This window comes from Pseudomonas mosselii, assembly GCF_003205295.1.
GTDB lineage: Bacteria > Pseudomonadota > Gammaproteobacteria > Pseudomonadales > Pseudomonadaceae > Aquipseudomonas > Aquipseudomonas mosselii_B.
Genome location: NZ_QJRP01000025.1, coordinates 1 through 57,529, shown reverse-complemented (window position 1 = coordinate 57,529; position 57,529 = coordinate 1). Strand labels below are relative to the sequence as shown.

50 protein-coding genes (1 of these 50 cut by a window edge) are annotated in these 57,529 nt (G+C 65.8%); 22 read left to right on the top strand and 28 right to left on the bottom strand.

All coding sequences use genetic code 11. The features are described 5' to 3' along the window. On the bottom strand, positions 1–224 hold the 5' portion of the coding sequence (locus tag DMX06_RS19935; protein ID WP_110739028.1) for a general secretion pathway protein GspC. The gene continues 217 nt to the left of window position 1, outside the view; only the first 224 of its 441 coding nucleotides appear in the window; the start codon lies at positions 222–224; the stop codon falls past the left edge of the window. A 115-nt stretch (positions 225–339) separates the two neighbouring features. Between DMX06_RS19935 and gspH the strand changes: the two genes are divergently transcribed. Then, positions 340–774, top strand: a complete 435-nt coding sequence (gspH, locus tag DMX06_RS19930; protein ID WP_258378894.1) for a type II secretion system minor pseudopilin GspH — start codon at positions 340–342, stop codon at positions 772–774. Next, positions 771–1,364 (top strand): PulJ/GspJ family protein, encoded by a 594-nt coding sequence (locus DMX06_RS19925; RefSeq protein WP_110739026.1) that lies wholly within the window; start codon positions 771–773, stop codon positions 1,362–1,364. Before gspH ends, DMX06_RS19925 begins: the two co-directional genes overlap by 4 nt. Here the strand turns inward: DMX06_RS19925 and DMX06_RS19920 are convergent. The 3 genes from DMX06_RS19920 to DMX06_RS19910 are packed head-to-tail and all read right to left on the bottom strand — an operon-like array spanning position 1,357 to position 3,472. Continuing rightward, the gene (locus tag DMX06_RS19920; RefSeq protein ID WP_110739025.1) at positions 1,357–2,259 is read right to left on the bottom strand and encodes a FecR family protein; all 903 of its coding nucleotides are present in this window, start codon (positions 2,257–2,259) and stop codon (positions 1,357–1,359) included. The genes DMX06_RS19925 and DMX06_RS19920 overlap by 8 nt on opposite strands. A gap of 29 nt (positions 2,260–2,288) precedes the next feature. Further along, complete coding sequence (locus tag DMX06_RS19915; protein ID WP_028692228.1) at positions 2,289–2,831, bottom strand: RNA polymerase sigma factor; 543 nt, start codon at positions 2,829–2,831, stop codon at positions 2,289–2,291. Next, positions 2,828–3,472: an STN domain-containing protein gene (locus DMX06_RS19910; protein ID WP_258378893.1), complete on the bottom strand. Its 645-nt coding sequence runs from the start codon at positions 3,470–3,472 to the stop codon at positions 2,828–2,830. The genes DMX06_RS19915 and DMX06_RS19910 overlap by 4 nt, the downstream gene beginning before the upstream one ends. Before the next feature lie 159 nt (positions 3,473–3,631). Here DMX06_RS19910 and DMX06_RS19905 point away from each other — a divergent pair, with 159 nt between their 5' ends. Beyond that, on the top strand, positions 3,632–3,946 hold the full coding sequence (locus DMX06_RS19905) for a hypothetical protein (protein WP_110739024.1): 315 nt from the start codon (positions 3,632–3,634) through the stop codon (positions 3,944–3,946). 16 nt (positions 3,947–3,962) lie between these two features. On the opposite strand, the gene cobF is transcribed toward DMX06_RS19905, so the two are convergent. Together cobF and DMX06_RS19895 are read right to left on the bottom strand one after the other, a co-directional pair. Next, a complete protein-coding gene (gene cobF / locus DMX06_RS19900; RefSeq protein WP_110739037.1) occupies positions 3,963–4,715 on the bottom strand; it encodes a precorrin-6A synthase (deacetylating) in 753 nt (250 codons plus the stop codon). A gap of 64 nt (positions 4,716–4,779) precedes the next feature. Then, positions 4,780–6,069 carry an OprD family porin gene (locus DMX06_RS19895; RefSeq protein ID WP_110739023.1) on the bottom strand — a complete coding sequence of 430 codons (1,290 nt, stop codon included), beginning with the start codon at positions 6,067–6,069 and terminating at the stop codon, positions 4,780–4,782. Positions 6,070–6,415: 346 nt separating this feature from the next. Here DMX06_RS19895 and DMX06_RS19890 point away from each other — a divergent pair, with 346 nt between their 5' ends. From DMX06_RS19890 to DMX06_RS19880, 3 genes are all read left to right on the top strand, one after another. Then, a complete protein-coding gene (locus DMX06_RS19890; protein WP_050705427.1) occupies positions 6,416–6,772 on the top strand; it encodes a histone-like nucleoid-structuring protein, MvaT/MvaU family in 357 nt (118 codons plus the stop codon). 206 nt (positions 6,773–6,978) lie between these two features. Beyond that, positions 6,979–7,506: a lactoylglutathione lyase gene (gene gloA / locus DMX06_RS19885; protein ID WP_110739022.1), complete on the top strand. Its 528-nt coding sequence runs from the start codon at positions 6,979–6,981 to the stop codon at positions 7,504–7,506. 97 nt (positions 7,507–7,603) lie between these two features. Next, on the top strand, positions 7,604–7,849 hold the full coding sequence (locus tag DMX06_RS19880; protein ID WP_110739021.1) for a hypothetical protein: 246 nt from the start codon (positions 7,604–7,606) through the stop codon (positions 7,847–7,849). A gap of 131 nt (positions 7,850–7,980) precedes the next feature. Here DMX06_RS19880 and DMX06_RS19875 read toward each other — a convergent pair whose 3' ends face one another. Next, on the bottom strand, positions 7,981–8,820 hold the full coding sequence (locus DMX06_RS19875; protein ID WP_110739020.1) for a shikimate 5-dehydrogenase: 840 nt from the start codon (positions 8,818–8,820) through the stop codon (positions 7,981–7,983). Positions 8,821–8,981: 161 nt separating this feature from the next. Between DMX06_RS19875 and DMX06_RS19870 the strand changes: the two genes are divergently transcribed. Together DMX06_RS19870 and DMX06_RS19865 are read left to right on the top strand one after the other, a co-directional pair. Continuing rightward, entirely contained in the window at positions 8,982–9,320 is a 339-nt protein-coding gene (locus tag DMX06_RS19870) for a hypothetical protein (protein ID WP_110739019.1), read from the top strand. A 100-nt stretch (positions 9,321–9,420) separates the two neighbouring features. After that, complete coding sequence (locus DMX06_RS19865; RefSeq protein WP_110739018.1) at positions 9,421–9,603, top strand: hypothetical protein; 183 nt, start codon at positions 9,421–9,423, stop codon at positions 9,601–9,603. A gap of 68 nt (positions 9,604–9,671) precedes the next feature. Here DMX06_RS19865 and DMX06_RS19860 read toward each other — a convergent pair whose 3' ends face one another. Further along, positions 9,672–10,730, bottom strand: coding sequence for a metal-dependent hydrolase (locus DMX06_RS19860; protein WP_110739017.1), 1,059 nt, complete (start codon positions 10,728–10,730; stop codon positions 9,672–9,674). Positions 10,731–10,811: 81 nt separating this feature from the next. Then, complete coding sequence (gene hisN, locus DMX06_RS19855) at positions 10,812–11,603, bottom strand: histidinol-phosphatase (protein ID WP_110739016.1); 792 nt, start codon at positions 11,601–11,603, stop codon at positions 10,812–10,814. A 227-nt stretch (positions 11,604–11,830) separates the two neighbouring features. Here hisN and DMX06_RS19850 point away from each other — a divergent pair, with 227 nt between their 5' ends. The 3 genes from DMX06_RS19850 to DMX06_RS19840 all read left to right on the top strand — a co-directional run bounded on the left by DMX06_RS19850 (position 11,831) and on the right by DMX06_RS19840 (position 15,849). Beyond that, a complete protein-coding gene (locus DMX06_RS19850; RefSeq protein WP_110739015.1) occupies positions 11,831–12,478 on the top strand; it encodes a helix-turn-helix transcriptional regulator in 648 nt (215 codons plus the stop codon). A 183-nt stretch (positions 12,479–12,661) separates the two neighbouring features. Beyond that, complete coding sequence (locus tag DMX06_RS19845) at positions 12,662–14,989, top strand: putative bifunctional diguanylate cyclase/phosphodiesterase (RefSeq protein WP_110739014.1); 2,328 nt, start codon at positions 12,662–12,664, stop codon at positions 14,987–14,989. Next, entirely contained in the window at positions 14,977–15,849 is an 873-nt protein-coding gene (locus DMX06_RS19840) for a phosphate/phosphite/phosphonate ABC transporter substrate-binding protein (protein ID WP_110739013.1), read from the top strand. Before DMX06_RS19845 ends, DMX06_RS19840 begins: the two co-directional genes overlap by 13 nt. Before the next feature lie 50 nt (positions 15,850–15,899). Here the strand turns inward: DMX06_RS19840 and DMX06_RS19835 are convergent, their stop codons facing one another. Together DMX06_RS19835 and DMX06_RS19830 are read right to left on the bottom strand one after the other, a co-directional pair. Next, positions 15,900–17,039, bottom strand: a complete 1,140-nt coding sequence (locus DMX06_RS19835) for a glycerate kinase (RefSeq protein WP_110739012.1) — start codon at positions 17,037–17,039, stop codon at positions 15,900–15,902. Between the two features lie 112 nt (positions 17,040–17,151). After that, positions 17,152–18,255, bottom strand: coding sequence for a sugar diacid recognition domain-containing protein (locus DMX06_RS19830; RefSeq protein WP_110739011.1), 1,104 nt, complete (start codon positions 18,253–18,255; stop codon positions 17,152–17,154). A gap of 154 nt (positions 18,256–18,409) precedes the next feature. Here DMX06_RS19830 and DMX06_RS19825 point away from each other — a divergent pair, with 154 nt between their 5' ends. Further along, positions 18,410–19,741, top strand: a complete 1,332-nt coding sequence (locus DMX06_RS19825) for an MFS transporter (protein ID WP_110739010.1) — start codon at positions 18,410–18,412, stop codon at positions 19,739–19,741. Positions 19,742–19,883: 142 nt separating this feature from the next. Here the strand turns inward: DMX06_RS19825 and DMX06_RS19820 are convergent, their stop codons facing one another. Together DMX06_RS19820 and DMX06_RS19815 are read right to left on the bottom strand one after the other, a co-directional pair. Continuing rightward, positions 19,884–20,993, bottom strand: a complete 1,110-nt coding sequence (locus DMX06_RS19820; RefSeq protein WP_110739009.1) for a DmpA family aminopeptidase — start codon at positions 20,991–20,993, stop codon at positions 19,884–19,886. 17 nt (positions 20,994–21,010) lie between these two features. After that, on the bottom strand, positions 21,011–22,375 hold the full coding sequence (locus tag DMX06_RS19815; protein WP_110739008.1) for an APC family permease: 1,365 nt from the start codon (positions 22,373–22,375) through the stop codon (positions 21,011–21,013). A 295-nt stretch (positions 22,376–22,670) separates the two neighbouring features. On the opposite strand from DMX06_RS19815, the gene DMX06_RS19810 reads away from it, so the two are divergent. Continuing rightward, entirely contained in the window at positions 22,671–23,468 is a 798-nt protein-coding gene (locus DMX06_RS19810; protein ID WP_110739007.1) for a helix-turn-helix transcriptional regulator, read from the top strand. A 55-nt stretch (positions 23,469–23,523) separates the two neighbouring features. Here DMX06_RS19810 and DMX06_RS19805 read toward each other — a convergent pair whose 3' ends face one another. From DMX06_RS19805 to DMX06_RS19775, 6 genes are all read right to left on the bottom strand, one after another. Beyond that, positions 23,524–25,143, bottom strand: coding sequence for a hypothetical protein (locus DMX06_RS19805; RefSeq protein WP_146232222.1), 1,620 nt, complete (start codon positions 25,141–25,143; stop codon positions 23,524–23,526). Further along, a complete protein-coding gene (locus tag DMX06_RS19795) occupies positions 25,127–26,218 on the bottom strand; it encodes a caspase family protein (protein WP_181427872.1) in 1,092 nt (363 codons plus the stop codon). Before DMX06_RS19795 ends, DMX06_RS19805 begins: the two co-directional genes overlap by 17 nt. After that, on the bottom strand, positions 26,211–27,788 hold the full coding sequence (locus DMX06_RS19790; RefSeq protein ID WP_110739003.1) for an alpha/beta hydrolase: 1,578 nt from the start codon (positions 27,786–27,788) through the stop codon (positions 26,211–26,213). The genes DMX06_RS19795 and DMX06_RS19790 overlap by 8 nt, the downstream gene beginning before the upstream one ends. Before the next feature lie 230 nt (positions 27,789–28,018). Further along, on the bottom strand, positions 28,019–29,401 hold the full coding sequence (locus DMX06_RS19785) for an aspartate aminotransferase family protein (RefSeq protein ID WP_110739002.1): 1,383 nt from the start codon (positions 29,399–29,401) through the stop codon (positions 28,019–28,021). Between the two features lie 22 nt (positions 29,402–29,423). Continuing rightward, on the bottom strand, positions 29,424–30,914 hold the full coding sequence (locus DMX06_RS19780) for an aldehyde dehydrogenase (RefSeq protein WP_110739001.1): 1,491 nt from the start codon (positions 30,912–30,914) through the stop codon (positions 29,424–29,426). Between the two features lie 68 nt (positions 30,915–30,982). Next, positions 30,983–31,831, bottom strand: coding sequence for a helix-turn-helix transcriptional regulator (locus tag DMX06_RS19775; RefSeq protein WP_110739000.1), 849 nt, complete (start codon positions 31,829–31,831; stop codon positions 30,983–30,985). 406 nt (positions 31,832–32,237) lie between these two features. On the opposite strand from DMX06_RS19775, the gene DMX06_RS19770 reads away from it, so the two are divergent. The 3 genes from DMX06_RS19770 (at position 32,238) to DMX06_RS19760 (ending at position 35,267) form a co-directional block, all read left to right on the top strand. Beyond that, complete coding sequence (locus tag DMX06_RS19770) at positions 32,238–33,308, top strand: enoyl-CoA hydratase/isomerase family protein (RefSeq protein WP_110738999.1); 1,071 nt, start codon at positions 32,238–32,240, stop codon at positions 33,306–33,308. A 16-nt stretch (positions 33,309–33,324) separates the two neighbouring features. Then, positions 33,325–34,476, top strand: coding sequence for an acyl-CoA dehydrogenase family protein (locus DMX06_RS19765; RefSeq protein WP_110738998.1), 1,152 nt, complete (start codon positions 33,325–33,327; stop codon positions 34,474–34,476). Between the two features lie 233 nt (positions 34,477–34,709). Further along, the gene (locus DMX06_RS19760) at positions 34,710–35,267 is read left to right on the top strand and encodes a TetR/AcrR family transcriptional regulator (protein WP_110738997.1); all 558 of its coding nucleotides are present in this window, start codon (positions 34,710–34,712) and stop codon (positions 35,265–35,267) included. Between the two features lie 3 nt (positions 35,268–35,270). On the opposite strand, the gene DMX06_RS19755 is transcribed toward DMX06_RS19760, so the two are convergent. The 5 genes from DMX06_RS19755 to peaA form a co-directional block, all read right to left on the bottom strand. Continuing rightward, positions 35,271–36,953 carry an AMP-binding protein gene (locus DMX06_RS19755; RefSeq protein ID WP_110738996.1) on the bottom strand — a complete coding sequence of 561 codons (1,683 nt, stop codon included), beginning with the start codon at positions 36,951–36,953 and terminating at the stop codon, positions 35,271–35,273. A gap of 163 nt (positions 36,954–37,116) precedes the next feature. Next, entirely contained in the window at positions 37,117–38,238 is a 1,122-nt protein-coding gene (peaD, locus tag DMX06_RS19750; RefSeq protein WP_110738995.1) for a quinohemoprotein amine dehydrogenase subunit beta, read from the bottom strand. 19 nt (positions 38,239–38,257) lie between these two features. Continuing rightward, complete coding sequence (qhpC, locus tag DMX06_RS19745; RefSeq protein ID WP_028692088.1) at positions 38,258–38,581, bottom strand: quinohemoprotein amine dehydrogenase subunit gamma; 324 nt, start codon at positions 38,579–38,581, stop codon at positions 38,258–38,260. 1 nt (position 38,582) lies between these two features. Then, a complete protein-coding gene (gene peaB, locus DMX06_RS19740; RefSeq protein WP_110738994.1) occupies positions 38,583–40,013 on the bottom strand; it encodes a quinohemoprotein amine dehydrogenase maturation protein in 1,431 nt (476 codons plus the stop codon). 35 nt (positions 40,014–40,048) lie between these two features. After that, positions 40,049–41,614: a quinohemoprotein amine dehydrogenase subunit alpha gene (gene peaA / locus DMX06_RS19735; RefSeq protein ID WP_110738993.1), complete on the bottom strand. Its 1,566-nt coding sequence runs from the start codon at positions 41,612–41,614 to the stop codon at positions 40,049–40,051. Between the two features lie 398 nt (positions 41,615–42,012). Between peaA and DMX06_RS19730 the strand changes: the two genes are divergently transcribed. Beyond that, positions 42,013–43,506, top strand: coding sequence for an aldehyde dehydrogenase family protein (locus tag DMX06_RS19730; protein ID WP_110738992.1), 1,494 nt, complete (start codon positions 42,013–42,015; stop codon positions 43,504–43,506). Between the two features lie 132 nt (positions 43,507–43,638). Then, positions 43,639–44,952 carry a hypothetical protein gene (locus tag DMX06_RS19725; protein WP_110738991.1) on the top strand — a complete coding sequence of 438 codons (1,314 nt, stop codon included), beginning with the start codon at positions 43,639–43,641 and terminating at the stop codon, positions 44,950–44,952. A gap of 121 nt (positions 44,953–45,073) precedes the next feature. On the opposite strand, the gene qhpG is transcribed toward DMX06_RS19725, so the two are convergent. From qhpG to DMX06_RS19705, 4 genes are read right to left on the bottom strand one after another with little or no spacing between them, the layout of a single operon-like run. Beyond that, positions 45,074–46,372, bottom strand: coding sequence for a flavin-dependent monooxygenase QhpG (qhpG, locus tag DMX06_RS19720; protein WP_110738990.1), 1,299 nt, complete (start codon positions 46,370–46,372; stop codon positions 45,074–45,076). Then, on the bottom strand, positions 46,365–47,042 hold the full coding sequence (gene qhpE / locus DMX06_RS19715; protein ID WP_110738989.1) for a subtilisin-like serine protease QhpE: 678 nt from the start codon (positions 47,040–47,042) through the stop codon (positions 46,365–46,367). Before qhpE ends, qhpG begins: the two co-directional genes overlap by 8 nt. Further along, a complete protein-coding gene (locus DMX06_RS19710) occupies positions 47,032–48,759 on the bottom strand; it encodes an ABC transporter ATP-binding protein (RefSeq protein ID WP_110738988.1) in 1,728 nt (575 codons plus the stop codon). The genes qhpE and DMX06_RS19710 overlap by 11 nt, the downstream gene beginning before the upstream one ends. A gap of 3 nt (positions 48,760–48,762) precedes the next feature. Then, complete coding sequence (locus DMX06_RS19705; protein ID WP_110738987.1) at positions 48,763–50,676, bottom strand: sigma-54-dependent Fis family transcriptional regulator; 1,914 nt, start codon at positions 50,674–50,676, stop codon at positions 48,763–48,765. A 326-nt stretch (positions 50,677–51,002) separates the two neighbouring features. On the opposite strand from DMX06_RS19705, the gene DMX06_RS19700 reads away from it, so the two are divergent. The 4 genes from DMX06_RS19700 to DMX06_RS19685 are packed head-to-tail and all read left to right on the top strand — an operon-like array spanning position 51,003 to position 56,570. Beyond that, positions 51,003–52,349 (top strand): hypothetical protein, encoded by a 1,347-nt coding sequence (locus tag DMX06_RS19700; RefSeq protein WP_110738986.1) that lies wholly within the window; start codon positions 51,003–51,005, stop codon positions 52,347–52,349. A gap of 26 nt (positions 52,350–52,375) precedes the next feature. Further along, positions 52,376–54,610: an Ig-like domain-containing protein gene (locus tag DMX06_RS19695; protein ID WP_110738985.1), complete on the top strand. Its 2,235-nt coding sequence runs from the start codon at positions 52,376–52,378 to the stop codon at positions 54,608–54,610. 13 nt (positions 54,611–54,623) lie between these two features. Further along, positions 54,624–55,094 carry a curlin gene (locus tag DMX06_RS19690; protein ID WP_110738984.1) on the top strand — a complete coding sequence of 157 codons (471 nt, stop codon included), beginning with the start codon at positions 54,624–54,626 and terminating at the stop codon, positions 55,092–55,094. 30 nt (positions 55,095–55,124) lie between these two features. Then, on the top strand, positions 55,125–56,570 hold the full coding sequence (locus DMX06_RS19685) for a curlin (protein ID WP_110738983.1): 1,446 nt from the start codon (positions 55,125–55,127) through the stop codon (positions 56,568–56,570). The last annotated feature ends 959 nt before the right edge of the window (positions 56,571–57,529 follow it).

The following is a 57,529-nucleotide window of genomic DNA, read 5'->3' as shown; positions in this document are numbered from 1 at the left end:
ATCACTCCGCTGACCTGGATCTGCACCTGCAATGGCAGGTCGGCGAACCAGCGCCCGGCCGGCGTTTCGCTCAGTGCCAGGGCCTCGGCGGGCTGCTGCGAGGCCAGCCCCGGCGAAGTCTGCAGCAACAGACTGGCCCAGGTCGCCAGGCCGGCGATCAGGGCCAGCACCCCCAACCCCTGCAACAACAGACCGCAGGACAGATCTGGACGGGTAATACGCATGGTCACGCGCTCCTTGTGTGCCTGCGCCCGAGCATACCGACCTATTCTCACGGTTTTGTTTCACACGGCGATCATCTTGCTCGGGCAAGCTTCCTTAAAGGACAAGGAGCGCCCCGTGAACGGACAACGTGGTTTCACCCTGATCGAACTGATGGTGGTGCTGGTGATCGTCGGTATCGCCAGCGCCGCCATCAGCCTGAACATCCGCCCCGACCCGGGCAAGCACCTGCGCGCCGACGCCGAGCGCCTGGCGCGCCTGCTGGAACTGGCGCAGAGCGAGGCCCAGGCCGATGGCCAGCCCTTACGCTGGCGCAACGACCGCGACGGCTACCGTTTTGTCCGCGCCGACGGCCAGGTGCTCGCCGACGGCCCGCTCAAGCCGCGCCGCTGGCAGGCCGAGGCGGTCAGGGTGCAAAGCGAGCCCCGTGGCGCGGTGTGGCTCGATGGCGAATGGATCGGCACGCCGCTGACCCTGCGCCTGCGCAGCGGTGCGCTGCGGGTGGAGTTGGCGCGCAACGCCGCCGGCCAGGTGCGGGTCAGCCAACCATGAACCGGCAAGCGGGCTTCACCTTGATCGAAGTGATGATCGCCATTGTGCTGATGGCGGTGGTCAGCCTGATCGCCTGGCGCGGCCTGGACAGCGTCAGCCGCGCCGACCGCCATGTGCGTGAGGCAAGTGAGGACCAGCAGGCGATCCTGCGGGTGTTCCAGCAGCTGGAACGCGACCTGGCCCTGCGTGCCACCGTCGAGCTGGTCGAGCCGCCCCTGCCCGGCCGCGAGGCGCCCGGCAAACCATTGCTGCCTGCGGTGCGCGCCCGTGCCGACCGTCTTGAGCTGGTGCGCTCCGGCGCCGCCTCCAGCAGCGGCCTGCAACGGGTGCGCTGGTACGTGCGCGGCACCACCCTGTACCGCGCCGCCGCGCCACTGCGCGAGCACTTTCCGCTGCCCGCGCCCAAGGCCGCGGTGGCGGTGCTGGACAACGTCAGCGGCTTCGACCTGCGCAGCTGGCAAGCCAAGGGCGCCTGGCGCTCACCGTCCAGCGAGGCCGACGACAACCCCGCCGGCCTCGAGGTGCGCCTGACCCGGCGCGGCCCCCAGGGCGATGAGCGTTACCGCCAGGTGCTGGGCCCGTTCAACTGACCAGCACCACGCCGCCCGGCAGTTCCAGGCAGCGCGCGCCATAGGCGACGCGGATCAGTTCGGCGGCCTGGCGCAACTGGTCGAAACTGAACCGCGCCTGCACCCGTCGACGCCCCAGCGTGGGATTGAGCAGCACCAGGCGACCGGGACGGTAGCGGTTGATCTCCTCGATCACCCGGGCCAACGGCGCATCGCGAAACACCAGCATGCGCTCGCGCCAGGCCATCACCTGGCCCGGATCGAATGGCTCGGGCACACCGATGCCTTGCGCGCCATAGCGCAACTGGCGACCCGCCGGCAGCGCCTCGACCCGCCCCTGGACCGCCACGCGCAACTCGCCTCCCAGGCAGGTGACGCAGACCCCTTCATCGTCCTCGCGCACGTTGAACCGGGCCTGGTCGGCGCTAATTACGCCGCCTTGCGCCCGCACCTGCAGGGGCTGGCCGGCCTGAACCTCGATTTCGCCGGCAAGCAGTACGATACCCTCGGCTTCGCGGCTGACCCGGGTACGCACATTCAGCTCAAGCTCGATCCCGGGCGCCAGCTCCACCCGTTGCTGCTCGCCTACCTCGGTGGCAAACGCCGGCGCTGGCGCCATGGCCTCCTCGAGCAGGCCGCCGCGCCAGACCACCAGTGCCACCGACGCCGCCAGCGCGCCGCCCAGCAACGCCCGGCGACCGAACAACGGCGCACCCTGCCCGGCCTGCCGTGCCGCGGGGCCGAGCAGGTGCCAGAGCTGGCGTGCCTGGGCAAAGGCCTCGGCATGCGCCGGGCTGCGCGCGCACCACTGGCGCAGGGCTTGGGCATCGGCCTGGGTGGCCTGGCCGGACGTCAGCCGCAGCAGCCAGTCCTGGGCCTGGCGCTGCAAGTCGGAATCGGGCGGAATCTGGGACATGGGGCTCACATGAAGAGGTCGACTATCGATCAAGACGGTTTTCCCGCACCGGGACCGAACCGCTGAAACACTTTTCTGTCCAGGCGCATCGCGCAATGCCCCAGCGCCGCCTTGAGTTCCTTTTCCACCGTGCGCGTGGAGATGCCGAAGCGCTGGGAGATTTCCAGGTGCGAGGCCTCTTCCAGGCGGGCGGCGATAAAGATCCGCCGGCGCCGGGCCGGCAGCTCGTAGAGGGCGCCCAGCAGGTTCTGGATCTCGCGCTGACCGCCGACGATGCGCGCCGGGTCCTGATCCTCGGCCACCTGCAGCAATGCCTCGATCTCGGCGCCGGTAAGCAGCCGGGCGTCGGCCTCGCGGCGGTCGGCGGCGACGTTCAGGGCCATGCGGTACAGGTAGGCGCCAGGGCGCTGCAGGTCGTGCGTCGCGTCCATGCGATCAACCCGCAGGTAGGTTTCCTGTAGCACGTCGTTGGCCAAGTCATCAGAACCGAGTCGACGCCTCAGGCGTACCCTGAAGGCGTCGTAGGAGGTCAGAAACAGCTTGACCAGCGCACTGTCCCGAGGTTTGTTCATGCCGCCGCAGCTCCTTGCGAAAGTGGGCAATCCATAGGTTCCGGACGCAGCAGCAGGGTCAGCGGCTGCGCCAGGGATGTCGGCGGCGCCTGTTCCAGACGCACCGTGCGCAGGCGCTCGACCAGCGCGGCGTCGCGGACGAAATCGCCGGTGGAGGCCAGCAGGCGGCTCTGCACCAGCTGGCCGCCAGCGTCGACCCACACCTGCAAGGCCGCCCGGTAAGCGCCCGGCCGGGTCAGCGGCGAGGCGCACAGGGCGCGCTCGACCGCGTGCTGCAGCGCCAGCGCATAACTGCCCGATGACAGGCCGCCGTTGCGCCCACGCTCGGCTGTGCCGCGCAGGCGCAGCGGTTGCAGGGTGAAGCCGCCGCCACTGTAGTGCGCCTGCAAGCCGGTGCCCTGCAACAGTCGCTGCAGGCCTTCACGTGCCGGGTAACGGCCCAGGACCTGGCTGGAGCGCTGCCCGGCGAGCAACGCCTGGTCGACCAGCACCGCCAGGCCACTCTGCCGAGCGAAGCTGTCCAGCGCCCGGTCCAGCGCCTGGGCCGGGATATCCAGGGTCAGCAATGGCTGGCCACGCAGCCCGGGGGCCGCCAGCAACCAGGCCAGCATCAGCGCGCCGGCCACGAGCAATGCACGCACAGCTGTCCGGGCCTCCTTGCTGGCCGCCGTCGCCGGGGAAACGTCATCCTGGGGCCTGTGTATGACGCTGTGGTGACAGCTGCGGCAACCAAAGCTTCACCCCGATCACGGCCTGCGGGAGCTAGACTGTGCCGAGGAACGATTGCCCGGAGAACCGCGATGGCCCGCCTGCCCCTGACTGCCCTGCCCCTGCTGTTGGCCTGCGGCCTGCCGGCGCTCGCCGAACCGCCCAAGGACAGCCAGGGCTGCATCGATGTGCAGGTCGGGCAGTCACGTGCGCTGGCCTATGACTGCTTGACCCAGCAGCTGCAAGGCACTGATCCGCGCGCCGCCAAGGGGCTGCGCGAACAGCTGGATCCAGCGCGCCAGATGCAGCGCCGGGCGCCGAACCAGATGGGGCTGGCGACGCCGGCGGCGACGTCGACGCGCATGGGTAACAGTTTTGGCAGCTCGGTGGTGCCGCAGCGGCCTTGAACAGTACTCCAGTGCGCTACTGACCCTCCCTGCGCAACAGATAGGTATCCATGATCCACCCCTTGCGCCGCCGCGCCTCCTCACGCAGTTGCACGATGCGCGCCTTCACCGCCAGCAACGGCCCGCTGACCAGCAACTCGTCCGGTGTACCCAGGTAGGCGCCCCAATAGATCACCAGTTGCGGGTCGTCCAGGGCGGCAAAGGCGCACTGGCCGTCGAGCATCACCAGCACGTTGTCGATCCGTGGCTGTTCGCCCAGGCGTCGGCCTGGCAGCACGGTCAGCGGCTCGCCGATGCGGTTGAGGGGGATCTGGTGGCGGGCGGCCAGGGCCTGGATGCTGCTGATGCCGGGAATCACCTGCAAGGCCAGCGTCAGGCCCCGTTCGCGCACCAGGTCGAGAATGCGCAGGGTGCTGTCGTACAGTCCGGGCTCACCCCACAGCAGGAAGGCGCCGATGTCATCGGCGCCCAGTTCATCTTCGATCAAGCGGGCATACAGCGCGGCGCGCTGGACGTGCCAGTCCTGCACGGCACCGACATAGTCCGGCGCCTGGCCGTCCCGGCGCGGGTCCTCGACCTGCACCAGGCGGTAGCCGCCCTCGGGCCGGTAGCGCTCGAGAATGGCCCGGCGCAGGCGCACCAGTTCGTCCTTGTCGCTGCCCTTGTCGAGGACGAAGAACACCGTGGCGCGGCGCAGTGCCTCCACCGCCTCATAGGTGACCTGGCGCGGATCGCCCGGTCCGATGCCGATCAGTAGAAGCTGTTTCATCACCTGCCCTGCCTGGTTGCCAGTGGTCATTGTCGACCGACCACCGGCCCTTTGGCAAAGCGGCTCAGAAGATCGAGAAGTTGTAGCTGACGATGACCCGGGTCTCGTCCATGTCCCGCGCCCACTTCTCGTAGTTGCTGCGGTAGGTGGAGTTGCGCAGGCGCACGCTGACGTCCTTGAAGGTGCCGGACTGCACCTGGTACTTCAGCTCGCTGTCGCGTTCCCATTCCTTGCCTTCGGCATTGCTGCCCGGGACCTTGACGTTGTCGCCGTTGATGTAGCGGGTGAAGAAGGTCAGGCCGGGCACGCCCAGGGCCTTGAAGTCATAGTCGTAGCGCACCTGCCAGGAGCGTTCCTGGGCGGCGGCGAAGTCGTTGACCTGGGCGTAGTTGACCAGGTACGGGTTGCTGCCGTCGAGGTACGGCATGGCGCTGTCGCCATACATGCGCTGCCAGCCGGCGCTGAGCTTGTGGCCACCGAGGCTGTAGCCGAGCATGCCGCTGAAGGCACGGTGGTCGATGTGCCCGGCGCGGGCGTTGCCTATATCGTCGCTCTTGATCAGCCGCAGGTCGGCCGACAGCGTGCCGACCTCCAGGGGCTGGCTGGCGACCAGGCCGAGGAAGTGCTGGCGGTAGATGTTCTCGAGCTTGGAAACCTGGTACTGGGCGCTGACCCGCTCGTTGAAGCGGTAGTCGACACCGGCCAGGTCGAAGTGATCGGCCTCGATGTCGCAGGCGTAGCGCTTGTTCTTGCAATGCACGCGAATGTCCTGGCGGTCGGTGGAATCCCGCGCGGTGTACTGGTTCAGGCGCGCCAGGGTGAACTTGAGGTCGCGCACTTCCTCGGAGGTCAGCCAGGCACCGTGGAACATGGTCGGCAGCAGGCGGCCGTCGTTGTACTTGAGCAGCGGCACGTCCGGCATCATCGAGCCGTACTTGAGCACGGTGCTGGACACTTTCACCTTGCCGGCGACGCCCATCTTGGCGTACTGGTCGGCAGAGTGACGCGGATCGTGCCCGGAAGACGGCAACAGGCCGCTGTTGCTGTCGGCGGGGCTGGAGTCGAGTTTGAAACCGACCATGCCCAAGGCATCAACACCGAAGCCGACCGGCCCCTGGGTATAACCGGATTGGACATTGAGGATAAAGCCCTGCGCCCATTCTTCGCGTTTCGACGCGCCCTGTTTGGAACTGCTGTGACCGTCACGGAAGTCCCGGTTGAAATAGACATTGCGTGCTTCGACCTTGGCACTGCTGTCTTCAAGAAAACCGGCGGCCTGGGCGTTGACACCGGCACACAGGAAGAACAGGCCGGCAACTCGGCGCCCGGGGGCGAGGGGGAAAGGGGCAAACATGCGAGGGAACATCCAAAAGAAGGGCGAAAAACCATCCGGGCAGCCATCTGCACCGGCACTACGCGATGAACGAATACATTTCGACCATCATCCATAATTTTCCGCCAAGGTCTCTAGCCTGCGCCATGGGACCATGGTCTAAAGCCTTTGTCGGGGGCGTTTCGAATAGCGCTTAAAAAACCTGCAAAGTTCCCAGCTAATTGATTGAAAGTTTGCTGTTTACCCACTCGCAAGCGACTACTACACTCTCGTCTAGCGAACAGCTTTACCCATCCACGTGGCCGGCGTTCAGTCTGGTTTCATGTTCGTCACGTCCCGCCACGGCAGACTTACAGGAGTGATGACAGTGTCCAGACTTGCAGAGTTTCGTGCTGCCGAAAAAGCGCTCAAGGAACAGATGGCACAACTGGAAGCGCTGAAAAAGGATGCCGGCCTTAAACGCGAAATCGAATTCGAGCAGAAACTAGTCGGCCTGATGAAAAGCTATGACAAGAACCTGCGCGACATCATCGCCATCCTCGATCCGAAGGCTGTGAGCCGCGCCCCGGCGCCGATCAAGCAGCAGCGTCGGCCACGGGTGGTGAAGGTCTACCAGAACCCGCATACCGGCGAGCGGATCGAGACCAAGGGCGGCAACCACCGTGGGCTGAAAGCCTGGAAGGAACAGTACGGTGCGCAGACGGTGGAAAGTTGGGTGCGCTGATGAAACCTCGACACCCGCTTCACATTTTTTTCACATGCGCAGGCCCAGTATCGAACCAGCTAAAGGACTAGCGACCCCATCACGCGCCCGCACACGCGGGCCTCTAATTCCGGCGCCCCGCACTCGTGCGGGGCGCTTTCATTTGCGCTGCCGATGGACTTCCGTATCATGGTCCGCCTGTTTTAGGCCCTGATTCAGGAGTACCCATGAGCCTGCACGATCTGCAAACCCTGCCCGGCGTCACCGCACAGCCAGACACCGCCACCGCCAATTTCGTGTTCAACCACACGATGCTGCGGGTCAAGGATATCGAGAAGTCCCTGGACTTCTACACCCGCGTGCTGGGCTTCCGCCTGGTGGACAAGCGTGACTTCCCCGAGGCTGCCTTCAGCCTTTACTTCCTGGCGCTGGTCGACCCGGCGAAGATTCCGGCCGACGACGCCGAGCGCCACCAGTGGATGAAATCGATCCCCGGCGTGCTCGAGCTGACCCACAATCACGGCACCGAGAACGATCCCGAGTTCACCTACCACAATGGCAACACCGACCCCCGTGGTTTCGGCCACATTTGCATTTCGGTACCGGACGTACGTGTTGCCTGCGCCCGCTTCGAGGCGCTGGCCGTACCGTTCCAAAAACGCCTGGAGGATGGCCGCATGAACCACCTGGCCTTCGTCAAGGATCCGGACGGCTACTGGGTCGAGATCATCCAGCCGACGGCACTCAAGGACTGACCTTCGTCGGGTCGCGCTCGTCGGGCCGGGAACTCCCGGCCCCTCGCTGTGGTATCTAGAAGGAACGCCTGTTCCCAGCCACAGCGAGGTAAGGACGATGCAAACCCTTCACTGTGAATACCGCGACCACACCATCACCGCCAGCGTGATGCCCCACCCCGACTCGCCCCTGCCCTATGCGGCCGGCTGCGTGATCACCGATCCCTCAGGCCACAGCAGCCGGCGGATCTCGATACCGATGAAGTTCTTCGCCGACCTGGACAATGCCCAGCATGTGTCCCTGGCCCATGGCCGGGCGCTGGTTGACCAGCAACTGGACGAGACGGACCGGCGGGTGTTCTGAACAGGGGTACACACTCCCCTGTAGGAGCGGCCTTGTGTCGCGAAAGGGGCGCAAGGCGGCCCCAGGGTTTCAGCGTTTACACAACAATCGCCGGGGCTGCTTCGCAGCCCATTCGCGACACAAGGCCGCTCCTACAGGGGGAGCGCAGTGTTCGTATCCCGGGCAAACGCCACTGCTGCGTCCACCTGCTCGGCGCTCGGCCGTACCCCGGTATACAGCACGAACTGCTCCAGCGCCTGCAGCGCGATGACATCGAGCCCGGTGATCACCGGCTTGCCCAGCGCCTCGGCGGCGCGGATCAGCGGTGTCCGCGCGGGCATGGCCACTACGTCGAACACTTGCTGCGCTGCCGCGATGGCGGTTTCACTGAATGCCAACTGCTCAGCCTCCAGGCCTCCAGCCATGCCGATCGGCGTGACATTGACCAGCATCGGCGGGCACCGGTCGCCCAGGTCCGGCAGCCAGCGATACCCGCAGACGTCCGCCAACTGCCGCCCGGCCTGCTCGTTGCGGGCGACGATGGTGCCCTCACGGAATCCTGCGTCACGCAACGCACTGGCCACCGCCTTGGCCATGCCGCCACTGCCGCGCAGGGCGAACGCGGTGGTCGGGTCGACCTGGTGCCGGGCCAGCAGTTGGCGCACCGCCAGGTAGTCGGTGTTGTAGGCCTTAAGATGGCCATCGGTGTTGACCAGGGTGTTCACCGAAGCGATGGCCGCAGCGGACGGATCGACCTCGTCCACCAGCGCCAGGCAGGCCTCCTTGTACGGCATCGACACGCCGCAGCCACGGATCCCCAGGGCGCGGATGCCGGCCACGGCGCCGGGCAGGTCACGTGTGGTCATGGCCTTGTAGTAGTAATCCAGCCCGAGCTGGCGATAGAGATGGTTGTGAAAGCGCACGCCGAACGTCCCGGGGCGCCCGGCCAGGGAAATGCACAGCACCGTGTCCCGGCTCGGTGGATGGCTCATCGCGGTTCCTCTGTCATCGCTGAATCGATTGCGCCAGCGTACCAGACCCTGCCGCCGGTCGCCCCTTACACAACCTTTACCCTTTGCCTGCAGGCAGTTGCGCCAAGATGGGGTCATAGTAATCGAGCCCCGAACGTGGGGTTGTCTCGTGAGGATCGACCATGAACCGTTTCATCCCCGGAATCGCCCTGCTGGTAGGCGCGCTGGCCATCAGCGGGCAGGCATCCGCCCATGGTGGCGGCTGGTACGGCCCGGGGCCGGTCGTCGGTGCTGCCGTGGCCGGTGCGATTTTCGGGGCGGCCGTCTCAAGTGCTCCGCGTACCGTGTATGTCCAGCAACCACCGGCCTACTACCCACCGCCCCCGGTCTACGTGCAGGCACCGCCACCGCCGGTCTACTACCAGCCTTACGTGGTCGAACGCTACGTGCCGGCACCGCCGCCGGTGTACCGTCGCTACTACGGGCCGCCACCGGTGTACTACGGTCCGCCGCGCTGGTAAGGGCCATAGTTGATAAAAGCAATGACCACTATCGAGGGCATTGATTTCTAACCCTGAGGGTATGTGCGTAAGGTGGGTCATGTTCGAGAGGAGATCCATCATGGCCCCGATCCAGATCATGTCCGTTGTCGGCAGCGCGGTTCCCGGCAACCTGCGCCAACAAGGCCTGCTGGCCTGCTGGTACCTGCTGCGCAACGGTGAAACCATCAGCGGCCCGTTAACCAGTCGCCGCTGCGCTGAAACCCTGGCCGGCCGTTTGCTTGGCCAGACGTTTACCGCCTGACCCGAAATTTGTTGTGCGTTGCTCCCTACGCCTCTTGTTGCCCGCCGCCATGGCGGGCTTTTTTTGTGTCACAAATGCCCTGATCCCGGCGCGGCCCAGGCCGCCAAGGGCAGCGGTGGTTGCTGGTCGAGGATCCGGCGCCAGATCAAGGCCAGCCTGCTGCCATCGAACAGGGACGCGGCGCCGCCACCGATCCACCCCCTGGGCTGGGTGACCACCCACTGCCCGGCGGGGTCGCGCCGGGCCATCTCGAAGCGGAAACTGTAGCTGCCCGGCATGCCCATGCGCAGATCGGTAACCACCAGCGAATCACCGATGATGTCGTAGCGCAGCCAGTCGTCGGTGAACCAGCGCAACCGCTCGTGCAGCGCCGAGCCGACAAGTGCCCCGGCAATTTCCAGGTTGCGCGACTGACGCAGCATCTCCGGGGGCTCGCGGTCAAACCAGCTACTCACACCCTCGTAGTAGTCGCCCTCCGGGGTCTTCGCCAGCACCCGCCAGATCAGACTGTTGAAGGCGATGGGCACCGCTCGGACCTCGCTGCGAGTGACACCCTGGGACTGCAGGGCCAGCTCGAAGCGCTGTTCAGCGGCCATCCGCCCGGCCAAGCCGAAACCCAGGTAAGCGGTACTGAACGCCAGCGCCAGGGCCAGCAGCGTGATCGCCCTTCCCTTCATGCCCTTGATCGCCGTGTAGCCGACCGCCAGCAGCAACGGCACGGTGTACACCGGGTCGATGATGAACACGGCCGCCCAGCTCTCCGGTGTCAGGTGCAGCGGCCAGAACAACTGGGTGCCGTAGACGGTGAACGCGTCGAGAATGGGATGGGTGACCAGCGCCAGCCAGAAAGCCAGGAACAGCCGGGGCCGGGTGTAACCCCTGTCCGGCCAGCGCCAGGCGACCAGCCAGGCCAGCAGCAAGGCCAGGCCAGTCAGGACGAAGATCGAGTGGGAGAAGCCGCGATGGAAAGTCATCTGCGACACCGGGTCGGCGTAGCGGATCACCACATCCAGGTCGGGCACGGTGCCGAGAGCGGCGCCGTAGAGCAACGCACGACGGCCCTGGAGGCGACCCAGCACGGTGCCCTGCAAGGCTGCGCCGAGTACGGCTTGGGTAAGTGAGTCCAAGGTGGCGATTCTCCCGCACGATCGACCAAGGGAAGCAGAATCGCGCGCAAACCCGCCTGAAGGCCTGCGCGCCGGCGAGGGTCACATGGCGTGACGCAGCATTTCCACCACTTGCGCATGCAGCACTGGATCGCCGCAAGCCACCACGCAACCACCGTCCTGGGCCGAGCCGCCATCCCAGGCGGTGATCACACCGCCCGCGCCTTCGATGATCGGTATCAAGGCCTGCACGTCATAAGGCTGCAGGCTCGCCTCGACAATCACATCGACAAAGCCCGACGCGAGCATGCAATAGGCATAGCAATCACCGCCATAGCGCAGGAGGCGAGCCTTGCCGGCCACCGCCTCGAACGCCGCCCTGCGGGCCGGGGTGTCGAACATGTCGGGGGTTGTGCACATCAGCGTGGCCGAGTTCAGGTCGGCGCAGCCGCGGGTCTTCAGCGGCGTCTCACCACGCCAGGCACCTTGCGGGGTGCCTACGAAGCGCTCGCCCGTGAACGGCTGGTTCATCACGCCGACCACAGGACGCTCGCCATCATTGAGGGCGATCAGGGTGCCCCACAAAGGCAGACCGGTAATGAAGGCGCGGGTACCATCGATCGGGTCGAGTACCCAGGTCAACGGACTGCTGCCCTTTGCGGCGCCTTGCTCCTCGCCCAGAATGCCATGGTCCGGATAACGAGACTGGATCAATCGGCGCATCGCTTCTTCGGCAGCCTTGTCGGCGACGGTCACCGGATCGTAGAGGCGCCCACCCTTGTCCTCGACGTCCAGGCTGGCGCGAAAGTAGGGCTTGATCGCCTCTGCGGCGGCATCGGCCAGCTGCTCGGCGAAAGAGCGGAATTCGTCGGTCTGTTCGGGGCTCAGGGACATGAAGCGGGCCTCGTGATTGAAAGGACCCGCATGATACCCGACTGCGCGTCGCGGCGGATGACTGGCGCAGGCGATGAGATTGTTATGCCATTATTCCCGCTTCATTTAACCGTCACTAAATCGTTGTACTAGCATAGCAAGCAGCTCCAACAGCCCCGCCGGCAGTCAAGGATGCTGGTCACTGGCGCGCGCGGGCCTCCGTTCCACCGCATATCATGGATGACACGATGAATTCGCACCTGCTATTTCCGCAGATCGGCAAAGCCATAGCCAGTACCGGTAGCCGCCATTTTCCCCGGCACCTGCACGACCTGATCCAGACCCACCTGACCATTGACGCGACGCACATCCGTCAACTGCGGGTCGATCCCGCTTGTGCCAGTCAGCCTGACACGACTCTGATCAACGAGACAGTATTCAGTGCCGGCGATCCCGGTGGGGGTTTCGACGATCCGTCGCGCCTGCACCTGGCCCGACGCAAGGATGGCTACCGCTACGAGATCACCGTGCTGCGGGCGGATACTCGCGATGGTTTTTCTGCCACCGAACGCAGCCGGCTTGAAGATATTTCGCCATTGTTGCTACCTATGCTGGAGAAGCACATCAATGCGCTGCAGCCCGCCACGGCCGGGCCTGCCGACCTTGACAGCCTCGGACAGCGGTTCCTCGAACGGCTGCGCCAGACCGGCATCAGTCTCTCGGAGCGCGAGATGCAGGTATGCGAAGGGCTGCTGGCCGGGCGTACGGCGCCACAGCAGGCACTGCACCTGCAGCTGAAGGTCAACACGGTGGAGAGTTACCTGCGCAGGGCCGCGATCAAGTTGGGGATCAGTGGCCGGCATTCGCTGATGCGGTGGATGTATGCCGAGGTCTGACGGAAGCATTCGTGCCAGGGCCTGGAAGAACACGTCCTGATGCCTTTCAGTTCGCGTGCCGCCCAAGTGGCGCGCGATCTGGGCGCGCACTCGACCTGAATAAAGGCAAAACGCCACCAGTCATCACCCTGTCATCTTTTTGTCGTATTTTCCCAGCATGACCCAAGGCCGGGGAAGCCAACCGTGATTCGCCGTACGCGCTCCTCCGCAGGGCTCCTCCCTCTACTGCTGCTGACCTTGTGCGCCGCCACGCTGACCTTCCTCTGGGCCTCGTACATTGGCCAGAAGACCGCCGCCCACCACGACGCCCTGGCCGCCAAGGCCGCCGAGCACCTCAACCTGGCCAGCATCGTCGCCGAGAACCTGCGCCAGCTGGTGGACCGTGCGCAGGCCGTGGGGCGGGTCACCCAGGATGACATGCTGGCCCTGCGCCAAGGTAACCAGAACCTCGCACGCATCCTCGCCGAAGACCCGGCCTTCAAGCGTATGAGTCTCTACGACCGCCATGGCCGACTGCTTTCCTCCAGCCACGCCGATGAACCGGCACAACTGCCCCAAGCCTGGCTCGAACAACTCAAAGCCCATGTTCCCCGCCATGGTTTCAAGGCGTTCATGCCCCGGGCCATTCCCAGTGCCAACCCGGCGCCACTGCCCAAGTGGCACCTGCCCTTCCTGCTGCCGCTGACCGACCTGCCTGGCCGCGAAATCGACAATGTCCTCGTGGTGCAGCTGGATATCGGGTACCTCGCGGTACTGTTCCAGCACATCGACCTGGGTCGCACCGGCATGATGCGCCTGCTCCAGGATGACGGCCAGGAGCGCTTGCGCATCGACACCAGCGGCGTGGTGGTGGCCGGCCAGACCTTGGTACCCGGACTGCCGGGCAGCGGCGACGAGGTCGGGCAATTGACCCAGTACACCCTCGAGGGTTCCTATCAGAGCCTGTATCGACGGGTCGTCGGTCGTGGCTTCAGTGTGGTGGTCAGCCAGCGCAATGAAGAGATCCTCGCCCCCGCCGCGCTCGCCGCCAGCCGTCAACTGTGGCTGAACCTCTGCATGACCCTGTTGGTCCTCGCCAGCCTGGCCTGGGGCCTGCGCCTGCTGCACAAGCGTCAGGAAGCCTTTCGCGAGCTGGAGCATGCCCAACAAGTCAACCAGCAACTGATCGGCCGACTGGAGGAAGAACACCGGCGCAGCAGCCACGCCGCCGCCACCGATCACCTCAGCGGCCTGCACAACCGTCGCCAGTTCGTCGAGATCGCCACCCAGGCGCTCACCCTGCAGCGCGGCAAGCGACGGCTGACGGCGATCCTGTTCATCGACATGGACCGCTTCAAGTCGATCAACGACTCACTCGGACACAAGGTCGGCGACCTCCTGCTGCAGGCCGTCGCCGGGCGCATCGGACGCTTGCTCGAACCTGGCGACGAGGCCTCGCGCTTCGGCGGCGACGAGTTCGTTGTGTTGCTGGCCGGCGAGCGCAGCGAAGAGCAGATTGACACCTGGGTTCGCGCCCTGGTGGACAAGCTCTCGGCCACCTATGCCCTCGACGGCCAAGAGGTCAACACCAGCCCGAGCGTGGGCGTGAGCATCTGCCCGCGCGATGGCCAGGCTATCGACCAGCTGATCCGCAGCGCCGATGCCGCCATGTACTCGGCCAAGCAGGCCGGGCGTGCCCAGTACCGTTTCTTCGACCCATCGCTGAACCTTTCCGACATCCAGGCCTTCACCCTGGAGCAGGCCTTTGGCAGCGCCCTGGCGGAGCGCCAGTTCATCCTGCACTTCCAGCCGCAGATACGCTTGGACACCCTGCGGGTGCTCGGTTACGAAGCGCTGGTGCGCTGGGATCACCCCGAGTTCGGCCTGCTCTATCCCGACCGTTTCATCGGCGTGGCCGAACGCAGCGGCTTCATCGTCGAGCTGGGCTGGGAGGTGCTGCGCCTGGCCTGCGAAGAGCTGGCGCGCTGGAACGCCCGCGAGCATGTCGCCCGGCTGGCGGTGAACGTATCGCCCCTGCAGCTGCGCCAGGCTGATTTCAGCGAGCGCCTGCTGAGCGAGCTCGACTACTACGGCATCGCCGCGCAACGCCTGGAGCTGGAGATCACCGAGACCGCCGTGCTCGACCCACACGGCTGCGCGGTTGCGCACCTGCACAGCCTGCGTGCCGCCGGGCTTGGCATCAGCCTCGACGACTTCGGCCGCGGCTACGCAGGCTTTGCCCACCTGCAGTCGCTGCCGCTGTCCAAGCTCAAGATCGACCGGGCGCTGATCGCGCCGCTGTCCAACAGCCACGACGACAGCCCGATCGTGTCCTCGACCATCATCCTGGCCAAGCGCCTGGGTCTTGAGGTAGTCGCCGAGGGCGTCGAGACCCGCGAGCAGGTGGTGTGCCTGAAGCTCGCCGGCTGCGACATCGCCCAGGGCTATCACTTCAGCCGGCCGCTGTCGCCGGCCCAGTTGCTCGACTACCCGCCCTACAACGGCAGCGAGGAAAAGGCATGCGTGTACTGAAGACCCTGTTCGGCCTGGCGCTGGCGCAACTGCTGGCCAACCCCGCGACGGCCACCTGCATGCCCCACAGCCTGCGATTGGCAATGATCCCGATCAAGGACGTCGCGGCGATGACCCGCGAACACCAGCCATTGCTCGAGCGCCTGGGCGCAGCCGCCGGGGTGCCAGTGGAGTTGGTGATCAGCCCTTCCTATGAAAGCGTGGTGGATGCCATCGTCTCTGGCGGCGCCGATATCGGCCGGCTCGGCCCGGCCTCCTACCTCCTCGCCCATCGCCGTGACCGGCGCATCGAAGCCTTTGCCTCGTTCACCCTCGGCGGCGGCACCTACACGCCGGCGGGCAATCACTACCAGTCGCTGCTGCTGAGCCGCGTCGACGGCCCCGCCAGCGTCACGGCCGTGCGTGGCTCCCGGGTGGCCTTGAGCGATCCGGCCAGCACGTCCGGCGGCCTGGTGCCCAGTGTCGAGTTCGCCGCGCAGGTCGACAGCCCGTTGTCTGGCTATTTCGGCGCGCTGGTGTATGCCGGCAACCATGACAAGGCACTGGAGGCGCTGCTCGAAGGGCGGGTCGCGGCGGCCTTCGTCGCCAGCGAACGGGCCGATGCCTACCTGGCCAGCCACGCCATCGACCCGGCCCGACTGCGGGTACTGTGGCGCTCGGCACCGATTCACTACGACCCGTATGTGTTCAGTGCCGGATTGTGCCCAGCGCTCAGGCAGCGGTTGCGCAAGGCCATGCTGGAGGAACCCGAGGCGCTGGCGGCCTTCGCCGCCTCGCAGGGCGCTACCGGATTGGTGCCGGTGACACACGCGGACTATGCGGGGCTGGAAAGGATGATGCAGCAAGCGGGGCAGCCATGATGATGGCCAGGCTTTCGCACACCCTGTAGGAGCGCATGGCCTTAGGCTCATCAGCGCTGCCGCGCCACCTGCCACAACCGGGCCACATCCCCGGCCCGCGCCTTCAGTAACGTCCCCGCCTCGGCGCAGGCCTGCTCCAGGCTCATCGGCCCACTGGCCAAGGCAAAGGCGGCATCGATGCCCTGTGCGTACAACTGCTCGTAACCGGCCCCCAGGGTCCCCGCCAGCACCACCACTGGCACGCCATGACGCTTGGCCACCCGCGCCACGCCGAGCGGCGTCTTGCCGCGCAGGGTCTGGGCATCGAAACGTCCTTCGCCGGTGATCACCAGGTCCGCGCCCTGCACCAGCTCATCCAGCCCGGCGAGTTCGGCAACGACCTCGACGCCCGGGCGGAACTGCGCGCCCATGAACGCCTTGGCGGCGAAGCCCATGCCCCCGGCCGCGCCGCTGCCCGGCTCGTCACGCACATCCTTGCCCAACAGCGCCGCGCAATGATCGGCGAAATGCGCCAGGGCATGGTCCAGAGCCTGCACCTGCTCGGGGCTGGCACCCTTCTGCGGACCGAAGATCGCCGAAGCGCCGTTGGCGCCGCACAGTGGGTTGTCGACGTCGGCGGCGACGTCCACCCGCACTTGCGCCAGACGCGGATCCAGGTCGTGGGGATCGATTCGAGCCAGCTGCGCCAGGGCCAGCCCGCCCTCAGCCAACGGTTCACCCCCTGCATCCAGCAGGCGCAGGCCCAACGCACGCAACATGCCGCTGCCGCCATCGTTGGTGGCGCTGCCGCCGATGGCCAGGACGATGCGCAAGGCACCGGCCGCCAGCGCCGCCGCCACCAGCTCGCCGGTACCCCAGGTGCTGCTGCGGCAGGCATCACGCTGGCCGTTGGGCACCAGCTGGATGCCACTGGCCTGGGCCATCTCGATCACCGCCGTGCGGCTCTCGGCCAGCCAGCCCCAGGCGGCCTCGACGGGCTTGCCCAACGGGCCGCGCACCACCTGGCGGCGCAGCTCGCCCTGGCTGGCAGCGACGATCGCCTCCATGGTGCCTTCACCGCCATCGGCCATCGGGCATTCGATGCGCTCGGACGCCGGCCAGACTTCGGCCAGGCCGGCGGCAATGGCGCGGGCGACACCGGCAGCGTCGAGGCTGTCCTTGAACGAATCGGGGGCGATGACGATCTTCATGGGGATTCTCCTGTCCTGTTGCCGCGCATGCTGACATGCTGTAGGCCACGCCAGCCTCGGTCGGATGCACAAAACCCAGGGGCGTTGTTTGGGCGAATGCCTGCTCGCTACGCTACAGCCCCTTTGCCGGCAACAACTGCAACCCCAAATAAAGGCTCAGCATCCCCTCCATTCGCAACGGATCCACCTCCCCCAACTCGGCGATCCGCTCCAATCGATAGCGCAGGCTGTTGCGATGGATCCCCAGCGCCTCGGCACAGGCCTGGCTTTGCCCGTCATGGGCGCACCAGGCGCGCAGGGTGAGCAGCAACTGGCCGCTGGCATCCTTGACGCGGATGCGTTGCAACGGCTCGAGCAGTTCATCCAGCGCGTCATCGTTGCGATGCCGCCAGAGCAACGCCGGCAGGCGATAGCGGGCAAGGCTCAGCAGGCGCTCGTCGGGCAGCACTTCCCGACCGTAGGCAAGCAAGTCGCGAACCCGGCGGTAGCCACGGCGCAACTGCTCAAGGCTCTGCGCCGGGCTGCCCAGGGCCAGGCGTTCGACGTCCCAGCCATGGCGCTGCAGGCGCTCGACCAGACGCGGCTCGTCCAGCACCACGCCCGCCGGACGGCACCATAGCAGCGACTGGCGTGCGGGACTGACGCACCAGCTGTCCGGATAGCGGCTCATCAGCCAGGCAGACAGGGCCTCGGCAGGCGGCCCGGCGCGCAGCTCGAACAGGCAGGGAATCCGCGCCAGGTTGGGCTTGAGCCCCAGTTGCTGGGCCTCGTCGACCAGGCGCGGCGACTCGCCGCTGCCGCCCAGCAACAGGGCCAGCAGGTCGTCGCAGCGCTGGCGACGCCATTGCTGCTCCACCTGCAGGTGACGCTGGGCCAGCAACATCTCGGCAGTCATGCGCACCAGCTCGCCGTAGGTGCGCAGTTGCTGCGGATCACCGGTCAGCCCCAGCACGCCGATCAGCCGGCCATCGAGCATCAGCGGCAGGTTGACGCCGGGCTGCACGCCCTTGAGGCACTTGGCCGCTTCGGTATCCAGTTCGACGATACGACCGTTGGCCAACACCAGCTGCGCGCCTTCGTGGCGGGTATTGATACGCTCGGGCTCGCCACTGCCGAGGATCAGGCCCTGGCTGTCCATCACATTGACGTTGCACGGCAGGATGGCCATCGCCCGGTTGACGATGTCCTGGGCCAGGTCGTGGTCCAGCTCGAACATGTAAGGGTCCTTCGGCATTGGTCGGCGGCACAGCAGCCTGCACCTGGAGCTGTGCAAAAGCACAAAGACAGCCGCGCTACACTCCCCGAGACTGCTCAAGGCGAGCGCCGGCACAGGCGACGCGGTGACAACCATAACAACAGAGAACCCGATCATGGCACACAGCCCCGCCCCTGACCAAGGCACCGAGAGCACCCGCAACGCGCTGTACCGGCGCATCACCCTGCGGCTGATCCCGTTCATTTTCATCTGCTACCTGTTCAACTACCTGGACCGCGTCAACGTCGGCTTTGCCAAGCTGCAGATGCTCGATGCGCTGAAGTTCAGCGAAACCGTGTACGGCCTCGGCGCCGGCATCTTCTTCATCGGCTACGTGCTCTGCGGCCTTCCCAGCAACCTGGCGCTCAACCGCTTCGGCCCGCGGCGCTGGATCGCGCTGATGATGATCGCCTGGGGTAGCCTCTCCACCTGCCTGCTGTTCGTCACCACCCCCACCGAGTTCTATGCCCTGCGCCTGCTCACCGGCGCCGCTGAGGCGGGCTTCTTCCCCGGGGTGGTGCTGTACCTCTCGCGCTGGTTCCCGGCGGACCGCCGCGGCCGCATCATGGCCCTGTTCATGTCGGCGATCCCGGTGTCCGGCCTGCTCGGCGGGCCGTTCTCCGGCTGGATCCTCGACCACTTCGCCGCCGGCCAGCATGGCCTGGCCGGCTGGCAGTGGATGTTCCTGATCCAGGGGCTGCCCACCGTGGTGCTCGGCGCGCTGGCCATCGTGCTGCTCAGCGACGGCTACCAAAACGCCCGCTGGTTGAGCCCGGCCGAACGCCAGCTGATCGAGGCGGACCTGAAGGCCGACGCCGCCAGCAAGCCGGCCACCCGCGGTGACAGCGTGCTGGCGGTGCTGACCAACCCGCTGATCTGGACCTTCGGCTTTGTCTACTTCTGCATCCAGAGCGGCGTCTACGCCATCAACTTCTGGCTGCCGTCGATCATCAAGAGCATGGGTTTCGACAGTCCGCTGCTGATCGGCTGGCTGAGCGCCATCCCGTACCTGCTGGCCGGGGTGTTCATGATCCTGGTCGGGCGTTCGGCGGACCTGCGCAACGAACGCCGCTGGCACCTTGTGGTGCCGATGCTGATGGGCGCGCTGGGCCTGCTGATCGCGGTGAACTTCGCCGGCAACCCGCCCGTCGCCATCCTCGGGCTGTCCATCGCCACCATGGGCGCGCTGACCGGCCTGCCGATGTTCTGGCCGATGCCCACCGCGCTACTGACCGCCGGCACCGCCGTGGCGGGCCTGGCGATCATCAACTCGGTGGGGCAGATGGCCGGTTTCCTCAGCCCTTACCTGGTGGGGTTCATCAAGGACCAGACCGGTTCGACCGATGCGGCGCTGTATGCGCTGGCGGGGTTGATCGTGGTCGGCAGCCTGGTGGCGTTGCGGGTATCGCGGGGGGGTAGTGCTGCCTTGGCAGGTGCCCGTTCGTAATGTTAGCGCTCTATGTAGGAGCGGCCTTGCGCCGCGAAAGGGCTGCGCAGCAGCCCCGGGATCTCAGCGTCGACGCATGAATTGCCGGGGCCGCTACGCGGCCCTTTCGCGGCACAAGGCCGCTCCTACATAGGAAAATGCGTTAGTTGCGAGGCTTCCACCCCGCCTCGTGCAACGCCGTCAACAGCAAATCCCCCTCCAGCGCAGGCACCACCAGCCCGCCCTTGCCCTGCATCGTCCGCCCCGCCAGCAAGGCGTTGACGATCGCCTCCTCCACCGCCTCCGCCGCCGCCATGAACAACCCTGAGATATGGTCGTTGTTGAGCATTTGCACGCCTGTGCACTGGGCCAGCCCCTTGCGCCCGTAGTCAGCGGGCGGCAATCCCTGGTTGCCGGTGGAAAACGCCAGGAAGATATCCCCACTGGAATCCTCGGTACCGCCGCCGGTGCGGGCGATACCGATCGACGCCCGCTGCGCCAGGCGCTGGCATTGGTGCGCCAGCAAGGGCGCGTCGGTGGCGATCACCACCACGATCGAGCCCATCCCCGGGGTGCCCGCCTCGGCCTCGGCAAACGGCGACGGCAGGTGGCCCAGCTGGCGCCCGACCGGATACCCGTCGACCCGCAGCTCGCGTCGTTGACCATGGTTGGCCTGGACCAGGACGCCGACGGTCCAGCCCCCCTGCCCATCCTCCAGGCGCCGTGAAGCGGTACCGATGCCACCCTTGAACTCATGGCAGATCATTCCCGTGCCACCGCCCACCGGGCCTTCCTGCACCGGGCCGGACTCCGCGGCCTGCTGCGCCTGGCGCACCTGCGCCGGGGTCACGTGCTGGCCCCAGATGTCATTGAGCAGGCCATCGTAGGTTTCCATCACCACCGGCATGCACCAGTACACCGCGTCGTCCGGCAGGCGCTCACGCTCGGCGGCGATCAGCGCGTCGCGCACCACGCCGACGCTGTGGGTGTTGGTGATGGCGATCGGCGTGGTCAGCAGCCCGGCCTCGCGAATCCACTCAAGCCCCGTGGCGTCGCCGTTGCCATTGAGCACATGGCAACCGGCGAAGCACGGCTGCTGGCGGGCCGCGCCCGCGCGCGGCTCGATCAGGGTCACCCCGGTGCGAATCGGCGCCGGGCGTTGTTCGTCGATCAGGGTGCTGTGGCCGACCCGTACCCCCGGAACATCGGTGATGGCATTGAACGGGCCCGGGGTGCCGTGGCCGAGGGTGATGCCCAGTTGACGCGCACGCATGTGTACTCCTTGGATGCTCACAATTTCTGGAAAGTCGGGCTGAGGCGGCCGTGGGTGCTGTACAACACCATCGACACGGCCAGCAGCCCGAGAATGATCGACAGGTCGCGCAGCGATGCCTCGCGCAGCAAGGTCACCAGCAGCCAACCGGCGCCGCTGACCGCCAACAGGGCCGGCAACGGCCACAGCGGCATGCGGTACGGGTGCTCGCGGTCGCGGCGCAGCACCCGGCTGCACAGCGCGCAGGCCGCCACCACCAGGTAGATCAGCAGCAACAGCAGCACGGTGAACGAGGTCAGTTGCTCCAGGCTCCCGGACAGGCTCAGCAGCGCCGACGGCACGGCCAGGAACAGGGTCGCCAGCCACGGCGACTCCCAGCGCGGATGGATCAGCGTGAAGGCGCGATTAAGGGTTGGCGTCCAGATCGCATCGCGGCCGCTGCTGTACACCACACGGCCGACCTGGATGACGATGGCGACGATGGCGTTGAACACCGAGAGGAAGATCCCGGCGCTGACCAGCCGCGCCAGGGTCTCGTTGCCGTGGGCGGTCAGCAGGTAGCCGATCGGATCACCGCTGGCCAGCATCGCCTGCAGCGACGGCGCGCCGATCAGCAGCGCCGCCAGTGGTATCACCTCGATCGCCACCACCACCGCCAGCGACCACAGTACGGCGCGGTGCACGGTGCGGCCACGGTCCTTCATGTCCTCGGCCAGCAGCACCGCGCCACCGTAGCCATTGAAGGCGAACAGGGCCATGCCCACCGCCCCCAGCACCAGTGCCCAGGGTGCGACGACCAGGCTGCCCTGCTCAAGCATCTGTGGTTGCAGCAGACTCGCCACCGGCTGGCTGGCGTTGCCGAAACCCAACGTCACGATCACCAGCAGCGCGGCGACTTCGCAGAACAAGAACAACCCGGTAATCCAGGCGTTCAGGCGAATATTGAGGATGCCCAGCGCGTAGCTCGACACCACGATTACCAAGGCCACCGCCTGGGTGTCGAACGCGGTGCCCAAGGCGTTGTTCAGGTAGGTGGCGGCACCGGCGGCGAGTACCGGCGGGATGAACAGCATCGAAGCCAGCACGGTGAGGAAGGTGGCGTAGCCGGCCAGCCCACCGAACACCCGCTTGGCGTACACGTACTCACCGCCGGCGGAGCTGTGGGCACGCCCCAGCTCGGCGTAGCACCAGGCGAACATCAGCGCCAGGGCCGCAGCCATGATGAACGAGAGGAAGGCGCCGCTGCCGGCCTGCTGGATGGCGAACGGGGCGATGACGAACACGGAACTGGCCGGGGTCACCGCCGACACGGTGATGGCGACCACATCGAACACCCCCAGCCGTTGCTGGAGTGCGCCCGCGGGCGCTGCGCTGGAGCTCATGGCGTTTTTCCTCTGGTTGTTATTGGTTGTGAGGGGAAAACCGGTCACGCGGCCGCTGGACCTGGGCTGGACTGTAGGCTGGCGCGGTGATTGGGCCAATTACCTAAAGGGGGTACGCCTCTTGACGGGGAGCAGGAAACCTCCCAAGACTGCGCAATCGCAGGTCAAATGTTGTGGGAGCGGGCTGGCCCCGCGATGGCGTAGAGTCAGGCAACCCTGAAATATCGCGGGGCAAGCCCGCTCGCCCCCTCATTCCAGCCAACTGACTACTGACAGTCGCCAGCAATGGGATCTCATGCACAACCTGTTCACCGAAGCCAGCACCCACGCAGGCCTGGCCCGCACCGTCGAGCAGATCGGCCAGCCGCGCTTCTGGCGCCAGCTGATCCTGCTGCTGCAGCAATGGCTGGCGTTCGACAACGCCCTGGCGATGTTCTACCCCCGCGCCGGCCTGCCCCGGGCGCTGGAGATCTTCGATGCCCGGGGCGAAGGCAACCCCGAGGCCATGGCCCTGTACCTCAGCGGCCTGTACCAGCTAGACCCGTTCTACCAGGCCTGCCAGGAGCGCATCGGCGACGGCCTGCATCGCCTGGAGGAAGTGGCGCCTGACCAGTTCCGCCAGAGCGAGTACTACCTCAAGTACTTCCACGACCATGTGCTGGAAGACGAAGTGCAGTTCATCGTGCAACTGGGTGACAGTGGCGCCTTGTCACTGTCGCTGGGGCGCCGCGAGCGCTTCGACAGCACCAGCCATGGGTTGCTGGCGGTGGTATGCCCATGGGTGGTCGCGCTGATGGCACAGCACTGGCTGCAGCAGAGCCTGCGCCCGGCGCCGGCAGCGGGCATGGCCCACCAGGTGCGCGACGCCATGAGCCTGTTCGGGGCGAAAGTGTTGTCGGAGCGCGAACTGGAAATCGCCCGACTGATACTGCGGGGGTATTCATCCAAGGCCATGGCCGAACGGCTGGCCATTTCACCGGAGACCATCAAGGTCCATCGCCGACATCTGTACGCCAAGCTGGACATCTCGTCGCAGCCGGAGCTGTTTTCGCTGTTCCTGCAATCATTGGGGCATGATCCGCAAGATCCATGACGCACAAACTTCTTGCAGCTGGTTCCGACAGCCAGCATCGACCCTGAGCTTGAACTCAAGAGTCGCCAAATGGTTTGCTGGCTGCGGCTAGCAGTGGAGCCAAAGCCACCTTTTGCTGCTGAACCTGCTTGGTAGCTAATTTCAACTGGGCTGCTGGTAGGGCAGGCTGTACCGCTACCGGAGCAAGACTCTCGGTGCCCATCCAGGCCAGCAACTCCTGAAGCAACAACCAGCCCAATTGATTGACCTGCGTAGCTGGCAGGCGCAACCCTTGCAATGCCTGGCGAACCAGCTCAATGGCCCCAATTGACTGGATCAGAGTCTGGTCGGTTAAGACCAGCAAAGCCGCAAATAACTTGGAGAGCCGTGGGTCCGTAAGGTGCAAGCGTTTTCCTTCGGCAACTTTACGACTACCAGCCCAGGCACGCTTGAAGGTTTGGCTTTGAAAAAAAGCCGCGATGGTTTCTTCAAGTGATTGCCCAGACAACCGGCGCAGCTTCAATTTCACGAAGCGAGGACCTGTGTGCCTAGGTGCCCTGACTTGCTCAGCAGCCATCTGTACGGCCAATTGGCTGAGCACAAATCGCGATACATCTTCAAACTTGGCCGCATGCGATAGCTCAGTCCAGGTAAACCAAACACCTTTGGCCTCAACCGTGAACGGTTGGTGGAAGAGTGCCTGCAACTGACGCTCGGCGCCATCGCTTTGTAGCAGTAGATCCCAGTGCTGCCGCAATAGCGGTGGCCCCAAAGTCCTACCACCGCCCGCCTCGCTCGAAGCGGAACTGAACCCATCGCAGTAAGGCATGGATAGATTGTTGCAGAAAATCTCCCGGCTACCGCTCAACAATGCATCCATCAACTCCAGCATTGGGTTTTCAACCCTGCTGTCTGAATCCTGCCAAGTGCTCCAGCCCGATATCCTTCGACCAAGCCCGAGCGCCTTGCGCGCTCCCTCAAGACGGCGCAGGCTGCCCTCCACATCTTTGACCCTCAGTCCAGGGCGCAACAGTGTCATGCTGGCGTGATCGAGCTCCACAGGGAGTGGTTTGGCCGTTACCTGATCGGACAAGACAAGCAAGTACACCGAAGTAACCCACCCGTCGACACACCAAAGCGGTAAGCAATGGCGCTGCCCATTCTTCCTGAGTTGTACCAGCTGATAAGGGCCAGGAGCCAGGCTGGCATAGGCCACAATGGCCTGCGCGCGCCGTCCCACGGTCAAGCGCACCCGCTCTCCGGTCTGGAAATGCTCAAGCCGCAACTGCGCAAAAACCTGCTCCAGATGCGCCAGAGCATCGCTACTCGGTGACCATAACAGCATCTGAAAGCTGCGTTTTCCTTTAGCCACCAAATAACGCCCCAGCCCGAGGTTTCGGCATAGTGTCGTGCCACGCAGCGGTAAGGGCGACGGAAAAGCGATCGAAGCAAAGACGAACTGAATGGGTAATGAGGGTTCCTGGGAAACCTCTATCGCATGGAGGCTCTGTTCATACCCCACGCGCTGACGCAGGGTATAGTGGCCAGGAGCGAGTTTGACCTTGAGCCTGCCGACGCCTTGCGCAACCAGAACAGAACCCTGATTGACCAGGAAGAGCTCAGCGGCGCCATCCTTCACCACAATCTCGACCTCGAACTCGACGCGTTCGGGGTCCGCTTCAAATTTCAATGACATGTTGCGCTCCTGGTGTGAAATCCAGAGTGCCCCCCTCAAACATCAGTGTGTAAGCGCTGGCACTCAGGCGTAGCTCGAATTGCCGTTCAGCGCCCGCAGTGCCGCTCCAGTCACTTCTATAGGCACGTATGAGTATCTGATCGTCCCATTTGATACCGTGGTCATCCACAGTGCCCATGATGCACTGCAGCTCAGCGCGTAAGCGAAACCGATCGCCGGCAACCCATTGCTCACCCAGCCTGAACATTTGGTTGACCAGAGGCCGGTTCGACTGGAACAGCAGGTCTTCCTCCTCCGGCATCACGAAACGCGGAGAGGGGGCAGACCCCGTCGGATACCACTGGTTCCATGCATTGATCATGAACTGCTTGAGTTGACTGGCCGCCACTTGCCCCAGGATGTCACATGGAGTCTCTTGCAAAGCCCGCAACCAGGCATGCGTGGCCAAGCCAACCACCCTGCCCTTGGTATCTGGCAACTCTCGCTCATGCGCCTTGCCTCGTTTGGGTGCCGCGTAGATAGCCAGAACCTTGACCGACTCAGCATCTTCAACCTCGGTACTGGTAATCTGTGGCAGGGCGTACTCCATCTCGCTCACTGCATCACGACAGCAATCCATGAACAACACGATCTCGCGAAACATACCCGTGCGCTTGGCCGCTTCAGCATACAGGCTACCGGGCAAATTTCCGGGGTAGTCGCTGGAACAATCCGCGCCATATAAAGCCGCGCGGGTTGTCTTGTCACCCAGCATCGAGAAGCCGTGCCCCGAAAAATAGAGATACAAGCGCCCATCACGTCGGCGGATCATCGGGCCTTCGTACGTCACTCGCTTGAACGTGTCGGCGAACTGACTGGTGCTCGGTTGCCAGGAAAGCATGGCACCGGGCTCTGGTTCAATCAGACTCTGGTCCGTAACGAGGCGCTGGATATTGGCTTCGGGTAGATCGTAGCCCGGTGAACGCAACCACCTGTAGATATTGTCGACGTCATTGAGCGGACCGCCCAGCGGCGGGTAGTGCTCGGCATCCTGGTACCTGGCGATGCCGACCAGAATCGCATGATCGTCAGGCATGATGCCCCCCGTCGCCTTGTACGAAGGCCTGTATTGATTCCAAGGTCGATGGATCGTTGTCGAAGTCGCCATGTTTGCGCGAGTCGCTATTGAAACCAGCGACATGACCCAGGCTGGGTGACCAGACGACACGATCCGGATCCTTACTCAAGAAGCTGGAGACAATCTTTACCGGCTCGGACGCTATAAGCCTCCCTGGTCGCAGGAAACGCTCCATACCTACCAGCGGCATGTCTATCTCGCTCTCCCAGCCATCGTCGGTGGCGTTGCCTTCCAACAGACCAGAAACGAAATACAGCAAGCTACGGGTATAAAGCGGCTTGAGCATCTGGTCCTCGCACTCTCGGCTGTCGCGCATGGCGAACATCCGAAAGATCTTGAGCCGATCATGACCATGGGCGGTAATCGCTTGAGCAAACCGCGCGCAGGTAACCGCGGGGGCCAGAAACGCCACCCTAATCGGCACCTGCAAACCGGCCTTGCTGGCTTGGTCGAGGAAGTTGCAGATGTAGATGGCGCCCGTGCTGTGGCCTACCAAAGTTATCCTGGAAAACTGCTTGTCAGCGTCTTGTAACGTGCGCAACGCCCTAACGACTGCCATGCCGCAGGCTTCGTCACGGTTTGCGAAACTATCCTGTGTGTCGTTTTTCATCTGGTTCCACACCGCAGCCCCGAGCAGGTCGCCATGCACAGCGTGGCGCAAGACTTCCTCGACGATGGTGCAGTACAGGCCATGGTCGCTGCGGTTCCTGAAACGCTGGATGACAGCAATGACGATTTTCGCGGCAAAGCGTGCCACGTTGAGCCAGGTAAGTACTCCGCGCGTCTTGAACTGCCCCTGTGGTTGCCCATCGACAGGTTTGAACATTTCATCGACCGCCGCTTCACTGAGCACCATGTATGTGGCGCGAACCTTACTTTCCGCAGCACCTTTGGTCGCAATGTCCTCTGACGGGATCACCGCGTTGTAGGCCTGAGCTAGAGCGCTCTTAAAGTGTGGATCATTTGCCAAGCCCTGGTTGATGTCCTTGGCAAGGTTTTCTTGCCTGGGTAGAGAGCCTCGTGTCACCGACCCGTCTTTCGCATCAGGTTGCACGGTGCTCTGATCAACAGGCGGAACCTGCTGCTCGTCCCGAAACCACTGGTCATAAGCTTCACGAAACGCATTCACGCCTCCCGGAAAGCCTGTCTGGCCGTCAGACGAGAACTGTTTCAGCACCCACTCGGAAACCTTCTTGATCAGTTCTCGCAGCGCTGGGTCCTTCAGCAGGTCGGCCTTGTTGTTCCAGATCGCCTCTCTGAAGCCAGACTCCCAGACAAAAAACAGCGGATAGGCGCCGCACTTCTGATAGACCGGGGTCAGCGGCGCAACAATATTGGCCAATGCGTATTCGCGGGACACCAGACCGCCATGAAAATGCAGGACCAACCCATGCTCCGGAGCTAACTTGATAGCTTTGTCGAGGATCAATCGAACTTCATCAGGCTCGCTGAGTGGGGCTGCTCCCAGCAATCCGTTGGCAGATATCAAGTAATGGGCTTTGTCAGGTGTGGCAATTGATGTCCCCATTCCAGCTCTCCTCCTTTCGCCAAAGCCTGCAGAACTACTCTGTGGTCATAGCTTGAGTCTGGGTGGAAAAGCAGGTTTCGCAATATTTGAGGGCCATGAATTTTGCACCCTGTCAGCCAGTTTCACTGGTGCCAGAAACGCCCGCGCGACCTGGCAAGCCGGGGCCTGCCAGCAAAGCGCATTTCGGATGCCAAGCAGTATCTGATGTTTTTGGCGACTCCTCTTCGCACTCAGCGCCGCGCAACCATCCCCGCCACGCGATCCACCGCAATACGGGTCTTCTCCACCAGCTCATCCAGTTCGCCCCGGCTGGCCACCAGCGCTGGCGCCATGATCATCCGCCCCAGGGTCGAGCGAATGATCACCCCTTCCTCGAAACCGAAGGTGCGGCACTGCCAGGCCAGGTCGCTCTCGTTGGCGAAGCGCTTGCGCGTGGCCTTGTCCTCGACGAACTGCAACGCTGCCACCAGCCCGGCGCCTTGCACCTCGCCGATCAGCGGGTGATCGGCGAATACCTCGCGCAGGATGCGCTGCAGGTACGGCCCGGTGTCATCCTTGACCTGGCGCACGATGCCTTCGTCGCGCAGGGCCTTGAGGTTGGCCACGGCTACCGCGGCCGCCACCGGGTGGCCGGAATAGGTCAGGCCGTGGGCGAACACCCCGCCCCGCTCCACCAGCGCCTCGGCGATGCGCTTGCTCAGCACCAGGCCCCCCATGGGCACGTAGCCGCTGGTCAGGCCCTTGGCGATAGACAGGGTGTCGGGCTCGAAACCAAAGTGCTGGTGGGCGAACCATTCGCCGGTGCGGCCGAAACCGCCAATCACCTCGTCGGCGCACAGCAGCACATCGTACTGGCGGCAGATGCGCTGGATCTGGGGCCAGTAGCTCTCGGGCGGAAAGATCATGCCCCCGGCCCCCTGGAACGGCTCGGCAATGAAACCGGCGACGTTCTCGGCGCCCAACTCGAGGATCTTCTCCTCCAGCTGCAGGGCGCAGCGGCGGCCGAACTCGGCCGGGGTCAGCTCGCCACCTGCGGCGAACCAGTAAGGCTCGTCGATATGCGCGACATCCGGGATCAGCCCGCCCATTTCGTGCATGAACTTCATTCCCCCCAGCGCCGTGGCCGCCAGGGTCGAGCCGTGGTAGCCATTCCAGCGGCCGATCATGATCTTCTTGCTCGGCTGGCCGACCACCTGCCAGTAGCGGCGCACGGTGCGGATCAGCACCTCGTTGGCCTCGGAGCCGGAGTTGGTATAGATGGCGTGGCTGTAGTGGCCCGGCAACAGGCTGAACAGCAGCTCGGACAGTTCGATCACCGCCGGGTGGGTGGTATGGAAGAACATGTTGTAGTACGCCAGCTGGTCCATCTGCGCGGCGGCGGCGGCGGTCAGGTCCTTGCGGCCATAACCGAGCTGGGTGCACCACAGGCCGGACATGCCGTCCAGGTAGCGGCGGCCATCGTTGTCCCACAGGTACAGGCCTTCACCGCGGGTGATGACCCGTGGCCCCTCGGCGTTGAGCGCCTTCTGGTCGAGGAAGGCGTGGATGTGGTGGGCGGCGTCACTGGCCTGGTAGTCGCGGGTGTCGCGTTTGGGCGAGAAAGGTGCGTTCATTGTTGTTCTCCTCGGGTGAATGTCAGCGCAGCTGGATCCAGGTGGTCTTGAGCTGGGTGTACTTGTCGAACGAATGCAGCGAGAGATCGCGGCCGAAACCGGACTGGCGGCCGCCGCCGAACGGCACGGTCACGTCCAGGGCATCGACGGTGTTGACCGACACCGTGCCGGCCTTCAGCCGCCGGGCCACGCGGTGGGCGCGGTTGAGGTCGTCGCTCCAGACCGACGCGGCCAGGCCGTAGACGCTGTCGTTGGCCAGGGCGATGGCCTGTTCCTCGTCGTCGAAGGCGCTGACCGCCAGCACCGGGCCGAAGATCTCCTCGCGGGCCAGGGCCATGTCCTGGCGCACGTCGGTGAAGATCGTCGGTGTGATGAAGTTGTGCGAGCCATTCACGCTCAGGCGCTCGCCACCGCACAGCAGGCGCGCGCCCTCGGCCCGGCCCTGGGCGATGGCCGCCTCGATGCGCGCAGCCTGGCCGGCATCGACGATGGCGCCGGCGCGGCTGGCCGGATCCAGCGGATCGCCCGGCAGCCATTCACGGGCCTGGCGCAGCAGGCGCTCGACGAACTCTTCATGGATCGAGCGCTGCACATACAGCCGCGAGTTGGCCGAACACACCTCGCCCTGGTTGAAGAAAATGCCGAACGCCGCCTTCTGCGCCGCCAGGTCGAGGTCGCGGCAATCGTCGAACACCAGGTTCGGGCTCTTGCCGCCGCATTCGAGCCAGACCTGCTTGAGGTTGGACTGCGCCGAGTACTGCATGAAGTACTTGCCCACCTGGGTGGAACCGGTGAACACCAGGCAGTCCACATCAGGGTGCAGGCCCAGGGCGCGACCCGCCGTTTCGCCCAGCCCCGGCACCACGTTGAGCACGCCTTCCGGCAGGCCGGCCTGCAATGCAAGCTCCGCCAGTCGCAGGGCCGAGAATGGCGACTGCTCGGCGGGCTTGAGCACCACGCTGTTGCCTGCGGCCAGTGCCGGGGCGACCTTCCAGGCGGCCATGTCCAGCGGGAAGTTCCACGGCACCACCGCGCCGATGACGCCCAGCGCCTCGCGGCTGATCATCGCCACGGCACTGGCGGCGGTAGGCGCGACCTGGTCGTAGAGCTTGTCCAGCGCCTCGCCGTACCAGGCGAAGACGTGAGCGGCGCCGGGTACGTCGATGTTGTAGGCGTCCATCACCGGCTTGCCCATGTTCAGCGAGTCGAGCAGCGCCAGTTCCTCGCGGTGGGCCAGCATCAGCTCGGCCAGGCGCAGCAGCACGCGCTTGCGCTCGGCCGGCGCCATGCGTGCCCAAGGGCCGTGCTCGAAGGCACGGCGGGCGGCCCGCACCGCCTGGTCGATCTCGTGGTCGGCGCAGGCGGCGACCTGGGCCAGGCACTGCTCGGTCGCCGGGTTGATGGCGGCGAAGGTGGCGCCGTCGCGGGCCGTCACCGGGCGGCCGTCGATCAACGCGGTGGTGATGAAGCTTTGCTGTGCAGCGCGCTGCTGCCAATCGCTTTTCGTATGCACGCAGGTCTCCCCTCCGGCCACACGCGGGGCCGGTGATTGTCATTGACTGGATGAGGTGAAGCGGTGGTTCAGCGCCGTCGCAGGTAGCTTTCCAGCGGGTCCTTGCTCAGGCCTTCCTGGGCCTGGGCCAGCGAGGCGATGAACAACGAGAACAGCTCGGCCTGGGTGGCGATGTCGAGCTTGGCGTAGAGGTTCTTGCGGTGGGTCTTGACGGTGTCTTCGCTGATTCCCAGGCGCTCGGCCAGCGAGCGTGTGGAATGGCCGCGCAGCAGGTACTGGGCGACATGGCATTCACGCTCGGTGAGCAAGGAGGAGCCGAAATTGTTCAGCGCGGCGTTGATCTGCCGCCCCAGCGCGCTTTCAAAGCGCCCGCCCAGGGCCTCGGCATCCAGCTGCCCCCAGTGGCGGCGCACCACCGCCACCACCCAGGCGGCGACGCACTTGAGCTCGGCCACCTGACGGCTGCCCAGGCGCCGGGTGCTGCCAAGGGCCACGGCGATCGTCAGCTGGGCGTCCAGCGGCACCAGGTAGTTGAGTTCGTCCTCCAGATGCGCGTGCTGGTAGAACGAGGTGTAGTACTCGCTGCGCTTGAAGTGGTCCGGGGCGACATCGCTCAGGCGATAGCAACCGGCGGGCACGCCGTCCATGCAGGCGCGGTAGAACGGACACAGCAGGTAGTAGCCTTCGAGGTACTTCTGCACGTTGCCCTCGGGCAGCCAGGGTCCCTCGTCATCCTTGGCGAACAGCGCCGAGGGCAGGCCCTTGCGTGGGTACAGGAACACCGTGATGGCCTGGCATGGCGCCAGTTGGTTGAGGGCGGCGAACAACGCCTCGACGAACCCGGGCGTGCCGATGGCGTCGACCACGCGGGCCATCTGCGCATACCAGTCGGGCGAATTCAGCTGGGCGTTGCTCATTGTTGTTGTCCCCGCCAGGGTGAGTGCTGGACGGGATTGTTTCATGGGGGGGACGGGGCGGCTATCACCCTTCGGGGTGAGGAGCCAGTCTCAATTGCTGCACGATCCCTGTAGGAGCGGCCTTGCGTCGCGAAAGGGCCGCACGGCGGCCCCGGCGATCTCTGCTTTGACGCTGAGATCCTGGGGCTGCTGCGCAGCCCTTTCGCGACGCAAGGCCGCTCCTACAGATTGCGTGGAATTGCTACAGTGCTGCATCAGACTTGGAATGCGCATGGCGATAAAAATGCAGGATAGCCCTGCAGATTTGCCAATTGTGCAGGGTAATTTTGCATGACAGGATCGCTCGATCCGCCCGCGCATTCCAGGACTTCACTTGGAAAATCAATAACAAAGCAGGGAGACCGCGATGACCGCGCACGCTCAACCCTCGGCAACGGATCAGGTATTGGCCGAGGTCCGCAACCACATTGGCCACCTCACCCTCAACCGCCCCTCCGGCCTGAACGCCCTGACCCTGGAGATGGTGCGCAACCTGCAGCACCACCTCGACCAGTGGGCCCAGGACCCGCAGGTGCACGCCGTGATGCTGCGTGGCGAGGGGCCCAAGGGCTTCTGCGCCGGTGGCGATATCCGTTCGCTGCACGACAGCTACAAGGCCGGCGAGAAACTGCACGAGGACTTCTTCGTCGAGGAATACGCCCTGGACCTGTGCATCCACCGCTACCGCAAGCCGGTGCTGGTGCTGATGGACGGCTTCACCCTCGGCGGCGGCATGGGCCTGGCCCAGGGTTGCGACCTGCGCATCGTCACCGAACGCAGCCGCCTGGGCATGCCCGAAGTGGGCATCGGCTACTTCCCGGATGTCGGTGGCAGCTACTTCCTGCCCCGGGTACCGGGCGAACTGGGTATCTATCTGGGCGTCAGCGGCAGCCAGATCAAGGCTGCCGATGCCCTCCACTGCGGCCTGGCCGACTGGTACATCGACAGTGAAAAGCTCGCGGCCCTGGATGACGGGCTAGACCGCCTGACCTTCGGCGCCAACCCGCTCAAGGACCTGCAAGGCCTGCTCGCCAGGTTGGGCACCCAGACCTTGGCGGACGCGCCACTGGCGCAACTGCGCCCGGTGATCGACCACTTCTTCGCCCTGCCCGACCTGCCGAGCATCATCGAGCAACTGCGCGCCGTGACCATCGGCGACAGTCGTCAGTGGGCGCTGGACACCGCCGACCTGCTGGAAACCCGCTCGCCATTGGCCATGGCCGTGACCCTGGAACTGCTGCGCCGCGGCCGCCACCTGGCCCTGGAAGACTGCTTCGCCATGGAACTGCACATCGACCGCCAGTGGTTCGCCCATGGCGATATCATCGAAGGCGTGCGCGCCCTGATCGTCGACAAGGACAAGCAACCCCGCTGGAACCCGCCGACCCTGGCCGGTCTCACCGCCCAGCGGGTCGACCAATTCTTCGAAGGCCTGTGAGCCCGGGAGTACACAGATGCAAGACCTGGAACTGAGCGAAGAGCAGATCATGATCCGCGACATGGCCCGCGATTTCGCCCGCGGCGAGATCGCGCCCCATGCCCAGGCCTGGGAAAAGGCCGGCTGGATCGACGATGACGTGGTGCGCAAGATGGGCGAACTGGGCCTGCTCGGCATGGTCGCCCCGGAACAGTTCGGCGGCAGCTACACCGACTACGTGGCCTATGCCCTGGCGGTGGAGGAAATCTCCGCCGCCGATGGCGCCACCGGGGCGATGATGAGCATCCACAACTCGGTGGGCTGCGGCCCGCTGCTGGCCTACGGCACGCCCGAGCAGCAGCAGGACTGGTTGCCGCAACTGGCCAGCGGCGAGGCGATCGGCTGCTTCTGCCTGACCGAGCCCCAGGCCGGTTCCGAGGCCCACAACCTGCGCACCCGCGCCGAGCTTGTCGATGGCCAGTGGGTGATCAACGGCGCCAAGCAGTTCGTCAGCAACGCCCGCCGCGCCAAGCTGGCCATCGTCTTCGCCGTTACCGACCCGGAGCTGGGCAAGAAAGGCCTCTCGGCCTTCCTGGTGCCCACCGACAACCCAGGCTTCAAGGTCGACCGCAGCGAACACAAGATGGGCATCCGCGCCTCCGACACCTGCGCCGTGACCCTGGACAACTGCCGCATCCCGGCCGTCAACCTGCTGGGCGAGCGCGGCAAGGGCCTGGCCATCGCCCTGTCCAACCTCGAAGGCGGACGCATCGGCATCGCCGCCCAGGCCCTGGGCATCGCCCGCGCGGCCTTCGAAGCGGCGCTGACCTATTCCCGCGAGCGCATCCAGTTCGGCAAGCCGATCAACGAGCACCAGAGCATCGCCAACCTGCTGGCCGACATGCAGGTGCAGGTCAACGCTGCTCGCCTGCTGATCCTGCATGCCGCGCGCCTGCGCAGCGCCGGCAAGCCTTGCCTGTCGGAGGCCTCCCAGGCCAAGCTGTTCGCCTCGGAAATGGCCGAGCGGGTCTGCTCGATGGCGATCCAGGTGCATGGCGGGTATGGCTACCTGGAAGACTACCCGGTGGAGAAGTACTATCGCGATGCGCGCATTACCCAGATCTACGAGGGTTCCAGCGAAATCCAGCGCATGTTGATTGCGCGTGAGTTGAAGCATTATACGGTCTGAGGCAAGACATCAGGTTATATCCGCCCCTCTGTAGGAGCGGCCTTGTGCCGCGAAAGGGCCGCAAAGCGGCCCCGGCAATCTTTGCATTTACGCTGAAATCCCGGGGCTGCTACGCAGCCCTTTCGCGACGCAAGGCCGCTCCTACAGGGAACGCGTGCCCTTCATGAGATTTATTCGTCTCATATGATACAATTGTGGATATTTCGTCGCTGAATCCCGACTCGAGGTCCCACATGCGTAGAACCCTCCAGGAAGAGCGCCTGCTCAAGGCGCTGGCCCAGGCCATTGTCGTCCACCCCCGCGCCACTCTCAAGGAGCTGGCGGAAACCGCCGGGGTCAGCAAAGCCACCCTGCACCGCTTCTGCGGCACCCGCGACAACCTGGTGAAGCTGCTCGAGGACCATGGCGAGCAAGTGCTCAACCAGGTCATCCTCGAAGCCGACCTGGAACGCATCGAACCGCTGGCCGGCATTCGTCACCTGATCGCCGAACATCTCAAGCATCGCGAGTTGCTGATGTTCCTGATGTTCCAGTACCGCCCCGACACCTTGCTCAACGACGCCGAGGACCTGCGCTGGCAGGCCTATATCCAGGCCATGGACGCGTTCTTCCTGCGCACCCAGCAACTGGGCGTGCTGCGCATCGACATCAGCGCGGCGGTGTTCACCGAAATGTTCATGACCATGATCTACGGCATGGTCGATGCCGAGCACCGTGGCCGCGCCGCCAGCGCCAACACCGCGCAGACGATCGAGCAGCTGTTCCTCAACGGCGCCCGACCACAGGGCTGACGACTATCGATCGGTGCCGCCAGTCAGTTCCTCGATGCTGATCTCACGCATCCTGAACTTCTGTACCTTGCCGGTCACCGTCATCGGGAACGCGTCGACGAAGCGCAAATGACGCGGCACCTTGAAATGCGCGATGCGCGCCCGCGCCCATTCGCGCAGCTCGTCCGCGCCCAGCGCCTGCCCTGGGTGCAGGCGGATCCAGGCGACGATCTCCTCGCCATAGCGGCTGCAGGGAATGCCGATCACCTGCACGTCGGCCACCGCCGGATGGGTAAAGAAGAACTCCTCCAGCTCCCGCGGGTAGATGTTCTCGCCGCCGCGGATGATCATGTCCTTGCTGCGGCCGACGATGCGCACATAGCCTTCGTCGTCCATCACCGCAAGGTCACCGGTGTGCATCCAGCCATCGGCATCGACGCTCTCGGCGGTGGCCTTGGGGTTGTTCCAGTAGCCGAGCATCACGCTGTAGCCGCGGGTGCACAGCTCGCCGATCTCGCCGCGCGCCAGGGTAGCGCCTGCGCTGTCGATCACCTTGCTCTCCAGCCACGGCTGGGTCCGGCCGACGCTGGTCACCCGGCGCTCCAGGTCGTCGTCGGCGCCGGTCTGCAACGACACCGGGCTGGTCTCGGTCATGCCGTAGGCGATCTGCACCTCGCCCATGTGCATCTCGTCGATCACCCGGCGCATCACCTCGATCGGGCAGGTGGCGCCGGCCATGATGCCGGTGCGCAGGCTGCCCAGGTCGAACTCGTGGCGGCGCGGGTGGTCGAGCTCGGCGATGAACATGGTCGGTACGCCGTACAGCGCGGTGGCGCGCTCTTCTGCCACGGCCTGCAGGGTGAGCAGCGGGTCGAAGGCGTCGCTGGCGTAGATCAGGGTGCTGCCGTGGGTCATGCAGCCGAGGTTGGCCATGACCATGCCGAAGCAGTGGTACAGCGGCACCGGCACCACCAGCCGGTCGTGCTCGGTCAGCCCGAGGCTTTCGCCGACCATGTAGCCGTTGTTGAGGATGTTGTGGTGGCTGAGGGTCGCGCCCTTGGGGAAACCGGTGGTGCCGGAGGTGTACTGGATGTTGATCGGCTCGTGCCGGTGCAGGCTGGCCTGGCGTGCGGCCAACTGTTCAGCGTCGGTTTCGCCGGCGCGGGCCTGCAATGCCGACCAGGCCAGGAAGCCATTGGGGGGCGTGGCGGCCAGGCTGATGACCCCGCGCAGCTCGGGCAGGCGCGCGCTGTGCAGCTCGCCCGGGCGGCAGGCGCCGAGCTCGGGCGCCAGGTCCAGCAGCATGGCGTGGTAGTCGCAGGTCTTGAAGGCGTCGGCGCAGATCACCCATTGGCAGGCCGACTGGCTAAGGGCGTATTCCAGTTCACTGATACGGTAGGCCGGGTTGATGTTGACCAGGATCGCGCCGATCTTGGCGCTGGCGAACTGGGTGATGCACCACTCGGCGCAGTTGGGCGCCCAGATGCCCAGGCGGTCGCCGGCCTGCAGGCCCAGGTCCATCAGGGCGCGGGCGTGCTGGTCGACGGCCTCTGCCAGCTGCTGCCAGGTGTAGCGCAGGTGCTGGTGGCGGACCACCAGGGCCTCGCGGTCGGGGAAGCGGCCGACCGTGGCGTCGAAGGCGTCGCCGATGCAGTGGGTAAGCAATGGAGTGGCTTTTGAGCCTTGGGTATGGCTGGGCTGGGGCATAGGGGCTCTCTTGTTGTGCGATCCCTGTAGGAGCGGCCTTGTGCCGCGAAAGGGGCGCGCAGCGCCCCCGGCGATTTCAGCGTCACAGCGAGAATGGGGCTGCTTTGCAGCCCTTTCGCGGCACAAGGCCGCTCCTACAAGGGGGATGTGCAGCCCCGGGCCGCTAGCGGATGAACACCTGCGGCGTGGTGGTCGACATGTCGCCACCAGGCAGCTTGATGTTCTTCACCTTCTCCAGCGTGTTCGGGTCGAACACCGCCAGGTCGTTGAAGGTGCCGCCCAGGTAGAGCTTGTCGCCGGCCTTGTCGAAGGTCACGCAGTAGTAGGTATGGTCGAGATTGGCGGCCTTGACCAGTTTCTTCTGCTGGATGTCGTAACGGGCCAGGCGGTTGAGCACGCCGTACATCTGGTTCGGGTCCTTCGGCGAGCGCAGGCCGGTGAAGTACAGCTCGGTCAGCTCGGCGAACTCCTGGGTGTGGGCCTTGCCAGTCTTCAGGTCGATGCTCAGGTAGCCGTACAGCGGCTCGGCGGTGGCCGGGTCCTGCTTGGCATCCTTGAACTTCGCAATGGTGTAGAGCATCGAGAACTCATGCCGCGAACTCTGGTGCGGCCAGAAGTACAGTACGTCTGGCGCGCTGTAGCCTGGGCGGTTCCAGCTGCGCAGCGGCAGCGCGACGCTGTACTTGCCGGTCTTGACGTCAAGCTTGTAGATGTCCGGCCCGGCCACGTACAGGCTGCCATCGTCGGCGGCGCGCATCAGGTAGACCTGGCGCGGCATCGGGAAGCTGCGCACGGGCTTGGCGTCGAGGCCGTCGCTGGTGCGAAACACCTCCAGACGCGGCGGTTTGACCACGTAGTGGTCGTTCATGCGCTGGCTCGGGTTGACCGTGGCGTAGACCTCCTTGCCGTCGGGGCTGATGGCGAAGGAGTACATGGCCTTGGCGACCTCGCCCGGCACGCTGGAGAGGTTGGCGTGGAAGGTGGTCTTGCAGCTGTCCAGGTCGATGCCGTAGATATCGGCGAAGTGGTTGTTCAGCACGTAGGCGGTGCGGTTATCCGGCGCCATCATCGCCGTGCCGGGGCCGAACGAATCGGGCATGCGACAGGTCTTGTACAGCGTGTCGCTGGCCACCTCGACCACATGCAGGTTGTTCGGGTAGTTGGTGGCGATCAGGTATTCATGGCCCGCCTTCAAGGCCGGGCCTGCATCATCTGCCTGGGCCGCCCAGGCGCAGATCGTGGCAGCAATGGTGAGCGCGAGCTGCGCGCAGAATCCAGCTTTCATGCGGTTTCCCCTTGTCATTCTATTTGTCTTTCGGGAATACGGTGCCGAGGTTGCGCCAGTCTTCGGCGGAGTTGCTCGCCTGGGCGTTCCAGTCCTGGTAGGTGCTCATCATGTCCGGCACCTGGGCCGGCCACCAGCAAGGGTCGGAGCAGCCGTAAAGGTCGGCCTCCATCGGCTGGCACAGCGAGCTGACGCCGCCGAAGGCATCCACTTCCCAACCCGGGTCGGTGGTGGCGGTGCAGCCGGCCACGGCGCTCATGGCCAACACTTCGTCGACGCGGTCTTCGGCGGCGGCTTGTTCGAGGATACGCGCCTTGTTGTTCAGCGGTTTGAGGTGCTTCATGTCAGTGCGCCTTCCTGGGAGTGATGTAGCGATCGATGAAGGCCGGGTTGGCGGCCATGATGCGGCTGTAGACCTCGATGCCGAAGTCGACCCAGTCGCGCATCAGCTCGCAGTAGTGGTAGGTCGGGTGCTGCGGATCGCCGTAGCGGGCGTAGCTCTCGTGGTAGCAGCCGCCGGAGCACAGGTTGCGGATGCGGCAGCTGTCGCAGCCGGTGCCGCTGCGGTCCAGGCGCTGCGAGAGAAAGTCATTGAGCTGCGCCTGCTTCACGCCCTGGTGCACGTTGCCGAAGGTCGGCAGGCTGGAACCGGTGAAACGGTGGCACAGGTTCAGCTCGCCCTCGTGGTCCACCGCCAGCATCTTCAGCCCGGCCCCGCACGGCAGGGCCTTCTTGTGACCCTCGTGGATATCGGTGATCAACTGGTGCAGGTTGGAGAAACCGATGTTGCGGTGCTCCAGCGCCGCCTCCAGGTAGCGCCGGCCCAGGGCCTTCATGTTGGCGAACACCTGCACCAGCTCGTCGCCTGTGAGGTTGAAGTCGGCCATGTCGCCGGAGGTCACCGGGGCGAAACCGACCTCGGCGAACCCCAGGTCGTTGAACAGATGGTTCCAGATGGTCTCGACGTCGGTGATGCCACGGGTCAGGGTGACCCGCGCCCCCACCGGCCGGCTGCGGTAGCGCGACAGCAGCATGTCGGCCTTGCGCCGCACCACGTCATAGGTGCCCTGCCCGCCCACGGTGATACGGTTGCGGTCGTGCACGGTCTTGGGCCCGTCGATGCTGACCGACAAACCGAAACGATGAGCGTCGAGCCAGTCGACGATTTCCTCGGTGAGCAAGGTGGCGTTGGTGGTCATGATGAACTCGACCTGCTTGCCTACCTCGGCGAAGCGCCGCTCGCAGTAAGCCACCATGTGCTCGATCAGCGCCCGGTTGGACAGCGGCTCGCCACCGAAGAACACCACGCTGTAGCGCTGCTCGTCGGGCGACTCCTTGAGCAGCATCTCCACCGAGGCCTCGGCGGTGGCCGTGTTCATCTTGCGCCCGGCCGACGGCTTGTCGAGGTCTTCCTTGTAGCAGTAGGTGCAGCTCAGGTTGCAGCCGGTGTTGACGTTGAGCACCACGGTGTTCAGCGCCGTGCGCTCGACCTGTTTCAGGGCGATCTCCGGCGTCAGCGGCGAGCCGTCGCTGACCACCTCCAGGGCGATCAGCTCGCGCAGGGTTTCCTCGATGTCCTGCCCGGAAAACTGCTGGCCGAGGCGTTGCATCAGCTCCTCGGCGGAGCAGCCCTGGCGGCGCAAGGTGTCGATGATGCCGCCGGTCACCGCGTCAGCGGCGAACAGCGAACTGCTGGGGATATGGAACAGCATGCGGTCGGCATCCACCTGCACTTCGTGCAGGTTGCGTTCGACCAGGTTCAGTAGTGCGCCCATGGCGACCTCTCGGGATTCGATGCGTCAGTTGATGCCTATGGCAGTGGCGGATTGTTCCAGCGTTGCACGGTGACGATCATGTGCCCCTCGCCCTGCTGGCCGCCGTCGGCGAGGGTGGCGATCACCTTCAGGTTGCCGGCGTTGTTGGTCATCATCTTGCGCGCGGGGTTGGGCCCTGCCCCGCCCGGCACGAACACGCCATCGGCCTGCATCTGCCCGGCGAACCGGACGTCCTCGTCCTCGACCGCGCGCTCATTGAACGGCTCGACCTTCCAAGTGGCCGGCAGGTAGCCGATGCGCAGCGGCTGGCCGCTGGCGTCCTTGCCCCAGGCCTCGGCCTCGAAGCGGCCCTGGACCTTGGGCACCGAGGCGCCGTTCTCGCCGATGCGGGCAATGGAGAATGCCGGCACCACCTTGACCTCCTCGACCTTGTCGTACACCGCCAGTTGCACGCCCTTGAGCGCGCCCACCGCGACCTCGCGCTGGCCAGCGGCGGCGTCCCTGGCGGCACGTGCCTTGACCCGGATCAGCGTCGGCGTCGACTCAAGCACCTCGGTCACCTCGACGCCCGCGCCCAGGTCGGGCTTGCCGGACAGGTCGCTACCCACCAGGGTGATCTCGCTGTCGCTGCCGGCCTTGATGAACGCCGGCTGCACCGCCAGCAGGCGGCCCTGGCCGGCCTTGGCGGCACTGAAGTCCAAGCCACGCTCGTCGTGATCGGCCTCGAACATGCGGCCCTTCATCTGGCCGTCGATGGCGGCGAACACCTGGCGCAGGTTGGCCTCGCCGACCTTGACGTTGCCGCGCCACTCATAGCCGTTGTAGAGGATCGCCGAGCCGCTGCCGTTGAACGGCGTGCCATCGGCATAGGCGCCCTTGAGTTCGACCTTGAAGGTGTCGCCCTGCTCGGCGCTGACCGTCATCACCCCGCGCACGTCGCCCTTGGCCAGCATGTGGCCGCTGAACGCCCATTGCCCGGCCAGGACCTTGGACTCGGGCCGCGCCTTGAGCCACTCGGCCCAGGCCGTATTGTCGAGGGGGAAGCGCTTGGCCAGGTCCGGCACCATCTGCTTGAGGGCGATGTCCAGCCAGTCGCGGTCGCGGGCCTGGGCCTGGTATTCGAGGGACGGCCACTGGCCGAGGTGGAAGTTGACCAGGTGTTCCCATTCCTTGGCCGGACGCCGCTGCAGGGCGACCCGGGCACCGGAGTGGCAGCGCCCGCACATCTGGCTGAGCTGATCGTCGAAGTGCTCGACGGTGTTCAGCCGGCGCTCCATGGCGTAGCGCACGCCCTCGGTCTCGCTGGGCGCCAGGCCCTGCTTGTCGGCCAGGTACTTGACCAAGGTGCGGCGGTCGTCGTCGCTGATCGAAAGGCCATGCATCACCTGCATGCGGGCGATGCTCATCAGCCAGCCTTCCGGGGTCTTGCGCTGGTGGCTGATGCGGCTGTAGCTGTCGTTGCCTTCGGGGATATGGCAACCCATGCACTTGTTCTGCAACAGGCTCGGGCCCTGCTCGGCCGCCATGGCCTGGGCGGCCAGCAGTGCGGTGGCGACCAGCGCCAGTGTGCCCGCCTGCCGCCGGAGTCGAGTCGTCTTCAAGGTCAGACCTCCACGGTGTTGTTCTTATCGTTATTCGCACGCTTGGGTACAGCGGTGTGCATGTGACAGTTGCGATACATGAAGTGTGCCAGTTGCAGCAAAAATGTTTTGGATCAGTGAGTTGCCCTGGTTTTGCGGGTAAGGGACAGCGTTTCGGGTTGTAGGTGAACGTCCCATTTCGCGACTGGGTGTTTCACCTTGAGACACCCGTCCCAGCACCCGTGGACCTGTGTCACATGACGTCTCACCCGATCTCAATATGCAACAGATCAACCCTGATTCGTTTCACTCCCAATCAGGCAAAAGCCACCGCTAGCCGGGCCTTGCCCGGCATCCGAGTCCCTTGGCACGCCCATTGCCCCAGCCCTGGTCACAACCATGACAAGAGGCACCGCCCCATGCATTCCGAACTGCCGATCCTCCCCGCCACACGCGACTTCCTCGCACGCAAGCTCAGGATGCGCATCGGCGCCGACTGGCAGGACGCCGCCAGCGGTCGCACCATGACCTTGCGTAACCCGGCTACCGGCGAGGTCCTCGGCGAGGTGCCCGCGGCCGAGGCGCAGGACGTGGACCGCGCCGTGCAGGCCGCCCGCCAGGCGTTCGAGCAGTCGGCCTGGAGCCGCCTGCGCCCACGCGAGCGGCAGAACCTGCTGTGGCGCCTGGCCGACCTGATGCAGCGCGATGCCCGGGAGCTGGCCGAGCTGGAATGCCTGAACAACGGCAAGAGCGCCGCCGTGGCCCAGGTAATGGACGTGCAATTGGCCATCGATTTTTTGCGCTACATGGCCGGCTGGGCCACCAAGCTCGAAGGCAGCACAGTCGAGCCCTCGCTGCCGCTGATGCCCGACGATGAGTTCCACGGCTTCATCCGCCGCGAAGCGGTCGGCGTGGTCGGTGCCATCGTTGCCTGGAACTTCCCGCTGCTGCTGGCCTGCTGGAAGCTCGGCCCGGCCCTGGCCACCGGCTGCACCGTGGTCCTCAAGCCTGCCGACGAAACTCCGCTGACCGCGCTGAAACTCGCCGAACTGGTGAACGAGGCCGGTTACCCGGACGGTGTGTTCAACGTGATCACCGGCACCGGGCTGAACGCCGGCGCCGCCCTTAGCCGCCACCCGGGCGTGGACAAGCTGACCTTCACCGGCTCCACCGAAGTCGGCAAGCTGATCGGCAAGGCCGCCATGGACAACATGACCCGCGTCACCCTGGAGCTGGGCGGCAAGTCGCCGACCATCGTCCTGCCCGACGCCAACTTGCAGGAAGCCGCCGCCGGCGCCGCCACGGCGATCTTCTTCAACCAGGGCCAGGTGTGCTGCGCCGGCTCCCGGCTGTACGTGCACCGCAAGCACTTCGACAACGTGGTAGCCGATATCGCCGGCATCGCCAACGCCATGAAACTGGGCAACGGCCTGGACCCCACCGTGCAGATGGGGCCGCTGATCTCGGCCAAGCAGCAGGACCGGGTCACCGGCTACATCGACCTGGGCCGCGAACTGGGCGCGACCATCGCCTGCGGCGGCGAAGGCTTCGGCCCGGGCTACTTCGTCAAGCCGACGGTGATCGTCGACGTGGACCAGCACCACCGCCTGGTGCAGGAGGAAATCTTCGGCCCGGTGCTGGTGGCCATGCCGTTCGACGACCTCGACGAGGTGGTGCGCATGGCCAACGACAACCCCTACGGGCTGGGCGCGAGCATCTGGTCCAACGACCTCGCCGCGGTGCACCGGATGATCCCGCGGATCAAGTCCGGGTCGGTGTGGGTGAACTGCCACAGCGCGCTGGATCCGGCGCTGCCGTTCGGCGGCTACAAGCTCTCCGGCGTCGGCCGCGAGATGGGCGCGGCGGCGATCGAGCACTACACCGAGCTGAAGTCGGTGTTGATCAAGCTCTGAGTCTTCCTGCAGCGGCCTCTTCGCGGGTAAACCCGCTCCCACAGGATTCGCTGATCCCTGTGGGAGCGGGTTTACCCGCGAAGAGGCCGCAACAGACCTTACAGAACACACAATAAAAACATGGAGCACACCATGACGCACAAGCTCGCCTGCACATTGGCCCTGCTGCTGGCCCCCCCCCTCACCCAGGCCCATGAACTCTACAACAACGCCGGCACCACCCTGAACGCCAACCTCGAAGCCCTGTTCGGCGTCTTCCACAGCGACGAGAGCTTCGATCAGTTCGGCAACCGCCAGCCCGGCAGCAGCAACTGGCGCGAGGGCTACGTCAAGTACGGCCTGAGCGCCAACCAGGCCCTGGCCGACAGCGGCACGCTGTACGGTGCCTTCAGCCTGCTCAGCTCGGCCACCTGGGGCGATGGCGATGCCGCCGGCTTTACCCTCGGTGACGAACGTCGCACCGGCGTCGAGGATGCCTACCTCGGCTGGCGCTCAGGCAGCCTGTTCCCGGCCCTCGGTGAGGATGGCATCGATGTCTCCGGGGGGCGCCAGGTCATCACCCTCGGTGACGGCTTCCTGATCCAGGGCGACCCGGTCAATGCCGGCAATGTCGACCTGGGCGCCGATTTCGACCGTGGCGGCGGCTACTACCTGGCGGCGCGCAAGGCCTTCGACCGCACCGCCGTGCTGCGCCTGGGCGGCAAGCAAGGCTGGCGTGGCGACCTGATGTGGCTCAAATCAGACAACCCGTTCCAGGCCGACACCTCCATGGCGGTGGCCAACCTCGAGCATGTCAGCGATGCGGGCACCGTGGGCCTGAGCTGGATCCACGGCCTGGATGTCGACCGCCGCTACGCCGAGATCCTCGGCCTGGAACACCGCGACGGCATGGACACGGTGAGCCTGCGCGGGCGTGGCAACCTGGGGGTGAAGGACCTGGAGCTGGCCGCCGAGTACGTCACCCAGGACCGCACCGGCGGGCGCGAGAACGCCTGGTACCTGGAGGGCAACTGGACCTTCTGCGCACTGCCCTGGTCGCCCACCGCCACCTACCGCTACAGCCGCTTCTCGGAGCATTTCGACCCGCTGTTCTATGGCCTGAGCCGAGGCTACGGCACCTGGTTCCAGGGCGAGGTGGCGGCCAACTACGCCGGGCCCTTCAACAGCAACACCCAAGTACACCATGTGGCGCTCAAGGCCACGCCGCGAGAGGGCCTGACCGTGGGGGCGCTGTACTTCGACTTCGACACGCTCAAGACCGACCAGGGCAACCTGGGTGGGCGCGAGGTGGACCTGTATGTGGAATGGATGGTCAACGAGCACTGGCTGATCAGCCCGCTGGTGGGGTTCTATACCCCGCAGCGCAGTGCGCAGGATGGCGGCGTGCAGTTGGGTGGCCGGGAGAGCGGGACCTACCTGCAGCTGGTGGTCGGGACCTTCTTCTGATTCCAGATCATGGGGCCGCTGCGCGGCCCTTCGCGGCACAAGGCCGCTCCTACAGGGGACCGCGAACACCTGTAGGAGCGGCCTTGTGCCGCGAAAGCGGCTGCGCAGCAGCCCCACAGTCTCAAGGACACCCCTGCTCCAACAACCACCGCCGCACCATCATCTGCTGCTGTGCAGGCCGATCACGCAACAACGCCTGCAGCGACAGCCCCGCCTGCACCCCACGGACCACGGGCGCCAACTCAACCCCTTGCAAGTGCCACACCCCCAACGGCTGGTCTGCCGTCACCACCACCTCGGCCTCCTCCACGAAGCCATTACGCAACACCGGCCGACGCTCCACCGTCACAGCGCTCCAGGCGGCCTGGGCATGGATCGGCTGCGTATCCGGCCATTCGCGGCGCGCAGCCCAGAACGCGGCCGTCGCCCGCGACTGCTCCTGATCGTGGAAATCCCGGCCAATACGGGCAAAGCGCAGGAACAGCTGCTCAATCCGTTCCTGGTGAAAGCGCAGCGCCTGGGCCGCGTGCTCAGGCCGCTGCAACAAGGTGTTGATCACCACCGGCGCCTGCAAGGCCGATGACAACGACTGGAAGATCCCGTTACCCGACAGCGGGTCTACCGCCATCGCCGCATCCCCCACTCGCAGCCAATCATCGCCTGCGCAGGCGCCGGCCAGGATCGCCGTGCTGCTGCGCGCATGCACCTGCGCAGGGGCGAAGGCCTGCTCATCGAACAGCTGCGCCACCAGCGCCGAACCACGCCGACGCTCGGCACAGTATTCGGGCAAGGCCGCCTTGCCCGGCAGCTGCGCCGCCGTCGCATCCAGCGTCACCTGCCAGTAGCAACGGCCATCGGCCAGTCGCGCCATCCAGGCCCAGCCGTCGTCCAGGCTCTCCACCGCAGAGGCCGGCGTGCCGGGCGCGGCCTGCCAGAGGTTGAGCAGGCTGACGGTCTCCGGCCCGCGCAGGCGACACTTGCTCAACGGGGCCTGGCGACCACGGGCCTCGACCAGGAACTCGCCGTGCAGGGTGCGACCGTCGTCCAGGTGTAACCGGTACCCCTGCCCCCGCGCCACCTCGCGCACACGCCCTTCGATCAGCTCGACACCGGCGCGGCGCAGGTCGTCGCGCAGGGCCTGGTCGAAACGCTGGCGATCGAGCAGGCATTCCTGGTTCGGTTGCAGCCGCTCGCCGTTCCAGTGCACCTGACGCGTGGCCGGCGTGGTGGCCTCGGCCAGGGCGGCGCCCAGGCCTGCATGACGCAGGCCCTCCAGCACCCGCTGCGACACGCCTTCCACCGCGGCGAAGCGGCGCCAGTCGGACACCACCGTGACGGCATAGCCCATTCGCCGCAGCCCCAGCGCCGTGGCTGCGCCGGCAGGTCCGGCACCGAGTATCAGGATGCTCGATTCAGGCATTGATCGGCCCCTTGCGCTCAGGGCCGGCGAACGCAGCATGGGTTTTCAGCCACCGCAACAGCGCCTCCTGGGTCATGCCGGGCTCCTCGCGCAGCAGGGCCGCCACCCGGCCGCTGAATGCGGCGCAGGCCAGGCTGGCGCCTGCCCCGCCATCGCTGCCGACCGCCGCGCCGAAGTCGGCCTGGGCCGTGTCCAGCCACGACCACTGCCCGGCAGCGCAGCGGGCATCGCCGGTCACGCGGATGACCCCAGGGTAGCTGGCCGGGTACACCGGCTCGCCCCGCGCCGGGCTGGAGGCGCACAGCAGCACCCCGGTGGCCACGGCCTCGGCGCAGGCCTGGCGCAGCACCGGGCGGTCCTGGCGCAGGCCCAGGCTCAGGTTGACCACGCTTGCGCCGGCTTCCACCAGCCACAACAGACCAGCCGCCACCTGCAAGGCACTGGTGCAGCCCTGCCCGGCGAACACCTGGGCCAGCAGCACGGGCTGGGCGCCGGACTCGGCGCGCAGCCTCGCCAGCACGGCGCTGCCATGGCCCAAGGCGTCCGGCAGCAAGTCACCCTCGCGCAACATACCCTCTTCGAGCCAGAAGCGTCGCGCATCCAGCAGGCCGGTTGCCTGCTCCGGCGAGCAGCCGCTGTCGATCACGCCAATCCATGGTTCAGCGGCCATGGTTGACGGGCTCCTTGCTGCGCAACTGCCCGCCGTGCAGCTCAAGGTGCAGGTCAGCATCAGCGAGGGTTGAGGCGCGGTGGCTGATGAGGATCCGCGTGCGCCCGGCGAACAGCTGGTCGATGGCGGCGATGACCTCGCGCTCGGTGGCTTCATCCACAGCCGAAGTGGCTTCGTCCAGCACCAGGATCGCCGGCTGCTGCAGCAGCGCCCGGGCGATGGCAATGCGTTGCTTCTGCCCACCGGACAGCTGCTGGCCACGCTCGCCCAGCAAGCCGTCGAGCCCCAGCGGCAGGCTCTGTACCAGGCTCTCCAGGCGGGTCAGGCGCACCACCCGCTCGAGGTCGTCACGGCTGGCCTGGGGCGTGCTGTAGGCCAGGTTCTGCGCCAGGGTGCCGCGAAACAGCACGATGTCCTGGCTGACCACGGCGATGCGTCGCCGCAGGGCTTGCAGGTCCAGCTCGCGCAGGTCGACGCCATCGAGCAGGACGCGTCCGCCATCGGGGTCGTAGAAGCGTTGCAACAAGTCGATCAGCGTCGACTTGCCGACGCCAGAGGCGCCACTGATGGCGACCTTGGCCCCGGCCGGCAGGCAGGCATCGACCTGGTCCAGCACCTGGCCCTGGCGCCCGTCGTGGGCGAAGCACACCGCGTCCAGGCGCAGCTCGCCGGGCCCCTGCGGCATGGGTTTGGGATCATCCGCCTCGCGCACCGCGACCGCCTCCTGCTTGAGCTCCATCACCCGCCCCAGGCTCACGGCCATCCGCTGCACCGCCACGTACAGGCCCAGCAGGCTCTGCACCGGGCCGACGGCCATGCCCATGTAGGTGGAGAACGCGATCAGCGCGCCCAGCTGCCAGGTCCCCTGGATCACCCACCAGCCGCCGACCAGGAACGCGCACGCCCGGCACCAGGAGGTCAGGGTGCCGGGCAGCGCCTGGGTGAAGAACTCGGTGACCTGCACCTTGAGCAACTGCCCCATGTAACCCTGCCCCAGCCGGTCGAGGCGTTCGGCCTCGCGCTGCTGCTGGCCGGCGGCCTGGATGAACTTCATTGCCGGCAGCGTCTCGACCAGGAACGACGACACGTCCGCCGAGCGCTCGCGCAGGCTGCGCACCTCGCGCTCGACCTTGCGCCGCATCCAGCGCAGCCACAGCACCTCAAGCGGAATCAGCAGCGCCAGCAGCAGCGACAGCTGCCAGGACAGCATCAGCATCAGGGCCACCGCGCCGACCAGGCCGATCAGCGCCGACACCGCCGAGAACAGCGAGTCCACGGCAAAACGCTGGATCTCGGCGACGTCGCCGTCCAGCCGCGACAGGATGTCGCCGGTGCGCCGCCGCCCGTAGAAAGTCGGTGACAGCCGTTGCAGGTGGCGGTACAGGTCGTCGCGCAGGGCGAACAGGATGCGCCCGGACAGCCGTGTATGCAGGTAACGGTTGACCCCCGCCAGCACGGTGCCGAGCAAGCCGGCGACGATCATGATCGCCGCCATGTGCCAGAGGGTTTGGTAGTCCTTGGCCAGCAGCCCCTCGTCGATCAGCGTCTTGACCAGCCAGGGTTGCGCCAGGGCCAGCAGCGAGGCGCCCAGGGACAGCGCCAGCAGCACGCCGATGGCGCCACGGTGTGGACGCACAAAGCCATACAGCCAGGCCAGCGCCTGACGCATCAGCGCCGGGTTGCTGGATTCGATCAGCCGGGAAAACAGTCCGCCCATGGCTCAACCACGCAGTTGCTTGAGCTTGCGGTACAGCGTCGCGCGGCTGATGCCCAGGGCCTCGGCCGCTGCAGAGACATTGCCCTGATGGCGGGCCAGGGCAGCGCGGATCAGCTCCAGCTCGTTGTCGCGCAGGCTGCCGGACGGCGCGGCGCCGCTGGCCAGTTCATCGAGCAGGCAGTCGGTGAGATGGTCGAGGGTCAGCACCTGCTCGCCCTCCTCACGCATCGCCAGGGCGGTGCGCACCACCATCTCCAGTTGACGGATGTTGCCCGGCCAGTCGAAGTTCTCCAGCAGCGCCACCAAGGGCGCATCGAGGCTCACGCCCCTGGCCCCGGACTTGTCCAACAGGCCCTGGATGAGCGTCGCCAGGTCGTCGCGCTCGCGCAGTGCCGGCAGGCGCAGGGATACGCCGTTGACCCGATAGTAGAGGTCTTCGCGAAACTGCTGGTCGGCGACCAGTCGCTTGAGATCACGGTGGGTGGCGCAGATCAGCGCCACGTCGATGTCCTGCTCGTCGCCGGCCCCCAGCGGCGCCACCCGGCGCTCCTGCAGGACACGCAGCAGACGGGCCTGCAAGGCCAGGGGCATGTCGCCGATCTCGTCGAGGAACAGCGTGCCGCCATGGGCCTGCATCAGTCGCCCGACCATGCCGCCACGGCGCGAGCCGGTGAAGGCGCCCTCACGGTAGCCGAACAGCTCGGACTCGATCAGGCCCTCGGGAATCGCCGCGCAGTTGACCGCCACGAACGGCTTGTCGGCCCGCGGGCCGGCCTGGTGCAGGGCACGGGCGGCGACTTCCTTGCCGGTGCCGGTTTCGCCCAACAGCAGCACCGGCAAGCCATTGGCCAGGCCCTGACGGGCCATGCGCAGGCCCCGTGCCAGGCGTGGGTCACCACCGGCCAGGGCCTCCAGGGCCTGGGCCTTGGCCGGTTCGGCCGGCCTGGCGGCGGGCGTAGGACCACTGATACGGCCATGCCGTGGCAGTTGCAAGGCACGGAAGAAGAATTCGCCCTTGGCGGTCTGCACGCTGCTGACACCGCCCTGCCACAGGCGGGCGATGAATGCCGGCGAACGCTCGCCCAGCAGGTCGCTGCTGCGCCGCCCAAGCAGTGTCTGGCGCGGCATCTGCAGCAACTGGCAGGCATTGTCGTTGGCCGCCAGCACCTCGCCTTCCAGGCTCAGTGCCAGCAGGCCCTGCCAGGCGCTGGCCAGGTACTGCGGCCGACTGTGGAAGGCCAGCACCAGGTGCTCGGGGTGATACAGCCCGAACAACCGGCTTTCGATATTGCCGGCGGCCAGCAGCAGCGTGGAAAGGCTGTCCTGGGGCTGGGCCATGACGCCTTCGCGGGTCACGTCGAGCACGCCGATCACTTCGCCGCACGGGTCACGCAGGGGCACCGAGGTGCAGGAGAACGGGCTGAGCCGGTCGAGATAGTGCTCGCCGCAGTTGATCAGGGTCGGCTGACCCTCGACCACCGCCGTGCCGATGGCGTTGGTGCCGCGCAGGGCTTCGCTCCAGCAACTGCCCGGGTGCAGGTCGCGCAGGCCCTCGCGCGCGAGCACGTGCTTCTGGCCCTCGATGGCCAGCACGTTGGCCTGGGCATCGCCGAGGATGACGATGCCGCTCTTGCCCTGGCGCTTTACCAGGTAATCCAGTTCGGGGGTGACCGCGTCGATCAGCAGGCGGTTGTGCTCCAGCAGCGCGCGCAGGTCCAGGCCATGGCGGATGCCCAGGCCCACCTGCTCGCCCTGCAGGCAGTCCAGGCCGTGGCCAAGGCTGCGGCGCCAGGAGGCGTCGATCTCATCACGCAACATGCCGCAAGGCAGCTCGCCTTCGCTGGCCAGCTTCAGGCGGACCAGGCGGGATTGCTGCAGCGGGTCGTTGGCGGTTGTTGTTGGAAGTTGTCGCGCCATTGCGTGCTCCAGGGGTGCCCCGCACGGGCGGGGCAATGGGCATCGGATTTTTCGGCAGTGTGCGTCAGATTTGCCGCCGAGTCATCAGGTGTACCACGATCTCCCAGGCGCAGAAACTTTCGCGGCGAACAGCTGGCAGCTCTGGCCCCATTCCCCAATCCTGGGTCCCTCCGCCCACCCGCCATACCTCGCCGAACACTTGCCAGAAGCGCTGAAACCCCTGACCCAGAGCCCTTCAACCTCCCCCTGAAAAACCTGGCACAACAGTTGCCGATGCCTCTGCAGACGCCCCAACCCATGGGCCCGTTTGCAGGAGGAAGCAACTCATGCACCGACCGACTCCCCACCCGCTGGCCGTGGCGATCTTCGCCGGCCTGCTCCAGCTACCGGCCCAGGCTGCGCTGTATGCGGTCGACAGCGGTCCGTATACCCTGCCTACCGGCAAGTTCCCCGCCTGGTACCAGGACAGCCATGGCCGGGTGCTCGACCTGTGCCTGTCCAAGGCGGTGAGCTCACGGGTCGCCGGTGCCCCCGGCGCACCTTCGTACATGTGCACGCTGCTGCCCACACCCGGCGTGTTCGACGATACCCAACCGATCGTCTTCCCCAGCAACTTCCCCGACGAGGCCTTCTGGTTCACCGCCGACGCCGCCATCGTCGATGCCGCCCGCGGCATCGACCTGAGCTTCGGCTCGGCCATCGAGGCTGCCTTCGCCGCCGAGGAACCGGTGGATGGCGACCAGGTCAGCTTCGCCCGGGTGCGCATCCGCGTCGATGTGCCGGTGGCCGGTACCTACACCATCACCCACCCCTACGGCGTCGACGTGTTCGACGTGCCGGCGGGCGGGCGCCGGGCGATCAACATGACCCGCGACATCGGCATCGGCTCTCCCGGCGACTACAGCGGCGCGCTCAAAGGCGACGTCGGGCCTTTCCTGCGCAGCGTCAACGGCCCCTACACCGAAACCAACCCCGGCACCGGTGCCAGCGAGCGCTACATCGGCGACCCGAACCTGGAAGAGCCGGTCACCGGCAGCCCGTTCAACACCAACTTCGTGCGCATCGAAGGCCCCAACGGCCTCGACCTGCGCACCGAGCTGTTCGCCATTTCCGGCAAGCTGTCCACGGTCAACCGGCCGACGCCGTTGATCCCGCAGCGCAGCACCTACTCGCGGCACACCGTCAACGGCGACCTGCGGGCCCAGCAGGATGTGTTCGTCATGGCGCCGCCGGCGCCGGCCACGGTCACCCTGACCAGCCAGACGCCGAGCCTGCCCCTGGGCGAGGCCAATGGCACCGGTGCCTGGTACGCCCAGTCGGCGCTCAACCCGACCCTGCCGCTGACCCTGCAGGTGACCGCCGACAACAGCCTGGCCATCGCCACCAGCACACCGACCAGCGCCGCCATGCCGCTGACCGACCTGGTGACCATCAGCCGCGCCGAATACAGCCTGGCCAGCGGCCAGTTGACCCTGGTTGCCAGCAGCAGCGACGAGACCAGCCCGCCCGCCCTCACCGCCCGCACCGGCAACGGCGCGCTGATCGGCAACCTGAGCGGCAACGGCGCGGTCAAGTCCCTGACCACCGGGCTGTCACCCATCCCGCCTGCGCAGGTGCAAGTCACCAGCAGCCACGGCGGCAGCGACAACGAAGACGTGGTGCTGGTGCCATGAACAGACACCGCCTTCAAGGAGGCCGCATGAATACTTGGTCGCGTCGGGCGCTGTGCGCCGCCGGTTTCACCCTCACCGTCAGCAGCGCAGCCTGGGCCGCGCTGAGCGAGGTCGATCCGGGCCCCTATACCTTCGCCACCGGGGGTTACCCGATGTGGTACAAGGACGCCAACAACCTTGCCCTGGAACTGTGCCAGTCACGCGCCACCAGCTCGCGGGCACCGGGCGCGCCAGGCGCCCCGGCCTACATGTGCACCCTGCTGCCCGAGCCCGGGGTCTACGACGACGCCCTGCCGCTGGTGTTCCCGGACAACTGGCCGCCGGAGATGTTCTGGTTCCTGGCCGAGACCGAGATCCCGCAGGTGGGCAACAGCGGCTACGAGCTGGAAGTCTATGTCGCAGGCCTCGAGGCGGCCTTCGCCGCCGAGAACCCGGTCAACGGCGACCAGCAGAGCTTCGCCCGCATCCGCATCCGTGCCTCGGTGCCGCGCACCGGCACCTACACCATCACTCACCCGTTCGGGGTCGAGACGGTCAACGTGACCACCGCCGGCCGGCGGGCGATCAACATCACCCGCGACATCGGCATCGGCGCGCCGGGCAACTTCAGCGGCGCCCTGAATGGCAACCTCGGCCCGTTCCTGCGCGGTGTCGGCGGCCCGTACACCGAGGTCAACCCGGACACCGGCGCCACCGAGACCTTCGTCGGCGACCCGAACATCACCGAGGCGGTGACCGGCAGCCCTAACAACACCAACTTCGTGCGCATCCAGGGCCCGGCAGGGACCATCCAGACCAACGTCTTCACCGTCTCCGGCAAGGTCCTCGACCAGCGCCAGCAGACCCCGGTAACGCTGGAACGCGCAACCTACCAGCGCAACGCCGCCGGCACCCGCGTCGAGGTCTTCGCCAAGGCGCCGAACAGTGCCAGCCTGTGCCTGCGCAACGGCCTGGCGCTGATCGGCTCGCCGCCGTCACCGTGCCAGTTCAGCATGCTCGCCGACAACAACGGGCTGTTCTTCAGCCAGCAGTTGAGCCAGGCCGTGCCACCGTCGGTGGTGGTGGTCACCGCCAGCAGTCCGGCCGGCACCACGCGGCCGACGGCGCTGTCGAGCAAGCTCAGCGACGTGGTCAAGGTCGGCACCGCACGCTACGACTGGAGCGCCAAGCGCTTGCTGGTCGAGGCCCGCTCCAGTGATGAAGTGGTGGTACCCGACCTGCTGGTACAGGGTTTCGGGCGCATGTCCAAGTCCGGCGTGCAGCAGAGCCTGACGGTCAACGATCTGGCCCAGCCACCCGCCAGCATCACCGTCAAGTCGGCCCATGGCGGTGTCGACGTGGAGCCGGTGGTGGTGGTCGGCAATGCCCCGGTGCCAGCCGAGAACCAGGCCCCGGTGGCCCAGGCCGATAGCGGCAGCACCAGTGTCGGGGTGCCGATTACCCTCAACCTGCTGGCCAACGACAGCGACCCGGACGGCAACGTGCCGTTGAGCATCACCGACCTCACCCAGCCGGGTACCGGCCTGGGTGGCGTGGTACTCAACGGCACCACCGCGGTGACCTACACCCCGCCGACCGGCGCCACCGCGCCAGTGGTGGCGACCTTCAGCTACCGCGCCCAGGACGCCAAGGGCCTGAAGTCGACCCCGGCCACGGTGACCGTCAACGTCGCGCCGAACCGTCCACCAAGCGCGGTGGCCGACAGCGTCGCCACCCTCGGCGTGCCACTGACCATCAATGCCCTGGCCAACGACACCGACCCGGAAGGCAACCTGCCGCTGACCATCGCCAGCGTCACCCAGCCGACCCCGGCCGGGCGCGGCACGGTCAGCACCGACGGCAACGTGATCACCTACACGCCGCCGGCCACGGTGAGCGCGGCCTTCACCACCAGCTTCAGCTACATCGCCCGTGACTCGATCGGCGCCACCTCGACGCCCGGCACGGTCACCGTGCAGGTGTCGCCACGACCGGCCCAGGAGACCTTCGCGGTCACCGCGGCGACGGTCACGGCGCGCTCGAACAACCGCTTCAACTGGGATATCAGCGGCACATCCTCGGTGACCACCGGCAACACCATCACCGTGCGCGTGACCACCACCACCGGCGTGCAGACCCTCGGTACCACCACCGTGCCGGTCACCGGCCGCTGGCGCCTGACGGTGAGCAACAGCACGACCTTGGTGCCCACCGCCGCGCCGACCGCCACGGTGACCAGCAGCCAGGGCACCACGCGCACGGTCAACGTGGTGGTGCAGTAAACGGAGGGATGCCATGAACGCCCTGTACCCACTGCTGCTGAGCCTGGCCCTGACCGGCCAGGCCCTGGCCGACGACCTGATGGACAACGCCGACCTCGCCGTCGGCAGCGACCTCGGCGAGCCGCTGGTGCTGCGCCTGCTGCCGACCGCTGCCGGCCAGGTTGCGGTGATCGAGCAGCTGGGCACGGGCAACCGCGCCGCCCTCGACCAGAACGGCCAGGCCCTGCTGGGCCGGATCGTCCAGGCCGGGAGCGCGCAGGAGGCGTACATCCTGCAGGAAGGCAGCGACCTGACGGCCGCGATCAGCCAGCAGGGCCAGGGCAACAACGCCACGATCCGCCAGAACGGCAGCGACAACAGCGCCGCCATCGAGCAGATCGGCAACCACAACAGCGCCACCATCGACCAGCGCGGCACGGGGCTGAACAGCACCGTGACCCAGGCCGGCAACGGCCAGCAGGTCCATGTCACCCAATACCGCTAGGCCCAACACGACAGATCTGGAGGCAACACCATGCACAAGCTCGCCCCCCTGAGCGCTGCCATCGTCCTGGCCCTTGCCGGCCAGGCCATGGCCGACGACAGCGTTTCGACCCAGAACCAGCAAGGCGCCCAGAACATCGCCGAGGTCAAGCAATCGCAAGCGCCTTTTGCCTCGGCCACGCAGAACCAGACCGGCCATGACCACAACCACATGGCGTTGCAGGACGCCAGCACCAGCCACATCCAGCAGAGCGCCACCGGCTCGTTCAACGCCGGCTACGCCGAGCAGCTGTACGAGAACGGCAGCCAGATCACCCAGCATGCCGGCGGCGAGCTCAACGATGCATTCGCCAGCCAGTCGGTGGGTGAAAACAACGAGGCGCTGCAGATCCAGGCCGGCAGCGGCAACCAGTCGATCATCTGGCAGGACACGCAGACCGGCAGCAAGGCCACCACCCTGCAGTCGGGCTTTGGCAACAGTGCCACCGTCGAACAGCTGTTCGGCGGCAGCAACAACAAGAGCTCGATCATGCAAGGCGGCACCGACAACCAGGCCGCCGCCGAGCATCTGACCCACCAGGACGGCGATATCGCCATCTACCAGGAGGGAAAGCAGAACTGGGCCTACGGCGACCAGCGCGACGGCCTGGGCGGCACCATCGGCATCGACCAGTACGGTACCGGCAACTCGGTTGAAGTGTGGCAGGACAACCAGGCCGCCAGCCAGGCCGGTGTCTACCAGAACGGTCATGCCAACGAAGGCTACATCGACCAGAGTTTCGGCCAGGACAACAGCGCCGGCCTGAGCCAGACGGGCCGTGGCAACGCCAGCTGGTCGGACCAGTACGAGACCAATCAGGCAGTGACCAGTATTTCGCAAGTGGGCAACAACAACCTGCACTTCACCTACCAGACCGGTGACAACCACAGCCTGACGATCAGCACGGTGGGCAACGCCAACAAGATCATGGCCAGCAACTGGAAGGGCGAGAAGTCCGGCGGGCAGTTCGGCGTCGGGCAGCAGGCGCAGATCAACCAGGTAGGTCATGGCAACGGGGTCAATATCACCCAGGAAGGCAACGCCCAGGTCGCGCGGCTGAACCAGAACGGCAACCGTAACCAGATGGAGACCCGCCAGGCCGACAGCAACAACGAGCTGTACTTCGAACAGAATGGCAGTGACAACCTGCTTATCGCCGACCAGCGGGGGACTGGCAACTATGCCGAGGGGTTGGCTGCTGGTAGCGGCGGCAGCATTACCGTCGAGCAGTCGGGTAGTGGCAACCAGAGCTACACCTACCAGCTGCAGGGGTATGGGAACGAGGCGACCATCAAGCAGGCCGATGGGGTCAACCTGGCCTACGTGACTCAGGCGGGGAATAACAACCAGGTGTTTGTCGACCAGAGCGGTGCGAGTCAGACGGCCAATATTACGCAGTATGGTAATGCCAATATGGCGACTGTTACCCAGCAGTGACGGGCTCCCCCTTGGACCGCGGTGTTGGTTCTCCCTGGCGCTGCGGTTCCTTTTTTTTTGGGGGGTGTGGGTTCTGGTTCTGGTTCTGGGATGGTTGTTTTGATATTTTTATGCGCATTCGTAGAAGATAACGACATTTAGTCACCTTTCCGCCCTTACGGCGGGTTACTTTGGTCTTGGCCAAAGTAACCAAAGCCGCCCCGCTCCATTCATCCGGCCCCTACGCTGCGCTCCGGGGTTCCCTCGCTCCGTTCTTGCTCCCGGGAGGACCGCGCTGAACGCCCCATCCTGGGGCGCAGCGCTTGACGGCCATCCATGGCCGTCACCTCCCTCCGCAAGAACTCCGCTCGGCCTCCTGAAGTCGCAATTGGTGTTGCCTGGACTATCGCGCGCTTAGAAGCAAGAGCAAGAGCAAGAGCAAGAGCAAGAAGCGCGAAGTTAGTTGTTAGACCAGTATTTATGTATTGGCTGTTCCGGCCCTTTCGCGGGGCAAGCCCGCTCCTACAGAGATCTATATAACGACGGCTATTGCGTGGGAGCGGGCTTGCCCCGCGATGCGTTCGAGAGATTAATTAAATTTAAACTAGCGACAGCTGCGCCAGTCCAGGCGCCGCTCGTAACTTCGCGACTTCAGGAGGCCGAACGGAGGTCTTGCGCAGGGAGGTGACGGGCATGGATGCCCGTCAAGCGCTGGGGCCCAGGATGGGCCCTGCAGCGCGGTCCTCCCGGGAGCAAGACCGGAGTGAGGGGACCCGGAGCGAAGCGGAGGGCCGGATGAATGGAGCGAGGATTTTTTGGTGACTTTTTGATCCTTCAAAAAGTTACCCGCCGTTGAACTGACCCCCGAAAGTTGGACACCTGATCCCCAACCGGAGGGTGTTCCATGACGAAATACAACCTGGCACTCAAGCAGGCACTCATCGAAGAGTGCCTTTCTGCCCGCAGTGTTCATGAGGTGG

Coding starts and splice junctions, on each gene's coding strand:
- DMX06_RS19775 (WP_110739000.1), bottom strand. CDS start 31,831: ATGAGCAACGCCCAGCTGAATTCGCCCGACTGGTATGCGCAGATGGCC.
- qhpG (WP_110738990.1), bottom strand. CDS start 46,372: ATGCCTGAATCGAGCATCCTGATACTCGGTGCCGGACCTGCCGGCGCA.
- DMX06_RS19695 (WP_110738985.1), top strand. CDS start 52,376: ATGAATACTTGGTCGCGTCGGGCGCTGTGCGCCGCCGGTTTCACCCTC.
- DMX06_RS19765 (WP_110738998.1), top strand. CDS start 33,325: ATGCAAGACCTGGAACTGAGCGAAGAGCAGATCATGATCCGCGACATG.
- DMX06_RS19805 (WP_146232222.1), bottom strand. CDS start 25,143: ATGTCATTGAAATTTGAAGCGGACCCCGAACGCGTCGAGTTCGAGGTC.
- DMX06_RS19815 (WP_110739008.1), bottom strand. CDS start 22,375: ATGAGCTCCAGCGCAGCGCCCGCGGGCGCACTCCAGCAACGGCTGGGG.
- cobF (WP_110739037.1), bottom strand. CDS start 4,715: ATGAAACAGCTTCTACTGATCGGCATCGGACCGGGCGATCCGCGCCAG.
- DMX06_RS19905 (WP_110739024.1), top strand. CDS start 3,632: ATGGCCCGCCTGCCCCTGACTGCCCTGCCCCTGCTGTTGGCCTGCGGC.
- DMX06_RS19895 (WP_110739023.1), bottom strand. CDS start 6,069: ATGTTTGCCCCTTTCCCCCTCGCCCCCGGGCGCCGAGTTGCCGGCCTG.
- DMX06_RS19710 (WP_110738988.1), bottom strand. CDS start 48,759: ATGGGCGGACTGTTTTCCCGGCTGATCGAATCCAGCAACCCGGCGCTG.
- DMX06_RS19700 (WP_110738986.1), top strand. CDS start 51,003: ATGCACCGACCGACTCCCCACCCGCTGGCCGTGGCGATCTTCGCCGGC.
- DMX06_RS19755 (WP_110738996.1), bottom strand. CDS start 36,953: ATGCCCCAGCCCAGCCATACCCAAGGCTCAAAAGCCACTCCATTGCTT.
- DMX06_RS19850 (WP_110739015.1), top strand. CDS start 11,831: ATGAATTCGCACCTGCTATTTCCGCAGATCGGCAAAGCCATAGCCAGT.
- DMX06_RS19840 (WP_110739013.1), top strand. CDS start 14,977: ATGCGTGTACTGAAGACCCTGTTCGGCCTGGCGCTGGCGCAACTGCTG.
- DMX06_RS19830 (WP_110739011.1), bottom strand. CDS start 18,255: ATGTTCGAGCTGGACCACGACCTGGCCCAGGACATCGTCAACCGGGCG.
- peaB (WP_110738994.1), bottom strand. CDS start 40,013: ATGGGCGCACTACTGAACCTGGTCGAACGCAACCTGCACGAAGTGCAG.
- DMX06_RS19730 (WP_110738992.1), top strand. CDS start 42,013: ATGCATTCCGAACTGCCGATCCTCCCCGCCACACGCGACTTCCTCGCA.
- DMX06_RS19760 (WP_110738997.1), top strand. CDS start 34,710: ATGCGTAGAACCCTCCAGGAAGAGCGCCTGCTCAAGGCGCTGGCCCAG.
- gloA (WP_110739022.1), top strand. CDS start 6,979: ATGAGCCTGCACGATCTGCAAACCCTGCCCGGCGTCACCGCACAGCCA.
- DMX06_RS19690 (WP_110738984.1), top strand. CDS start 54,624: ATGAACGCCCTGTACCCACTGCTGCTGAGCCTGGCCCTGACCGGCCAG.
- DMX06_RS19770 (WP_110738999.1), top strand. CDS start 32,238: ATGACCGCGCACGCTCAACCCTCGGCAACGGATCAGGTATTGGCCGAG.
- DMX06_RS19875 (WP_110739020.1), bottom strand. CDS start 8,820: ATGAGCCATCCACCGAGCCGGGACACGGTGCTGTGCATTTCCCTGGCC.
- DMX06_RS19820 (WP_110739009.1), bottom strand. CDS start 20,993: ATGCGTGCGCGTCAACTGGGCATCACCCTCGGCCACGGCACCCCGGGC.
- DMX06_RS19920 (WP_110739025.1), bottom strand. CDS start 2,259: ATGTCCCAGATTCCGCCCGATTCCGACTTGCAGCGCCAGGCCCAGGAC.
- peaD (WP_110738995.1), bottom strand. CDS start 38,238: ATGAAAGCTGGATTCTGCGCGCAGCTCGCGCTCACCATTGCTGCCACG.
- DMX06_RS19785 (WP_110739002.1), bottom strand. CDS start 29,401: ATGAACGCACCTTTCTCGCCCAAACGCGACACCCGCGACTACCAGGCC.
- DMX06_RS19685 (WP_110738983.1), top strand. CDS start 55,125: ATGCACAAGCTCGCCCCCCTGAGCGCTGCCATCGTCCTGGCCCTTGCC.
- DMX06_RS19825 (WP_110739010.1), top strand. CDS start 18,410: ATGGCACACAGCCCCGCCCCTGACCAAGGCACCGAGAGCACCCGCAAC.
- DMX06_RS19870 (WP_110739019.1), top strand. CDS start 8,982: ATGAACCGTTTCATCCCCGGAATCGCCCTGCTGGTAGGCGCGCTGGCC.
- DMX06_RS19795 (WP_181427872.1), bottom strand. CDS start 26,218: ATGCCTGACGATCATGCGATTCTGGTCGGCATCGCCAGGTACCAGGAT.
- hisN (WP_110739016.1), bottom strand. CDS start 11,603: ATGTCCCTGAGCCCCGAACAGACCGACGAATTCCGCTCTTTCGCCGAG.
- DMX06_RS19790 (WP_110739003.1), bottom strand. CDS start 27,788: ATGGGGACATCAATTGCCACACCTGACAAAGCCCATTACTTGATATCT.
- qhpE (WP_110738989.1), bottom strand. CDS start 47,042: ATGGCCGCTGAACCATGGATTGGCGTGATCGACAGCGGCTGCTCGCCG.
- DMX06_RS19865 (WP_110739018.1), top strand. CDS start 9,421: ATGGCCCCGATCCAGATCATGTCCGTTGTCGGCAGCGCGGTTCCCGGC.
- DMX06_RS19915 (WP_028692228.1), bottom strand. CDS start 2,831: ATGAACAAACCTCGGGACAGTGCGCTGGTCAAGCTGTTTCTGACCTCC.
- DMX06_RS19810 (WP_110739007.1), top strand. CDS start 22,671: ATGCACAACCTGTTCACCGAAGCCAGCACCCACGCAGGCCTGGCCCGC.
- DMX06_RS19925 (WP_110739026.1), top strand. CDS start 771: ATGAACCGGCAAGCGGGCTTCACCTTGATCGAAGTGATGATCGCCATT.
- qhpC (WP_028692088.1), bottom strand. CDS start 38,581: ATGAAGCACCTCAAACCGCTGAACAACAAGGCGCGTATCCTCGAACAA.
- DMX06_RS19725 (WP_110738991.1), top strand. CDS start 43,639: ATGACGCACAAGCTCGCCTGCACATTGGCCCTGCTGCTGGCCCCCCCC.
- DMX06_RS19880 (WP_110739021.1), top strand. CDS start 7,604: ATGCAAACCCTTCACTGTGAATACCGCGACCACACCATCACCGCCAGC.
- DMX06_RS19835 (WP_110739012.1), bottom strand. CDS start 17,039: ATGAAGATCGTCATCGCCCCCGATTCGTTCAAGGACAGCCTCGACGCT.
- DMX06_RS19705 (WP_110738987.1), bottom strand. CDS start 50,676: ATGGCGCGACAACTTCCAACAACAACCGCCAACGACCCGCTGCAGCAA.